A 48,160-nucleotide genomic window follows, 5' to 3' on the forward strand; every position below is an offset into this window, starting at 1 on the left:
CAATAAAGGCAAAAGAAGAGTCTAAAAATAACACGCAGTCCGCTAAACGTGAATTAACAGTGGTGGCGACAGCATATACTGCTGATCCAAGTGAAAATGGTACATATGGTGGACGCGTTTTAACTGCGATGGGGCATGATTTAACGGCTAATCCGAATATGAGAATTATCGCAGTTGACCCGAAAGTAATTCCTTTAGGAGCTAAAGTATGGGTAGAAGGTTATGGAGAAGCAATCGCTGGAGATACCGGAAGTGCAATTAAAGGTAATCGCATTGATGTTTTAATGGGCTCAAAAAGTAAAGCTATGAATTGGGGAAAACAAACTGTTAAAGTGAAAATTTTATAATAAATCTAGAATATAACATAATGAAAATAAGACCGACATATTTTGTAGGTCTTATTTTCGTACCATAATATCATTAAGAATCACATCAAATATATCTTTTTGCGTGAAGTGATCTGTAAAAATAGTTTCCCTAGCAACTTCAATTGTATCGTGCGGATTATACCATTTTTCTAGGGAATCCTCACCAAATTCATGCCTTTTTTCCCTTGTGTTATGTCGTCGAATCGTTTCTTTTAACGATAAATCAAAGTAATATGTATACGCGTTTCCTTCAAAAAAATGTATTAATTCTTTCAGCATATCACCATATCTTCGACTGTTTAAAATACCTTCTAAAATAACAAGTTCACATTTTCCTTTTCCATACTTTGTAATTTCACATAGTAAATCATGTGATAAATTCCCCATCGTATCGTGTACTCTAAGCATATCTCTACGTACAACATCTTGTGATACTAAAAGTGTCCCTTGTCCGAAATATTCTTGTAGTTGCTTTGCGATTGTTGTTTTACCACTTGCGGAGTTTCCTCTAAGAATGATTAATGTTGATTTATGTATAGGATTAGACATAGTGAATTCCCCCAGCATGAATGATTATATAGAAAATTTTAACAAATTAAACGTAGAAAGTGTATAATTAATAAGGATGCAAATAAAAAAGGTGGGGGTTAAATGGAAGGTAAATTAAATAGGGCGCAGCCGATTTGGAAACGGACATGGTTTCGCTATCTAGGGGCATTTATAATTTTACAATTACTGTTTATTATTTGTGAAGTAACTGCATGGGCACCAAACTTTAGACCTGGCGGAGAATTTTTTAATAGAGTATTAAATTCTCAATTTTTCACAGAATGGTTCACGCCATATAAAATCCCTCAATTTAATGTGTTTACAGCATTTTTTGCGATTACATTGTTACCATACGCATTAATAGGTGCAATGAAAGATTTCACAAAAAGGAAAAATATAAATAATTAAAAAGAGGTATTATATGCTATTTCAAAAAGATAATGTATCGGTTCGGTACGTAAAAGAAGAGGATGCACCAATCATTTCAAAATGGTTAACAGAACCAGAAGTCCTGCAATATTACGAAGGACGAGATAATCCCCAATCAGTAGATATGGTACTGGATCATTTCATACATAATCCAAACAGTCATGAAAAAAGATGTTTAATAGAGTTTGATGATGTGCCAATTGGTTATATTCAAATGTATCCAGTTGATTCGGAGTGGAAAACATTATATGGCTATGAAGAATCGCAACATGTATGGGGAATGGATCAATTTATTGGAGAACCGACTTATTGGGGAAAAGGCATTGGAACGAAACTCGTTCAGACAGCAATTACATATATTATGGAGAACACGGGAGCAGAAGCCATTGCAATGGACCCGAAAGTAAATAATGAACGTGCAATAAAGTGTTATGAAAAATGTGGATTTAAAAAGGTAAAGGTTTTAAAAGAACATGAACTGCATGAAGGGGTATTAGAAGATTGTTGGATGATGGAATATAAATAAAAGGGGGCTGCACGAAATGAAAAAAGCATTAATAGTAATCGACGTGCAAGCAGGTATGTATACAGCAGGAATGCCAGTACATAATGGGGAAAAGTTTTTAGAAATATTGCAAGAGCTTATTGGAGAATGCCGTTCAAATGATATTCCGGTAATTTATGTGCAACATAATGGACCGAAAGACCATCCGTTAGAAAAGGGTACAGACGGGTGGAAGATCCATGCAGCAATTGCTCCACTAGAGGGAGACAGTATCGTTGAAAAAACGGCGCCAGATTCATTTTATAAGACAAACTTAAACGAAGTGTTACAAGAAAAAGGGATTGAACACGTTATTCTTTCAGGAATGCAAACGGAGTACTGTGTGGATACGACAACGCGAAGAGCGTTTAGTGAAGGGTATAAAGTAACGTTAGTGAGCGATGCACATAGTACGTTTGATACAGAGGTGTTACGTGCTGAAGACATTGTGAAGCATCATAACGTAGTGTTTGGAGCGTTTGCTGATGTCATTACATTAAAAGATTTGAAAGAAACTGTCTCTAAATAAGAGGCAGTTTTTTATCCGACTTTAATGGGCAGTAAGACCCCCACCTCAAAATGCAGCGAAAGCAAAGAGGTTAGGTGGGGGGCGGGCTGCCCATAAAAGCCCGATTGGTTCAACTAATAATCAGTGGGGGATGAAGAAAACCCCCACTGATTAAAGTTTCACTTTATTAGAGGAAATCATGTCAAATAGTGTCGGTAAGTCGATATCCTTTGTCGAAACGTCGATATATTGCAATAATCGTCGATATAATTTCACGTACCATAATAAAAACACAAAAAAGGAGCACCACATAATTAAAAAGGGCGCTCCTACATCAAAATATTACTTCTTCTTATCTTTATCCAATATATTCTGCTCTTCAGCAAACTCCGTACCATATGCGAAGCGGCGATTAATACGAATATTATCGTTGTGGTGCCTTGTGTGAGAGCCAGAGAAACGATGAACGATTACTTCAGATAATGTGAAGACAATTGCGGAAAGGATGCTTCCCCATGCAATTTGCATATAGTTGTCTAATAAAATATTACCGAAAATCCATACGCTTAAATATGTTAGTAAGAAATCCGACATAATGGCACCAGTATTGCCGATTCGATTTAATATGATTTTATCAACGAACATATAAGATACGATTGTTACAAAGAGACTAAATGAAATAATTTGGACGAACGTTGCAGGGAAAAATAAAGCGAGTCCAATACTAAATGCGATAATGCACGATATAAACTTGATAAGCACTACAGTAAAACCATTCAATATTTACACCTCCGATTTATACATAGTTTTACAATAAATTTAGGAGTTCATACATTGTAACGAATATATTTATATAAAACTTTTTCATGTTCAATCTTTGTCTAAATATTAAAAAAAAAAAGAAAAAATGTTATAGTAAAATGAGAGTATATGACATTTTTAGGTAAGGGGGAATCCTGGGTGTGGATTACTTCAGAAGTAGAAATTCCAGACGAGTTAATTGATCATCTTGAACAAGGAAAGTTAGTATTATTTGTTGGAGCGGGAGTTTCTATGAAAGGGAAATCAAACTTACCGAATTTTGATGATCTTGTTGATGAAATTGCGAAAACGTTATATGTAGAAAAACGTGAAATAACAGAACCACATGATTATTATCTTGGTAAAATTGCGAAATCAAAAGATGTACATCAAGTTGCAAGAGATCTAGTTCATATAGAAAAGTCAAAACCGAATCCGCTTCATTATGCAATTCCGAGGTTGTTTCCTTTAGACACGGAAGTTCGTATTGTAACGACAAATTTTGATCGACATTTTACAACTGCGATAAAAGAAATGAATAGAGAATTAAACGTATATTACGCACCTGCGTTACCTACAGGTAGAGCGTTTAAAGGACTCGCTTACATACATGGCAATATAGAACAAGAGAAAGAAGCATTAATTTTAACAGATGGTGATTTTGGAAGGGCTTACTTGACGGAAGGATGGGCGAGAAGATTTTTAGTTGATTTATTCTCGAATTATACCGTTTTGTTCGTTGGATATAGCCATAATGATCCAGTAATGAAATATTTAGCAACTGGTTTACCACCAAGTACAAGGCGTTATGCATTTGTCGCACAAGGAGAAAATACATATCATTGGGAGCATTTAGGAATACGGCCGATCGTATATCCAAATAAAGGTAATAATCATCAGTCTCTCGTTAAAGCAGTAAAACGATGGGCGGAGTTAATGGGTGATAATTATATTACAAAACGAATGCGCATTCGTGACATAGTAACAGTTCCACCTTCTGTAGAGCAGGAACAATTATCATACATAAAACAATCCATTAAAAAAATTGAAACAGTCCGCTACTTCGTTGAATTTGCTCATGATTATGAGTGGGTGGAATGGCTTGAAGCGGAAGGGAAATTACAAAATTTATTTTTAATTACATCAAACTATAACGAGGTAGATGAATTACTTGCAAAATGGTTAGTGGAACAATTTCTTTTTAGTCACCAAAAAGAATTATTTCAATTAATTTTTAAAAATCAATCTAAACTATCTCCGTTATTATGGAGAACAATTTGTAGTTACTTAAGTGAGACGAAAATTGAGATGGACCCATTGTTGTTTGCACGGTGGACACTGCTTTTATTAGAAACAGCTGAAAAAGATAGTAAATCGATCGAAACAATTTCGTACTTACTGCAAAAATGTTCTTTTCCTGAGCATAAAGAAATCGCTTTATTGTTATTAACGTTTATTTTGGACGGAAAACTTAAATTGAAGCGTGAAAGAAAGTGGGGAAATGATAATACGCAAGAATCAATAGAACTTGAGGAGTCGAGTCGTTTACCCGTGTCTACATTTTCTTATGTGGAGCAAATTTGGAATGAAAAGATGAAACCGCATATTTCTTATTACGCCGTTCCAATTATGATGATGGGAATAGAGAAGTTGCGGATGTTATCACTAAGGCAAACGGCACTGAAAAAAAGGGATAAGGAAAATGTGGAAAAAGAGTTTCAGCAAAATGATCTTGCGTTTTTAATTCAAATTGTAAAAGAGTGTTTAGCCTATTTATGTGAAAATAATGAGAAAAAAGCAAATTATTATATTACTGAAATGATAGAAGCAAGCAGCATACTTCAAAATCGAATTGCCATTGATGCGATGAATAAAAATATATTCGTAAGCGCCGATGAGAAGATGAAATGGTTGTTACAGGAAGAAATTCTTTTAGATGTCACGTATAAACAAGAAGTTTTTCAACTTATAAAAAATCATTACGCACTCTCTTTAGAAAAAACAAAGGAAGAAGTCATTCAAATTGTATTAAAGAACCTTGCAGAGGAGAGGGCATTTGATGTTTGTTTACTGTTAGATTTATTATTCACGTGTGATTCAAATAGTCCATCTACAGCAAAAGGTTATGAGTTAATGAAGCAAAAACATCCACACTTTCATTCTGATCGATACAGTGTAAAAAAGAGAGAGACGACAGAACAAAGTATTACTTGTAATGTAACTGCTGATGGATTATTACAGCTGAAAGATGAAGAAATTATGAAACAAGTTCGCCAATTCTCTCAAGATGGTGTGTTTGAACAACGTCATTTTTTAGAGATGTTATCGAAAGCATGTAAATTGAATACAGAATGGAGTATTTCATTTGCTTATCAATTAGTAGGTATGCACGAAATAAGTAATGAAGTTTGGTTTGTTTGTATTAGAGAGTGGCGAAATAACCGAGGACTGACAAATGAACAAATACAAAAAGTTATTCCTCTGTTGCAGAAATTCGTTAGAAATACTGCATTTCATTGGTTAATTAGTAGCTTTCTATATGAAATTAGCAATCGGTTAGAAGAGTTAGAGGAAAATAGTATACGCAATGTAAAACGGTTTGCTTTTTCAGTATTCCCTCAAGTAATGAAAAGTGACACGGATTTTAAGCTTGGAAAACAAGATTTTTACAATGAATCGATTCAGCATCCTGTTGGGAAAATGACAGCTGTATTATTAAAACTGTTATCATATGATCATTTATACGATCGTAATGTGTATGAATATTTATTTTTATTTGAAGAACAAGTAAGAATTAGTACAGAACGGACAAATTTTATGTTAGCGCGTTTAGTAGCGGATATTACATTTCTTTATCATATTGAGAAACAATGGTGCCGAAAATATTTGTTACCGTACTTAGAGTTAAAGAAGGAAAATGAGAATACGAAATATGCATGGGCCGGCTTATGTTACACGCAAATAAATTTACCTTTATTTACAGAAATGAAGCGATTTATTAAGTATGCAGTAGAACATTTAGAAGTATTACATCCGCATACGAGGGAAGCTTTCTTAAAATGGCTCAGTTTTGTATTTATTAAATGTGTACTGTATTGGGAACAAAAAACAGACTGGTTATACCCTTTACTTATACGAGAAAATGAAGAAAATAAAATTAAGTTTATGCAGTTTTTATGCTATTACGTCAAAACGTTAAGCGCAAAAGAGCAACAAAAATTTTGGGCAGCTTGGCTCAGTATATTTTTGCGAGAACGACCGAAAATGGGTGAAATCACAGCTAGAGAATATGTAATGCTTTTACGTATTATTTTATTTATGGATGAAATAGTAGAAAGAGGGTTATCGATAATTTGTAAATCATTTTCGGACGTAGGTGGAAAGGGAAATCAAACGGAGTTAAAACAGTTATTCAATGAAATACTTGAGAAGACAGAGAGTATAAAAATGTATAAAGAGTTGTATGCAAACGTATTTTTTACTTTACTGCAAACGCTTCAGGAAGCGGATTTACTTGAAACGGAAATCATTCAAATAAAAGAATTTTTAATCGGGTATAAAGTAGAAAAATGTGTAATAAATGCAATAGATAATGAGATAATTCGCATCGGAATTGTTATGGAGAATTTACAAGAAGAAATGTAGGGCGAAAGTGGAATTTTAAAAAATATATAAAAAGTTGTTGACAGTGTTTTGAAAAGCGTTCTATAATACGAATCATACTTATTCAATTTCAAAAAACATTTGAATAAACAAAGTGCAATGAAGAGATCACAGTAGTGGTTAGTCTTACTGTAACAGAGAGCTGGTGGTTGGTGTGAACCAGTACAGGGATAATCATGAATTACAGTCTTGGAGCATCTTTTTCGTAGTAAAGATAGTATTGTCTTTATGAAGAAAAAGCGGTCAATTGATCGTTAACAGTGAAGAGAGGTAGACGGAAAGATAGTCTACAACTAGGGTGGTACCGCGATAAATATCGTCCCTACTGATTTATTCAGTAGGGACTTTTTGTATTTTAGTGGCCCAACTTGAAAATTAAATATGTATGCGTTGAAAGGAAAAGCAGTAGTTGTTGTTTCCCTGTAACAGAGAGCTGGTGGTTGGTGTGAACCAGTACAAAAACAAGAGCGAATTACAGTCCTAGAGCATCTTTTTCGTAGTAAAGATAGCATTGTCTTTATGAAGGGAAAGACGGTCAGATGATCGTTAACAATGAAGAGAGGTAGACGAAAGAAGTCTACAACTAGGGTGGTACCGCGATAAATATCGTCCCTACTGATTGAATCAGTAGGGATTTTTTGTACAAAAAAGTGGGTTTTTAACTAGTAGATAGTGTCTTTGTACTAATTATTAGTTTAAAATAAGAAAAGGGATCGATTCCACTTTAAATTTGTATAATTGACCAGTTCAGAAAATAGAGAATTTTTCATTCTCTTACTATAACTTTTAAAACATTAGAGGAGGATTTCCAAATGGCAAATCATGAATTAGATCAATTACGTAAACAGGTAGATGAAATTAACTTACAACTATTACACCTTTTAAACAAACGTGGTGAAATTGTTCAAAAAATTGGGGAGCAAAAGCAAGTACAAGGTACGAAACGTTTTGATCCAGTACGTGAGCGTGAAGTACTTGATATGATCGCAGAGAATAACGAAGGACCATTCGAAACATCAACGGTTCAACATATTTTCAAAACAATCTTCAAAGCTAGCTTAGAATTACAAGAAGATGATAACCGTAAAGCATTACTAGTATCACGTAAAAAGAAACAAGAAAACACAATTGTTGACGTAAAAGGTGAATTGATTGGTAACGGAACACAAACGTTCATTATGGGACCTTGTGCGGTAGAAAGCTTAGAGCAAGTTCGCCAAGTAGGGCAAGCGATGAAAGACCAAGGCTTAAAATTAATGCGCGGTGGTGCTTTCAAACCGAGAACATCTCCATACGATTTCCAAGGTTTAGGAGTAGAAGGATTACAAATCTTACGCCAAGTAGCAGATGAGTTCGACTTAGCGATTATTAGTGAAATTTTAAATCCGAACGATGTTGAAATGGCATTAGACTACGTTGATGTAATTCAAGTTGGTGCACGTAACATGCAAAACTTCGATTTACTACGAGCTGTAGGTAAAGTTAACAAGCCAGTATTATTAAAACGTGGATTAGCAGCAACAATTGATGAGTTCATTAATGCAGCGGAATACATCATTGCACAAGGTAACGACCAAATTATTCTTTGTGAGCGCGGTATCCGCACATACGAAAGAGCGACACGTAACACATTAGACATTTCAGCAGTACCGATTTTAAAGAAAGAAACACATTTACCAGTTGTTGTTGACGTAACGCATTCAACTGGACGTAGAGATTTATTATTACCAACAGCAAAAGCAGCGCTTGCAATTGGCGCAGATGCAGTAATGGCTGAAGTACACCCAGACCCAGCAGTTGCATTATCAGATTCTGCACAACAAATGGATATTCCAGAATTCCATAAATTCATGGAAGAGTTAAAAGGATTCAAAAATAAATTATCTTAATTCCATATCATATATGCGCTGAAGAGGAAACAGTAGTGCTTATCTCCCTGTTAAAGAGAGCTGATGGTCGGTGTGAATCAGTACAAAGGTAAGCATGAATTACAGCCTTGGAGCATCTTTTTCGCCAAATTTTGGAGGAAAAGACGGTCTTACGATCGTTAAAGAAGAGAGGTAGACGAAAGAAGTCTACAACTAGGGTGGTACCGCGATAAACATCGTCCCTACTGAGCGCTCAGTAGGGACTTTTTTGTACAAAAAAATAGTAAAGGGGCAAGAGAAATGAGATACATTACAGCTGGAGAATCACATGGACCGCAGTTAACAGTTATTTTAGAAGGTGTACCAGCAGGTTTAACGCTGGCAGCGGAACATATAAATAAAGAATTATTAAGAAGGCAAAAAGGGCACGGACGCGGAAGACGTATGCAAATTGAAACGGATACAGTTGAAATTGTAAGTGGTGTTCGTCATGGGATGACACTTGGCTCACCAATTACGTTAATCGTAAAAAATGATGATTTCAAACATTGGACGAAAGTAATGGGTGCAGAGCCAATTTCGGAAAAAGAAAGTAAAGACATGAAACGTACAATTACGAAGCCACGTCCAGGACATGCGGATTTAAATGGAGCAATTAAATACGGTCACCGTGATATAAGAAACGTACTAGAGCGCTCGTCTGCAAGAGAAACGACAGTAAGGGTTGCAGCTGGAGCAGTTGCGAAACAAATTTTAAAAGAATTAGGCGTAGAAATTGCAGGGCATGTACTTGAAATTGGTGGAGTAAAAGCAAAACATATTTCTAACTTGTCAATTGAAGAAATTCAAACGATTACTGAAAACTCACCAGTTCGATGTTTAGATAAAGAAGTAGAACAAGAGATGATGAATGCAATTGATAATGCAAAAAGTAGCGGAGATTCAATAGGAGGTATTGTAGAAGTCATTGCAGAAGGAATGCCGATTGGCGTTGGTAGTTACGTTCATTACGATCGTAAATTAGATGCAAAACTTGCTGGTGCAATTATGAGTATTAATGCATTTAAAGGTGCTGAAATTGGCGTTGGTTTTGAAGCAGCAAGACAGCCAGGAAGTAAAGTGCATGATGAAATTTTATGGGATGAAGAACAAGGATACACGAGAAAAACGAATAATGCCGGTGGTTTAGAAGGCGGTATGACAACGGGAATGCCAATTGTCGTAAGAGGTGTAATGAAACCAATACCTACATTATACAAACCGTTAGCAAGTGTTGATATTGATACGAAAGAAGCATTCCAAGCGAGTATTGAAAGATCTGATAGCTGTGCAGTACCAGCAGCAGGTGTAGTAGCTGAATCTGTTGTAGCATGGGAACTTGCACATGCACTAGTCGAACAATTCGGAAAAGATCGTATGGAGTTAATTCAACAAAACATTACGCAACATAATAAATACGCAAAAGAATTTTAATAAAAAGGTGGTTTTAACATGCAAGTAAAAGATCAACTATCATCATTACAACCATATAAACCAGGTAAATCACCTGAACAAATGAAAGAAGTGTACGGAGATCATTCATTTGTGAAACTAGCATCGAATGAAAATCCATTCGGCTGCTCACCACGTGTTTTAGATGAGTTGCAAAAATCGTGGTTGGACCATGCTTTATACCCTGACGGAGGTGCTACAACGCTCCGTCAAACAATTGCAAATAAGCTACATGTACAAATGGAACAAGTACTTTGCGGTAGTGGTTTAGATGAAGTCATTCAAATCATAAGCCGTGCAGTACTTAAAGCAGGAGATAAAATCGTAACGGCTGGGGCAACATTCCCGCAGTACCGTCATCATGCAATTATTGAAGGTTGTGAAGTGAAAGAAGTTCCATTAAATAACGGTGTATACGATTTAGACGAAATTTCGTCAGCGGTAGATAATAATACGAAAATCGTATGGATTTGTAATCCAAATAACCCGACAGGCACATATGTGAATGACCGAAAATTGACTCAATTCATTGAAGGTATTAGTGAAAATACGTTAATTGTCATTGATGAAGCGTACTATGAATACGTAACAGCAAAAGATTTCCCAGAGACATTACCGCTTTTAGAAAAGCATAAAAATATTCTTGTGCTTAGAACATTTTCTAAAGCGTACGGATTAGCTTCCTTCCGCGTTGGATATGCGATTGGACAGGAAGAGCTAATTGAGAAATTAAATGTCGTACGTTTGCCATTTAACGTATCTTCATTAGCGCAAAAAGCAGCGACGATTGCTTTTGGTGATGACGAGTTTATTGAAGAAGTAGTTCGTGTGAATACAGAAGGATTACAACAATACGAGAGCTTTTGTAAGGAAAATGATATTCCATTTTATCCATCGCAAACAAATTTCATCTTCTTACCAGTTGAGAATGCTGGAGAGATTTATGAAGCTTGTGCACACGCAGGATTTATTATTCGTCCATTCCCGAATGGTGTCCGTATTACAGTCGGAACAAGGGAGCAAAATGAAGGAGTGATTTCGGTGTTACAACAACACTTTGAAAATAAAAAAAGAAAGTCTCGAGATGAGGCAAATGCGTAAACAGGTAGTATTAATTGGAACTGGTTTAATCGGAGGCTCTCTCGCATTAGCAATTAAGAAAGAGCACGATGTAACGATAACAGGTTATGATATATTTCAAGAACAAGTAGAGCGTGCAAAAGAATTACACGTAGTAGATGAAATAGCAGTAGATTTACAACATGCATGTGAAGAAGCACATTTAATTGTTTTTGCTTCACCAGTTGAAGAAACGAAGAAGTTATTACACAAATTAGCGTCATTTCGTTTACGAAAAGATGTTATTGTGACTGATGTTGGTAGCACAAAAGGAACAATTATGAATGAAGCGGAAGCTTTGTTTTCAAAGGAAATTTCTTTCATTGGTGGACATCCGATGGCAGGTTCTCATAAAACGGGCGTTGAAAGTGCAAAAGCGCATTTATTTGAAAATGCATTTTACATTTTAACACCGATGCATCACGTGCCCAATGAAGATGTGGAAGAGTTGAAAGATTGGTTAAAAGGAACAGGGTCACATTTCCTTGTTTTAAACACAGAAGAACACGATTATGTAACAGGAATTGTAAGTCATTTCCCGCATCTTATTGCAGCTGGATTAGTAAAGCAAGTAGAGAAACATGCAGGAGATAATCCACTTATTCATCAGCTAGCTGCTGGAGGTTTCAAAGACATTACACGTATCGCATCTAGTAGTCCGAAAATGTGGAGTGATATTGTTAAGCAAAATCGTGAGCATTTAATGTTATTATTAAAAGAGTGGATCTCTGAAATGGAAGATTTATATGATACAGTTTCGACCGGAGATGCAGGCGAGATTCAAAACTATTTTGCAGACGCGAAAGAATACCGTGACTCTTTACCGGTAAGAAAGAGAGGGGCGATTCCTGCCTATCACGACTTATACGTCGATGTTTTAGATAAAGTAGGGGCATTGGCCCATATTACGAGTATTTTGGCTCGCGAGGAAATTAGTATTACGAACTTGCAAATATTAGAAGCGCGTGAAGGATTACTTGGAGTATTACGTATTAGCTTCCAACGAGAAGAAGATCGTATGCAAGCAAAACTCGCGCTTGGAGAAGAAAAATACCAAACTTATGAAACAATTTAAATGAGAAGGTGAAAACGTGAAGGAAAGAACAATTCAACCTGTTAATAACGGATTAAATGGCAACATTACAATTCCAGGAGATAAATCGATTTCGCACCGTGCTGTCATGTTCGGTGCGATTGCAGAAGGAAAAACAACAATTAAAGGTTTCTTGCCCGGTGCAGATTGTTTAAGTACAATTTCTTGTTTTAAAGAAATGGGAGTAGACATCGTGCAAAACGGTGATGAAGTCACTGTAGTTGGTAAAGGATTAGAAGGTTTACAAGAACCGAAAGCTGTATTAGATGTTGGTAATTCGGGTACAACTATACGTTTAATGTCAGGAATTTTGGCAAATACACCATTTTTCTCTTGCGTACAAGGTGATGCATCTATTGCAAAAAGACCGATGAAACGTGTAACAAATCCATTAAAACAAATGGGTGCGAACATTGATGGGCGCGAAGAAGGAACGTTTACACCGCTAACAATACGTGGTGGAGATTTAAAAGCAATTGAATACACTTCGCCGGTAGCAAGCGCACAAGTAAAGTCAGCTATTTTACTTGCAGGACTTCGTGCAGAAGGTGTAACAGCTGTTACAGAACCACATATTTCACGCGATCATACGGAAAGAATGCTCGAAGCATTTGGCGTTAAAGTAACTCGCGAAGGAAAGACAGTGAAACTAGCAGGTGGACAAAAGTTAACAGCGACAGATGTTCAAGTACCAGGTGACGTATCATCAGCTGCATTTTTCTTAGTAGCAGGTGCAATTATTCCAAATAGTAAACTAGTATTACAAAATGTAGGAATGAATCCAACTCGTACAGGTATTATTGATGTTTTAGAGAAAATGGGTGCTACGTTCACTGTAGAGCCAATTAACGAAGGAGCATCAGAACCAGCTGCAAACATTACAATTGAAACATCTTCATTAAAAGGAATCGAAATCGGCGGAGATATTATCCCTAGATTAATTGATGAAATTCCTGTTATCGCTTTAGCGGCAACGCAAGCAGAAGGAATTACAGTAATTAAAGATGCACACGAATTAAAAGTAAAAGAAACAAACCGTATTGATACAGTCGTAGCGGAATTAACAAAACTTGGTGCTCGCATAGAGGCAACTGACGACGGGATGATTATTTACGGGAAATCAGCTCTAAAAGGTAATACAGTTAATAGCTATGGTGATCACCGTATCGGAATGATGCTTGCGATTGCGGGATGTATTGCAGAAGGAAAAACAACAATTGAAGATGCAGAAGCAGTTGGTGTATCATACCCTACATTCTTCGAAGAACTTCAAAAGTTAGCTAAATAAAGTGATGAGAAGCAGATACGAGATGTATCTGCTTTTTCATATTGGATGTTTGTTAGTAAGCTAGTATAATTTCATTCACCGAACTATAACGTTTAGAATTATGGTACAATTCAAACAAAGGAAGGGGAGGAATATATGAACGTTATACGATTAAAGGAAGATAAATTTAGAGAAGCATTACGCTTATCAGAATACGCTTTTCAATATAAAGTTGAAGAGGATCGATTGCAGCGGCAACTTACAAGAATGAAGGAAAGTCATGAAGTGTACGGTATTATGGAAGGTAATGACTTAGCGGCAAAACTACACCTTATTCCGTTTCATATATACATAGGAAAAGAAGCATTTAAAATGGGTGGCGTTGCAGGGGTAGCAACGTATCCAGAGTATAGAAGAAGCGGATATGTGAAAGAATTACTTCAACATTCACTTCAAACGATGAAAAAAGACGGATATACAGTATCGATGTTACATCCATTTGCTGTTGCATTTTACCGTAAATATGGCTGGGAACTTTGTGCGAATCTTCTTGTATGTCATATGACAAAGAGTGATTTAGTTATGAAAAAACAAGTGAATGGTACTGTGAAACGTTTCAATAAAGAAAATCACTCAGAAGAAGTCGAGAAGCTTTATGAAACATTTGCAGAACGTTTTTCTGGTATGCTAGTTCGCAATGAAAAATGGTGGTTACAAGCAGTTTATGATGATTTAACATTAGCAATTTACTACGATGAAAATAAAACTGCAGCAGGTTACATGTTATATAAAATAGAAAAATCTAAAATGACTGTAGAAGAATTCGTACCACTGCATAATGAAGCACGAAATGGTCTATGGAACTTTATTTGCCAACATGATTCTATGATTAAAGAACTTGAAATGACAGTAAGTGAAAACGAACAGTTGTTATATACATTGCAAGAACCACGTGTGAAAACAGAAATAAAACCATATTTTATGGGAAGAATTGTAGATGTAGAGCAGTTCTTAAAACAGTATGAGTTAAACTGGAACAATATACAACAAGAAATAATTTTACATATTACAGATTCATTTGCACCGTGGAATAATGTATCGGTGAGACTTGCAAATTATGAAATAACAATTATAGAAGAACCAATGGATAAAGGGATCAAGCTAGATATAAATGCACTATCTACAATATTGCTTGGATACAAACGCCCATTAGAACTAAATGAACTTGAATTAATTAACGGAAGCGAAGAGGAAATACGAGCGTTTGAGAAAATAGTTCCGGTACGAGAAGCATTTATTTATGATTTCTTTTAAAAAATAGGGCTGTCCCAAATCAAATTTTGGGACAGCTTTCTCTTTGGGTGTCGGTTTTTGTCGGTAAGTTGATATATCCTGAAAATCGCTGATATAATTTTATTCACAAATAAGTGAATAAAATTACAACTATACGTAGTCACACACTTGACTTTTATTCCCTGTAATTTATAATTAAAAACGGAATGAATTTTCATTCCTGAAAATAGAGGTGGAAAAAATGGCTAAAAACAAACAAGAGGATATTTTTGATGCTGCGATGCAACTTTTTGCAGAGCGTGGTTACGATGGTACGACAATTCCAATGATCGCTGAAAAGGCAAAAGTCGGTGCGGGGACTATTTATCGCTATTTTGAAAATAAAGAGGCACTTGTTAACTCATTATTTTCAAAAAGTATGTTAGAGCTTTCTGAAATGATAAAAACAGATTTTCCTGTTGAAGCAAATATTCGTGAACAGTTTAGTCATACGTATAACCGTTTATTTGAATTTGCGAGAAACAATGTGGATGCTTTTTTATTTACAAATTCTCACTGCGATAGTTATTTTCTTGACGAGCAGAGTAAGAAAATATTTGACGATTTTATAGGCTTCTTTATGAATATTATAGAAGATGGGATTGTAAAAGGCTTACTCCGTCCGTTACCTCCAGTTGCTTTAATTATTATTGTATATCAACCGTTAGAAAAATTAATTAAAGTAATTGCAACAGGGCAATTAGAGTACTCAAAAGAATTAGTAAAAGAATTGGAAGAAAGCTCTTGGAACGCTATAAGAATCATTTGATTCTATAGCTTTATAAGGACAGGAATGAATATTCATTCCTGAATAGAATTAAAAAATGAGAGTAGGAGAGGGTATTTGTGTAACTAAAGGAATGAACATTCATTCCGAAAAAGTAGTTTAATAGAGTTTATAAAACAATGTAATAGAGTAATAGGAATGAATGTTCATTCCGGAATGGTATTTTAAAAAGATGGGAATGAATATTCATTCCGAAACTAACATGAAATTTTAATCGCGGGAGATGATGCAAATGAGCAAGCTGAAAAATTGGAGAAGTTTATCTTTTCTATTGTGGATAGTTATTACCATTACAATGATCGTTACGATGCCTAATATGGATAAATTAGTGAAAGAAAAAGGGCACATTACGATTCCTAATACAGAACAAAGTAGTATTGCTGACAAAATGATAAAAGAAATGAATAAAGACGGGACAGAAAAGTATGAGATTATAGCAGTTTTTAATAGTGGTAGTAAAACAGCTTTAACGACTGAACAAAAAGAGGAAATAACAAAAACAATCAACGTTTTGCAAAATGAAAAAGAACAATTAGGAATTAAAGAAATTGTTTCACATTTAGATAATAAAGATTTAGAGAAACAATTAGTTTCTAAAGATAATACGACTATTTTAACGCAAATATCGATAGATAAAAAGCATGGTGAAATATCGAAAGTTACAAATAATCTTCATAATAAAGTGAAAACGAAAGAGGTAACAACGTACTTAACAGGAAGTGACTTAATCGCGGGTGATTTTCTTACATCCTCTCAAGAGGGAGTGAAAAAGACTGAAGTTATTTCAATTATTTTCATTCTTGTAATATTAATCATTGTATTCCGTTCACCTATTGTTCCAATTGTTTCTCTTCTTACTGTTGGGGTATCATATTTAGTTTCAATGGGGATTATTGCCCATTTAGTAGATCAATTTAATTTTCCGTTTTCTAACTTTACGCAAGTGTTTGTCGTTGTTGTCCTGTTTGGGGTTGGAACAGACTATAATATTTTATTATTTACAAGATTTAAAGAAGAATTAAGTAAACAAGAAAACGCATTTTTGGCTACGAAAGAAACATTTAAATCGGCAGGGAAAACCGTTTTATATAGCGGGATAGCAGTACTAATTGGTTTTGCATCTCTTGCTTTAGCAAGTTTTAAATTATATCAATCTACTTCAGCGGTAGCAATCGGTGTCGCAGTTTTATTACTAGTATTAACTACGTTAAATCCGTTTTTCATGGTGTTTTTAGGAAAAGGGATGTTTTATCCCGTTAAAACATTTAAAGGTCATGAAGACAGTCGTCTATGGGGATTCTTTGCGAAAAACGCAGTAGTAAGACCATTTGTAGCTTTAATTATTGTATTTGTGATATCGATTCCTTTCATATTAAAGTATTCTAATACACTTAATTACAATGATTTATTTGAAGTAGACAATAAATATGAGTCGAAAATGGGGATTAATGTAATAGAAGAACATTTTCCACCTGGTTTTTCTTCACCAAGTACGTTAGTCATTCAATCGAATAACAAGTTAGATGAGGCGAGTTCGCTTCAAACTTTAGATGAACTAACTGATAAGATTTTGAAAGTGAAAGGTGTTTCAGAAGTATATGCGCCGACACGTCCAACTGGTGATAGGGTTAAAGAACTATATATAAATAAACAAGCGGGTGAACTAAATACAGGTTTAGGGGATGCCAATGGTGGTATAAAGGAAATTAATGATGGATTAACTACTGCGAAAGATAAGATGGGTAATAAGGACTCAAATAGTCTTGCAAACGTTCAAAAGTTAATTGATGGAACAAATGAAGCGAAGAATGGTGTATCGGCATTAGGAACAGCTTTAAATCAACTATCTAATGGCATAAATGATGGAGCAAAAGGTGCGCAGCAAATTGAGAGTGGGTTAACTTCAGTAAATGAAAATATAAGTATATTATCTCATGCAGCTTCACAACTTCATGCTGGCTATACGCAGTTAGAAAAAGGTTTAAGTTCTTACGATCAATACTTCGGAAGTATTTCTCAAGCGATTGACGGTGCGAAGAAAGGTTATGAACAAATTGAAATGTTAATGACCAATTTCATCCAAACGAAACCAGAATTAGCAAATGATCCTAACATTCTGCAGACGATAGGAATTGCTAAAGAGGCTCAAAAGCAATTGGGTGGGCTTTCAAATGAATTAAATCAATTAGCAACGCAACACAATGCGGCGATGGGATCATTTAAAGAAGCCAATCAATCGTTATTGAAAGTGGATAATGGCTTAAAAGAAATGAGCAACGGAGTTACTAAGTTACAAAAAGGAGCAGCTGATCTTAAAAATGGATTAAATGAAGGTGCTTCAGGTTCAAAACAAATTGCGAAAAAGTCATCTGAATTACAAACCGGATTAACGAAAATAAACGATGGGCAAGGCCAGCTATTAACCGGACTGAAAGACTTGCAAGAACAGATGGGGCAATTACAATCAGGACTATCTAAAAGTACAGAAGGCCTTGAAAAGGTAAGTAACGGCCTAGGGGATGCTCAGAAATATTTAGGGGAACTAAATGAATCAAAAAGCTCTGAGAAATTCTATATTCCAAAAGAAGTTTTGGAGGGAGAAGATTTCCAAAAAGCTTTGAATACGTACATGTCACATGATAGAAAGACTGCTAAAATGACAATCATTTTAGACGTAAATCCGTATTCAAAAGAAGCGATGCCAGTTATTCAAGAAATCAATAAAACGATAGATGGTACTTTGAAGGGGACGGAATTAAATCATGCGAAAACAGCAATTGGAGGAACGACAGCTAGAAACGTTGATTTAAAAGAAGTAACAGGGCAAGACTTCTTACGTACAGCTACAATTATGTTAATTGGAATTGCGATTATATTAATGATGATTACACGTTCATTATTAAATACCATCTTTATTATTGGATCGTTACTATTAGCGTACTTTGCATCATTAGGGATAAGTGAACAAATTAGTACGCATGTTTTACATGTAGATTCATTAAGCTGGAATGTTCCGTTCTTTAGTTTCATAATGATAGTCGCTTTAGGAGTGGATTATAGTATTTTTGTAATGATGAGATACAATGAGTTAGAAGGGGACCCAGCGACGAAAATTGTAACTGCTTCTCGTCATATTGGAGGAGTCGTATTATCAGCAGCACTTATTTTAGGAGGTACATTTGCTGCATTAATCCCTTCAGGTGTATTAACGCTTATACAAGTAGCATCCGTTGTTGGTGTTGCGCTGTTACTATTAGCTATTATTGTGATGCCAATATTGTTACCTGCTTTAATAGGATTAACGAGTAAAATGAAGAATTATGCAAAGAAATTAAGTGAAAGGAAATAAAAGAATCCACTTTTAAAAGTAACTGGTTCCGTTATAGGAGAGAAAATATAAAATAACACACAAATTAGGAGGGATGCTAAATCACATATGATTTAGCATCCTTTTTTACTGTTATTACAGTGTTTAAACACTTATATATAGTTAAATTGCAAAGGAAGAGAAAAAGAAAATAGTAAAAACACCAGCGCAACGATTGGGGATTCCTGACAAACCATTTGATTTAAAAGATATAATTTACTTTAGATAGTTCACTCAAATAATGGTGGACTATCTTTTTTACAAGATAAATGGAAAATTTATGTTAAAATAATGATAGGGATTGTGAAAAAATGTTCTTAAACTAGCGATCACGTTACTTTAAGAAGGATTTTTCAAAGGAAATGTTGAATATCGTATTTTGAAGGAGTGATTGCAGTGGAGTAAGTAATTTTTTTGATCTTGGTTAAATACTTTGAAGGAAGGGATTTATAACTATGAATACAAAACTAATAATAGTAGAAGGTTTACCTGGATTTGGAAAATCGACCACTGCAAAGCTAATAAATGAAATTTTAAGCCAAAATAAAATTGAAGTTGAACTATTTTTAGAGGGAAATTTGAACCATCCAGCCGACTATGATGGTGTATCTTGTTTTAATAAATTTGAATTCGATAGATTAGTATCTAACAGTGGAGATTTTAAAGAAGTGCTTCTTAAAAGAGTTCTAAAAAAAGGAAGCAATTACTTATTACCATACAGAAAGATAAAAAATGAGTTTGGTGACCAGTTTTCGGACGAATTATGTAATGATATTTTTAAAAACGATATATACGAATTACCATTCGATAAAAATGTTGAATTAATTGCTGATAAATGGCAGGACTTTGCTGAAATTGCTGTAGAAGACAATAAGGTTTATATCTTTGAATGTTGTTTCATACAAAACCCATTAACAATTGGGATGATTAAATACGGTGAACAAAAAGAAAAAATAATAAATTATGTAATGAAAGTTGCAAAAATCATAGAGAATTTAAATCCAATGTTATTGTATGTAGAACAAGATGATCTTGAATTTTCATTTAGGAAGGCATTAAAAGAAAGAAATCCAGAATGGTCCAAAGGAATTGTCGACTATTACACGAACCAAGGCTATGGGAAAGAACATAACCATTCAGGTGTAGAAGGAGTGATAAAAGTTCTTGAGGCTAGAAGGGATTTAGAGTTAGAAATATTCGATATGTTAAAAATGAAAAAAGAAAAAATCAATAATACAAAATATGAAATTGACTCATATAGTTCAATGCTAAAAGATAAGTTAACAATCCAAATGGTGAAATAGCTTTTTACACTAACGGGTGCTTTAGTTGTAGAAGGAAATAAAAACGCTCAGAATATTTTCTGAGCGTTTTAGCTTGCTAGTTATAATGCGAAATGCATATAAATTATTGTGTTATTTCAATTGATAAACATAATGCTCCAATTATAAATATTTTTTTCAAAATGAATCCTCCTTAAAGTGTGTATGTAACTTTAATATAATTAAAAACAAAGATTTTATTCGAGTTTGGAAAGAAAGGAATAGCAATCAACCGTTGCTATTCATCCAGCTTCTACTATATAATAGCTATAGTCTACAATAATTGAGTCGTAATATGCGATTTTTTAAGACAATCGGTGAGAAAACGCTGAAATAAGCGGTATTAGTAGGAGGACACAAATGATTACAGTAAGTAACGTTAGTTTGCGTTTCGCGGATCGCAAATTGTTTGAAGATGTTAACATAAAATTCACGCCAGGTAACTGCTATGGTTTAATCGGAGCAAACGGTGCTGGTAAATCAACATTTCTAAAGATTTTATCTGGAGAAATCGAACCATCAACAGGTGACATACATATTACGCCAGGTGAGCGTCTTGCAGTATTAAAACAGAACCACTTCGAATACGAAGAGTTCCCAGTATTAGAAACAGTAATTATGGGTCACACGCAACTTTATAAAGTAATGCAAGAGAAAAATGCCATTTACATGAAAGAAGACTTTAGTGATGAAGATGGTATGCGTGCTGCTGAACTTGAAGGTGAGTTCGCTGAGCTTAACGGTTGGGAAGCTGAGTCAGAAGCTGCAATCTTACTAAAAGGACTTGGTATTGGTGAAGATCTTCATGATAAGAAGTTGTCAGAATTAACTGGGGCAGAGAAAGTAAAAGTATTACTTGCTCAAGCATTATTCGGTAAACCTGATATTCTATTACTAGATGAGCCTACCAACCACTTGGACTTAAAAGCGATCCAATGGTTAGAAAACTTCTTAATGAACTTTGAAAATACAGTTATCGTTGTATCCCATGACCGTCACTTCTTAAATAAAGTATGTACGCACATGGCTGATCTTGATTTCGGTAAAATTCAACTTTATGTTGGTAACTATGACTTCTGGTATGAGTCAAGCCAATTAGCTTTAAAATTAACGCAAGATGCTAATAAGAAAAAAGAAGAGAAAGTAAAAGAGTTACAAAACTTCATTGCGCGCTTTAGCTCAAACGCATCTAAAGCGAAACAAGCAACTTCTCGTAAAAAATTATTAGATAAAATTACATTAGATGATATTAGACCATCATCTCGTCGTTACCCATTCGTTGGCTTCACACCTGAGCGTGAAGTAGGAAATGACTTATTAACTGTTGAAGGTCTTTCTAAAACAATTGATGGCGAAAAAGTGTTAGATAATGTGTACTTCACTTTAAATAAAGGTGATAAAGTTGCATTTATCGGTCGTAACGATATTGCAATGACAACATTATTTAAAATTCTTATGGGTGAAATGGAGCCAGATAGCGGTTCATTCAAATGGGGCGTTACAACTTCTCAATCGTACTTCCCAAGAGATAACTCTAAGTACTTTGAGAACAGTGACCTCAACTTAGTTGAATGGTTACGCCAATTCTCTCCACAAGATGAGTCAGAAAGCTTCTTACGTGGTTTCTTAGGCCGTATGTTATTCTCAGGTGAAGAAGTTAAGAAGAACGTTTCTGTATTATCTGGAGGCGAAAAAGTTCGTTGTATGTTATCTAAAATGATGTTAAGTGGTGCGAACGTAATCACACTTGACGACCCAACGAACCATTTAGACCTTGAGTCTATTACAGCACTAAACAACGGTTTAATCGCATTCAAAGGTACAATGTTATTCACATCTCATGACCATCAGTTCGTACAAACAATTGCAAACCGCATTATCGAAGTAACGCCAAACGGTGTAATCGATAAAGAGGCTACTTACGATGAGTTCTTAGAAAATGAAGAACTTCAAAAACAAGTAGATGCAATGTACAAAGGTCAATAATAAATGATAAAAAACCTCGCTCTCGTTATGAGAGCGAGGTTTTTTATAATCCATTATTTTTATGGATTGTGAATAATTATTCAAGAATAATTTTATTAGAGGGAAGAGATTTGGATGTTGCACATGGAAGAATGGCTAAAGCATAAATAACTGAATGAAGAAATAATATATATCGAAAAATTAAATGCTATCTATTGTGAATTTCATTATATTACATGAATGTTCCAGAACTGGAGACATATTTATTTGCGAAGTAGTGAATAAAGGTTTATAGTATGTGATGTCATAATTAGTGGATGCATCTTGGGAGAAAACAGGAAATGTTACAAATTTATTTTGTTAAATAGAAACCAAGGTCAAAATGTCTAAAAAGAAATAGTTGAATAAATACTAGCTTCAAATTATAATTACTAGTATTCTTCATATAGTTAAATATATAAAATCTATTTGAAGATAAAAAATTGAATAGAGAGACAGACTTATAAAAAAATAAGCCTTGGATGATCAAAAGAGGTGGAGAAATGAAACAATTCTTATTAAAGAGCAAAAGTGTGTTAAGCAATCATTTTGGATTCTTCCTGTTTGCCGTTCTATTATTATGGCTCAAAACATATGTAGCGTATGTAACAGAATTTAATTTAGGAATTTCAAACACAATCCAAAAGTTCTTGCTGTTTTTTAACCCGCTTAGTTCAGCAGTTCTATTTTTAGGACTTGCATTATTTGCAAAAGGGAAACGATCTTATATTTGGTTAATTGTTATCAACTTGTTATTGTCGATTCTTTTATACGCAAACGTCGTATACTATCGCTTTTTCAGTGACTTTATTACGTTCCCGACATTAACACAATCGAATAACTTTGGAGATTTAGGTGGTAGTATTTTTGCATTGCTACACGTATATGATCCACTATATTTCTTAGATACGATTATTCTAATTGTTTTAGTCGCAACGAAATTTGTAAATCCTAAACCAATCCGTGTTGCGAAGCATAAATTATCTCTAGTATTTGTAGCAGGTATTTTATTATTCAGCGTTAACTTAGGACTTGCAGAATCTGACCGTCCGGAACTATTAACAAGAACATTCGATCGTAACTATATTGTAAAATATTTAGGCGCGTACAACTTTACAATTTATGATGGTATTCAAAGTGCGAAAGCATCAACAGAACGAGCATTAGCTGATGGAGATAATATGACTGAGGTTAGGAATTATCTTGCATCAACATATGCAAGTCCAAATCCAGAGTACTTTGGTAAAGGAAAAGGAATGAACGTAATTTATATTCATTTAGAATCATTCCAAAACTTTTTATTAAACTATAAGCTAAATGGTCAAGAGGTTACACCATTCTTAAACTCATTTACAAAAGATGCGAATACGTTATACTTTGATAACTTCTTCCATCAAACAGGACAAGGTAAAACATCTGATGCGGAGTTCATGTTAGAGAACTCAATGTATGGATTACCGCAAGGATCTGTTTTTACAAATAAAGCTCATAATACGTATCAATCAGCACCAGCTATTTTAGGTCAACAAGGATACACATCAGCAGTGTTTCACGGTAACTATAAAACGTTCTGGAACCGTGATGAAATTTATAAATCATTTGGTTTTAATAAATTCTTCGATGCGTCATACTATGATATGAACGAAAAAGATGTAGTAAACTACGGTTTAAAAGATAAACCGTTCTTTAATGAATCCATTCCATTATTAGAAACATTGAAACAACCGTTCTATACGAAATTTATTACGTTATCTAACCATTTCCCTTATCCGATTGATAAAGCGGAAGCAACGATTGAACCAGCTAAAACAGGTGATTCATCAGTAGACACATATTTCCAAACAGCACGTTATTTAGATGAGTCAGTAAAAGGATTTATGGATTATTTGAAACAATCTGGTTTATACGATAACTCGATTATCGTTATGTACGGTGATCATTACGGTATTTCCGATAATCATAGTGCAGCAATGTCTCAAATAATGGGTAAAGAAATGAACTCATTTGAAAATGCGCAATTACAACGTGTACCATTAATCATTCGAGTTCCAGGAATGAAGGGTGGCGTACAGCATCAATACGGAGGAGAAATTGATGTTCTTCCAACGTTATTACACTTACTAGGTACTGATACGAAAAATTATGTCCAGTTCGGATCCGATTTATTATCACCAGAGCATAAACAAGTCGTTCCGTTCCGTAACGGTAACTACGTAAGCCCAACAGTTACTGCACTGAACGGCAAATACTATGATACTACTACTGGAAAACCTGTTGAATTAACAGACGAAATAAAACAAAATGAACAAATGGTTCAAAAGTCGTTAAAATACTCTGACCAAGTTGTAAATGGTGACTTATTACGATTCTACACACCGGAAGGATTTACACCGGTTGATCGTTCGAAGTACAACTATAACCATCGTGATAAAAATAAAACGAAGGTAAAGACGACTGAAGATGGGGAAACGAAATAAATATTAAAAAGCGCTACTCATATGAGTGGCGCTTTTGTTTATAAATAGAACGTTGTTATTATATAGAAACATCTTTAGTCTTTTGTTTCATCTTTCCAAAGAACACTACACCAGCAATGACAATAATGATGAATGCCCATTTAATGAAAGGGTTACTTTCGAAAAATGCAGTGAACCACTTTTCATCCACAATCATTTTCGCGGCAGTATAAGCTAAAACAGCTGCTCCAATTGTAATAATGATAGGATAACGGTCGACCCATTTTAAAATTAATGTACTGCCCCAAACTACTACTGGAATTGAAACCAATAGCCCGATGATTACTAAAGAAAAATTGCCATGCGCAGCTCCAGCAACAGCGAGGACATTATCAATGCCCATTAATGCATCAGCAATGATAATGGTTTTAATAGCAGACCAAAAACCTTCTTCTGCTTTAATATCATGATCTTTGCCTTCAGCAATTAATTTGTAAGCGATCCATATAAGAAGTACACCACCAATTAGAAGTAGCCCTGGTATTTTTAACAACCAAACAACAACTAAAGTAGCGAGAGCTCTAATCACGATTGCCCCGATAGTTCCCCATATAATAACTTTCTTTTGTTGATCTTTCGGTAATCGTCTTGCTGCTAATCCAATTACAATGGCATTATCACCCGCTAAAACTAAATCAATTACAATAATGGCAAGCAAGGCTGACAAATATTCAGCTGAAAGAAAATCCATATACATATCACTCCTTAAGAGTAATATGTGCTAAAGTGTTGATAATATAAAAAATAGGATTGAATTTGTAGATTCAATCCATAATTTCTTACTGTATTTTGATACCTCTGTTTTAATTTCGTATAAGTCGCTTTTGCAATTTTTTTTGCTTTTTGATTTTTTTTCTTAATTTTCGATTCATCTTTTTAATACGGTTTTCTTTCCTATTATCCCAGTTATCACTTCTGAGTGTATAAAGCGATTTATCTTCCTTAGCACGAAAACGCCTTACTTTTTTTACGAAGGAAAGGGGGATTTTGCCGATAACACCTTGTTTTTTTAATGAATCCCCTTTATCTTTATACCAATCAGGATGAGATAATAAATAGTCAAAATCGAATATTATCCCGTATTTTTTATCCATATAGGTATACCAGTCTTCCAGTGCAGGTTTATTTGCTTTGTGAAAATACATAGAACTATCACCCATGGCACAACACCAGTAACTAATATCACTCCATAGTACCCATTCTTTCGGTACCTCTAGTGTTAAAATTACCATTTTTGAATTTTTTTTACCCCAAGCTTTATGATTTCGGTTTGGGTAATTAGTTGCTTCCCAGACCCAAATAGGATAGTTACCTTCGTAATGAGGCAATCTTGTTTTAGCAACACGCACCATCCAGTCATATGAATATATAAAATTGGAATCGATGTTTTCTTTACTTCCTTCTAAATAACCAAGTTTCTTAAATTGCTTCCAAGCTTCTTCAGTTTGTACTGTATAAACGATCATATGGCACCTACTTATTTAAACTAGATTATAGTATAACATGTGATGTTTTTAAGTTAAATTCATGTGATTTTGAATTTTTATTAATATTAGAGAAGGGGGAGTTTGAGCGGAATATACGAGGAATAATTCTAAAACGATAAAAAGACTTGATTCCTAAATAAAGGAAATCAAGTCTTTTTCATTACATACGATTATCATGCCAGAAGTTTAATGGGAAGTGTTCGTTCTCACTATAGGCTTCTAATTCATATCCTTTTTCTTTCAGTCCTTTAATAATACCAGGTACTGCTTTTACGGATTGTGGGTGAATATCGTGCATAAGGATAACTTCTGTTGGCTTGTTAGCGCCATTTAGAACGTTTTCTACAATTTTAGCTGATGCAGCATCAACCTGCATTTTGTTATACTTCCAGTCTAAAGAATCGATTGTCCAATCCCAAACTTTTAAGCCATTCTCAACAACTTTGTTGCGAAGAGCCTCATTTAATCCTGGCATTGATCCGTAAGACGGACGAGTTAATACTGGTGATTTGCCTAAAACGCCAGCGATTAAGCCTTGATCTTCCTTCATCTCATCTACATAATGACCTTCTGTGTAAAGTTTCTTGTAGTTATGAGTCATACTGTGCATTCCAACGTAGTGGCCTTCAGCATCTTCACGTTTTACAAGATCAGGGAAAGCTTTTACATTTGAACCAATAAGGAAGAATGTTGCTTTTGCATTTTCTCTCTTTAACATATCTAAAAGCTCAGCTGTGTATTTTCCAGGACCATCATCAAATGTTAAGTAAGCTACTTTTCTAACTTGCCCATTATATTGTTTTGGAGCTTCTTTCGGTGCAAGAGATGATTGAATTTCACTTACAAGTTGAACAGATTTTGCTTCATCCTCTGTACTCGCTAGAGCAGTATGTGCTGATCCTAAGGCCGCTTCGTATGTAAATAATACCCCCGCGCAAATCAACATAGCCCTTTTCACTAAAGTTGTCATTCGAATTCCATTGTGCATAATTTTCCTTCTCTCTATAAAAGTTCTACTCTACTATATTAGCAATTATAGGGAGGTAATTGCAAAAAAACTTTTTTACAAGAGCAAAAAAGTTTGTCCAAAAGTATGCAAGATTTCAATATTTTGCTGGTTTACTAAAATGAAACAAGGATGGAATGAAAATGCATGTAGTTTGTTGCTATATATAATAAACCCAATGAGTGAGTTATACAGAGAATGCTGACGAAGAGTGTGCCTGTTGCATTAAAACGCACCTGTAAAATTTCACATACCGTATTTTAAAAATAAATATAGGAAAACCAAAAAGTAATGTAGAATATATCGTACATACATATATGAAGTCAACAGAAAAGATAAAGAGGTGGACATATGTTACTTGAAGAAGTAATGCAGCAGCTAGAGGAATACGGAACAGAACAGAATCGTAAAACGTATAAAAACCATGGGGCGAAAGAGCCACTATTCGGAGTTAGTTTTGCTAATTTAAAATTGTTAAAAAAGAAAATAAAAAAAGATCATGATTTAGCAATTTTATTATGGGAAACAAAAAATATGGATGCAATGACATTAGCAACAATGATTTTAGATCCAAAGAAAGTTACGACAGAACTGCTAAATAAATGGGTACAGGAAGTTGATTATTATTGTTTAATGGATGTTTTAATGACGGCTATTTGTACGTCGCCGATCGCGATAGAAAGAATGGAAGAATGGACAACGTGTGATGATGAATGGATTGGAAGAGCAGGCTGGTCTTTATTAGCAAATATAGCGATTAAAAATAAAACGTTACAAGACGATTTCTTCTCTCCGTATCTAGAAGAAATTAAAGTAAATATACATAATGAAAAAAATAGAAAAAAAGAAGCGATGAATCGTGCTTTAATCGCGATAGGAATTCGTAATGAATACTTAGAGCAAGCAGCGATTGAAATTGCACGTGAAATTGGAAAAGTACACGTTGATCACGGGGCAACGTCATGCAAAACACCAGACGCAGAGCCGTATATAAAAAAAGCGAGTGAAAGAGCTGAAAAAAAGAAAGTGAAATAAGAAAAGGGGAACGGTTATGAAAGCAATGGAAGCGGCACAAAGCATCATTACATCACAATTTCCGAATTGTGATGTAGCTTTACTTGGAGGAAGTGTTGCAAGAGGAGAAGCGACAAAAACATCTGATCTGGACATTGTAATAATAGATTGTAGTTTGTCATCTTGTTATAGAGAATCTTTCTATAGTAATGGATGGCCAGTTGAGGTATTTGTACATAATTTTGAAACGTTAAAAACCTTTTTTAAAATAGATTGTGACCGCGGAAGACCTTCGTTACCACAATTAGTTGCAGAAGGTATTGTATTAAAAGGGGAAAATGAAATTGTTGAGAAATTAAAAAGCGAAGCGAATGAGTTACTAAATAAAGGACCAGCTAAATGGACGGAAGAAATGATGGAGCAGAAGCGTTATTTTATTACAGATACTCTGGATGATTTTATTGGTGCATCAAAAAGAGAAGAAGAGTTGTTTATCGCGAATTTATTAGCTGATTTATTACATGAATATGTATTAAGAGTAAATGGGAAATGGCTTGGAAGTTCAAAATGGTTTATAAGGGTACTTAGAAGATATGATGAACATTATGCAGATCAATTTGTAGCGGCGTTCGATCATTTTTATACAACGGGAGAAAAAATGAAATTAATTACTTTTGTAGAAAAAACGCTAGAACAGTATGGAGGAAGAATGTTCGAAGGGTTTTCTATAGGAAAGTAAAAAGGGGATAATACAATGAATATACCATTCGTTCAATTAAGAGAACTGACACTAGATGATGTAGAAGACCGATATCAATGGTCATTAGATACAAAAGTAACAAAACATTTAGTTGTACCAGATCAATATCCACCGTTCACTCGTGAAGATACAAAAAAATGGATTGAAGCATGTATAAATCGAAAAAATGGTTATGAACAAAGAGCAATCACTACAGAGAACGGCATACATATTGGATGGATAGATCTTAAAAACTTTGATAAAACAAATGAAAATGCAGAACTGGGAATCGCAATTGGTAATAAAGAATACTGGGGTAAAGGGTATGGAATAGCGGCCTTAAATAGTATGTTACATGTGGCATTCTTTGAATTTGAATTAGAAAAAGTATGGCTACGTGTAGATGAAGATAATTTTCAAGCTAGAAAGAGCTATGAAAAGGCTGGTTTTGTATGCGAAGGGTTAATGAGAAATGATCGATTACGTAAAGGTCAGTTCATTCATCGCTATCGTTATAGTATGTTAAGAGAAGAATATCAATCTTTAATTAGTAGTTTATAAAAATATTATGTTAATTAAAAGGGGCTAGAGAAATATGATTCGATTACTTACGAAAGAAGATGCAAAAAAATATTGGGACTTACGGTTACAAGCATTACAAGTAAACCCTGAGGCATTTGTAACAACTTATGAAGAGGCGATTCGTCAGGAAAATCCTATTAAGCGAGTGGAAAGTAATTTAACAGCTGCTACTAGTTGTACATTTGGTGTTTTTAATGAAGAGAATCAATTAGTTGGAGTTGTCACTTTACTAACAGAAGAGAAAAAGGCGTATAAACATAAAGGGCATATCGTTGCCATGTATGTAGATGCAAGCAATCGAAGAAGTGGCCTTGCACGTGAGTTAATACGTAAGGCAATTGAAAGAGCAAGAGAAATGGACTTGGAACAATTGACATTAGGTGTTGTTTCCACAAATGAGCCAGCAAAAAAGTTGTATGAATCTATGGGCTTTAAAACGTATGGGATTGAAAAGAGAGCTATAAAGATGAATGGTGTGTATAGTGATGATGAACATATGGTGTTGTTTTTATAAGAGAGGGAGTTTCGTATGAAAGATCTACGTTTGGAAAGAAATATGAACCCGCAAGTAGCGATTTTGTATGCGACGGTCACTGATACATTTAAACGATTGCAAAAGTTAGTAGAAGGAACTGATGAAAAAGAACTGTCATTTAAAGGGACAGAAAATAATGAAAATAGTATTGGACAACTTCTTCAACATTTAGCAGTTGTCGATTTACATTGGGTGTACCGATTAAAAGGACAAGCAATTCCGCTCGCACTTGAAAATATATATGGACCTATGTTAAATGAAGCAGGAGAGCTGCCAAGTTTAAGAAAACAGACGTTGCAACAATTAATGCAAGATTATAAAGTTGTGCAACATATGTTTTATGAGGAATGTATGAAACTAACAGAAAATGATTTAACACGAGAGGTTTTTTATGAAAAGGGAGAAAATGCGACTATAAGGTGGGGGATATGGCACATAGCTGACCATAATCGGTACCATCAAGCTCATATTAGTCAGTTAAGAAAGCTATATAGAGCTAGATACACGCGAGATGAAAAATTCGAATTTTAATTATATTTAAATTGTTGTATAGTAGTAAGAAGAAACTGAACAAGGGGTTTTATAATGAAAGCTATAGCAGTAGGGATATTGGCATCATTTTTCTTTGCCTTTACCTTCGTTTTAAACCGGGCGATGGACTTAGAAGGTGGAAGCTGGATTTGGAGTGCATCATTACGGTACTACTTTATGGTTCCAATGCTTTTACTTATTGTCATGTATAGAGGAAACTTAAAGCAACTCTTTCAATATATGAAAAACAATCCGAAAGAATGGTTAGTTTGGAGTATCGTTGGATTTGGTCTCTTCTATGCACCACTTAGTTTTGCCGGAGCTTTTGGACCTGGTTGGCTCGTTGCATCAACATGGCAAATTACAATCGTCGCAGGGATTTTATTAACACCATTTTTTGCGGTAGATCCATTACATAAAAAACTCCCAATGAAGGAATTAGTTATGTCGGGTATTATTTTATGCGGTGTTGTACTTATGCAAGTAGAACATGCTTCTTCATTAGGAATTCGTGAAACTGTTTTATGTGTCGTTCCTGTACTTATTGCAGCGTTTGCGTATCCTCTTGGAAATCGAAAAATGATGCAAGTTTGTAAAGGTGAGTTAGATGTATTCCAGCGAGTTCTCGGTATGACATTAGCCAGTTTACCATTTTGGTTTTTACTATCTGGTTATGAAGTATCAACAGGTGGTCTACCGTCAAGTAGCCAAGTTTTCCAGTGTTTTATTGTAGCAGTTAGTTCCGGTTTAATCGCGACTGTACTATTCTTCTTTGCAACAGATCTTGTAAAAGATGATCCACAAAAACTAGCAACAGTGGAAGCGACTCAGTCTGGTGAGGTTTTATTTGCGCTAGTGGGAGAACTTATCTTGTTATCTGCACCAATTCCGTCATCTTTATCTTGGATTGGTATGAGCCTCGTTATTATCGGAATGATACTACATAGTTATGTAGCAGTCGTTGTGAAGAAAGAAGAAAAAATCACTGCGTAATGAGATTAGCTCTTTATATAAAGAGCTAATCTTTTTTCATAGAAAGGAATGATGATATGAATTTGCAATGTGTTGAACAAATTGAGAAAGATTCCATATTAAATGTACTACTGTATGCAGTCGGCCCAAGTGAAACTAGCAAAAAGAAAGCAGTTTTATTTTATGAAAGCAATAAAGGGACTTTGCATAGATATGAAGAAAAGGCTTGCATAGGTATGGAAATAATCGGAGCAAATAAAGCGAGAATATGCCACATAGCAGTGGTACCGCAATATCGTCATAAAGGAATAGCGGTGCAAATGATAAAGGAAATAGTAAGAATGTATCAATTGACGTATTTAGAGGCAGAGACAGACGCTGAGGCAGTAAAATTTTATAAGAAAATTGGTTTTCAGATTAAAAGTTTAGGAGAAAAATATCCGGGGATTGAAAGGTTTCATTGTTATTTGGAAAAATAGTACGAAAATATGCAAATATATATTGTGTTTAGTTTGAAAAAAGTAACATTTACATTATATAATAAAGGTATCTGGAAAAATATAGATAATGGAAATTAGGTGTATAACACATGAGAATGGATAAAAGTAAATTTATAAAAATTGCTACTTCAATAGGGGTATCATCTTTTTTATTAACTGGATGTGGCGATTATGAAGAAGATACTGCTCAACAAGAAAGTACTGCTGTTAAAACAGATGGTGCAAAACAGGGAAATGAACAAGAAACATTAAATTGCGATGATAAAACGCCTACTAATGAAAATGTAGAAAATGATGAGTTATGTAAGGAAATGAATCCATCATTTTCATCGTATCATGAAAATTCACATTTACCGATACTTCCATTCGTAGCAGGATATTTATTAGCAAGTAGAACTTCAAATATGAATAATACAGCAAAACCAAATATAATGAAGAAACCGTATGCAAATAATATTATTCCATATCGTGAGAAAGACCAAAGTAGAACTGGTGGCAGCGGTGGAGGAGGATACTACGGCGGAACTAACAGTAACAACAATAATTCTTCTAATAAAGTGGATTTAAATAAACAACAGCCAAATTCCTCAAATAAAGCGACGCCAGATACAAATACGCCGAAATCATCTACGACTCAAACGCCAAAAGTGAATTCAGGTTCAAGTGGAATTGGGAACGCAAAAGCACCGGCCGGATCATAACACGAAAGGATAATAGGATTATGTATACAGAACAAGAGCAGAAAGAGTATATGAAAGTATGGTTTTCACTTGCGGAAGAGGCTGGTCGGAATGGATTTACGTGGCCGAGTCTATTAGAGAAGGAAGAATGGAATCAATACATGGCAACAGGTATGTATCGTATGCCAGTAAAAACTTATACTGCTATTTCAAAAGCGACAGAAGAAATTATGTACGTGTTATATAGAACGTATCAATATATTGTAAATACGACAGAAGATTTTCAAACACTAGGATTTCCTGCTGAAACGTGGGAAATTGCGAGAATGAAACACACTGGTTTGTTTTCATATTTTACGAGATTTGACTTTATCGTAAATGGTGAAGATATAAAGTTAATAGAAGTAAATTGTGATACACCAACAGGTTATTTAGAGCCATCGGTCGCAAATGAAGTATTATGCCGTTATCACGATGTAAATCACCCAAATCATATAGAAGAGCATATTGTGCAGGCGTGGGAACAAATTAAACATGACTATAGTATAGATCCTAGAGAAACGATTTATTTTACGAGTTATGATTGGCATGATGAAGACCATCAAACGGTTCAATTTTTAAGAAGTTATTGCTTAAATCAGTCAACGGATTATATAGGTATACAGGATATCGTCGTTGCAGATGATGGTATTTATACGCAAAATGGTGAACGAATTCATTATTTATATAGACTATATCCAATTGAATATTTAGTTTCAGATGCTGATAAAAACGGGAAAAGAATTGGACTCCAGTTTTTAGATCATATTGCGCAAGGTAGAGTGGAAATCATTAATCCACCAGCTGCTTTCCTTATGCAAAATAAAAGTGTGCTCGCATTAATTTGGCAGCTTTATGAAGATGAAGTTTTCTTTGGGGACGAAGAGCGAGAGACCATTCAAAAATACTTCTTACCAACATATTTTACAAATAAACCATTTATAGAAAGAAATGAATCCTATGTTTCTAAACCTTTATACGGCCGTGAAGGCGGAGGGGTATCTATATTTGAAAATAATGAACTATTAGCTGAAGATAAAACAGAGTATTACTTTGAACAGCAGAAAATATATCAGCAATACATAGAAATGCCTGACTATACAATTGACACATGGGATGGTCCGTATACTGGTAAACTATTAATTGGTTCACACTGTATTAGCGGGAGAGCCGCAGGGTTATTTTTACGTGTAGGTGAGAAAATAACGGGAAATTTATCGATGTTTACTGGAGTTACAATTGAAGGATAAATGGAACAAAGAGCTCATCATTTTTGGTGGGCTCTTTCGTTTAAATATATTGTTTTTATTGCTGTGATGTAACGCCTTCATGTTGCCTTTTTTGTTATATAAAATCAATATATTACCATTTTTTGCGTAGATAAAAATGATTAAGTTAAAAATTAAGAAAAATATGATAATATATGTATGTAGTAGTTTAAAATAAAATGGGGGAACAATCGTGAAAATGAATGAAATAGTGGCAAGTACGCCATTGCCAAATACAATTAAAACAATTACAAATGATTTAAGAAAATTAGGATTAGAAAAAGGAATGACAGTTATTGTACATTCTTCGTTAAGTTCCATAGGCTGGGTATCTGGAGGTGCAGTTGCAGTAGTAGAAGCATTAATGAAAGTTATTACAGAAGAGGGAACGATTATTATGCCAACTCAATCTTCGGATTTATCTGATCCGAAACATTGGTCAAGACCACCTGTACCTGAAGAATGGTGGCAAATTATTCGGGATAACGTCCCAGCATTTGAGCCACATATAACGCCAACAAGGGCAATGGGAAAAGTAGTTGAATGTTTTCGTACATATCCGAATGTAGTACGTAGTAACCATCCATTAGGAAGTTTTGCTGCATGGGGAAGACATGCAGAAGAAATAACGATGAATCAGTCACTATCAATGAGTTTAGGAGAAGAATCTCCATTAAGAAAAATATACGATTTAGACGGATACATATTATTAATTGGTGTTGGATATGATTCCAATACTTCTGTACATTTATCAGAAGTACGTTCTGGTGCATGTGAGTTAATAAAAGTAGGGGCACCCATTATAGAAAATGGTGAAAGAGTGTGGAAAGAATTTGTTGATATGGATTACGATTCTGACAAATTTGTAGAAATTGGTGTGGAATTTGAGCAAAAAGGAACTGTAAAAATAGGAAAAATAGGAAACGCAAAGTGCCGTCTTATGAAACAACGTGATATAGTTGATTTTGGAACAGAATGGTTTCGTAAGAAAAATTAGTAAGGGATGGTTACAATGAAGGGGAAAAAGGTATTAATTACAAGCGGTGGTTGTTTAGAAAAATGGGATCAAGTTCGTGGTCATACGAATATGGCAAAAGGAACAATTGGAAGGATAATCGCCGAAGAACTTATAAGTAAAGGGGCCTATGTTATATATTTACATGGTTATTTTGCGGAGAAACCGAATGATATAAACAATCAATTAGAATTACACCCATTTGAAGGAATTGTTGATTTACAAGATAAAATGAAGAGTATCATTACGCATGAAAAAGTCGATGCGGTTATTATGGCAGCGGCTGGATCTGATTGGATTGTGGACAAGATCTGTGATCAAGAGGGCAATGTTCTTGATATGAATGGAAAAATCTCAAGTGATATAGCGCCAATTATACATTTTCAAAAGGCACCGAAAGTATTAAAACAAATAAAAGAGTGGGATCCAGAAACTGTACTCGTTGGCTTTAAACTTGAAAGTGACGTAAATGAAGAAGAACTGTTTGAAAGAGCGAAAAATAGAATGGAAGAAGCGAAGGCGAGTGTAATGATTGCAAATTCACCACATTCTTTATATTCGCGCGGAGCAATGCACTACGTAATTGGACAAGACGGTAAATGGCAGTTATGTAATGGAAAAGATGAAACAGCGAAAGAAATTGTCAAAAGGTTAGAAGTACTATGTAATCGCATTACTGTTTTATAATTTTAAGTATTTGGATAAGAGTGAATCCGCATAGTATATATTGGTAAGCGAAACTTTAATTTATGGGAATTTTACTTTTACACAAACGTTAACCATTCAATATGGATACATAGAATAATTGGTGAGGAGTGAATTCTATGGAACATTTATTAAAGCAAGCTATTAAACTCCGGAAAGAAAAGAAATATGCGCAGTCTAAAGAGATACTCATCGGATTAACAAACTTTACGAGGGATGCAGAAGTACTTTATCAATGTGCCTGGATACATGATGTAATGGGTCTTGAAACAGAAGCTATGCCGTATTATGAACAGGCAATTGCAAACGGTCTTGAAGGGGAGTCACTTTGCGGCGCATATATCGGTCTTGGTAGTACATATCGTTGTATAGGCGAGTATGATAAAGCAATTACTGTTTTAGAAACAGGTTTGCAGCAGTTTCCAGATAATGATGTGATGAAAGTATTTTTGTCATTAGCGAAATATAACGTAAACGATCATGAATCCGCGATGAAATTATTACTTGAAACAGTCGTAAAAGTAGAAGAAGTTAAAGAGTTTGAACGGGCTATTTCATTTTATAAAGACCATTTAAACGAGGTTTTTAAATAGAGGAGTGAAAGTATGAGTGTCACACTTTCGCGAAGGCGAAAAGGTATATGGATTGGACTCGTATCTTTAATCTTATTATCAAACTATTTATTGTATGCTCTTCCGATTGTACCAGCTACTCCGAAAGAAGTTGTTCTTGGGTCATTATTAGATTGTATGTTTGTAATTCCGGTCATTACGTATTTCTTTATTATTCGAAAAAGATACTCGTTAACGTATATATTCCCTGTCGTAATAGCTGGTTATATATTTGCAAGATTTATTATTCCAAGCGACTATTTACAAGCTTTTTCATACGTTTCTTATAGTATAGTTGCAGGAGAAATTGCTTTTGTATGTGTAGAGTTATTCCTTCTATATAAAATTGTTAGAAAGCTTCCTAACATAATAAAAAAATATAAAGAAAATAAAAGTGAGTATTCTTCATTTTCTTATGCAATTGATGCTGCGTTTGACGCTGCTATGAAAAGAAATAAATTAGTAGATATTATTGTAACAGAGTGTAAGTTAATCTATTATGCATTTTTATCGTGGCGTGAAAAAGTACCAGAAGGTGAATACGTATACTCATATCACAAAAAGACTGGCGCAATAGGTGTATATATTATGATCATCCATGCGACCTTAATAGAAAGTATCGGCTTTCATTATTTGTTTCATCAATGGAATCCAGTTGTAGCATGGGTGTTACTTATTTTAAACGTATATGCAATGTTTTATTTTTTAGCTGAAATACAAGCAATGCGTAAAAATCCAATTATTGTTACGGAAGAAAAGGTAATCATTCAAATCGGATTAGGAAAGAAAATCATTATACCTTTTACACAAATTGATAAGATTACATTCTATAAAGGAGAACTTTTAAAGAAAGAGAAAGAGGTTCTTGACGCAACGGTGATGGAATTTATAAAGGAACCGCCAACATTTGAAATTATACTTAAAGAGCCGGCGAAAGTACAATTGTTATATGGATTTTCTAAAACAGTAAGTCGTGTCCATTTAAATGTTGATGAAGAACGGAACTTTTATGATAGGGTAACGGAGAAGTTAAAATATGAATAATGCTACTAATTTTCATCGTGCGTTTGGTGTGTATGGCATTTGTATCGAAAACAATAACATATTAGTAATAGATAAAATTAAAGGTCCATATAAGAACAGATATGATCTACCTGGTGGGAGCTTAAATGAAGAGGAGTCGTTGTTATCGGCACTCCATAGGGAATATAAAGAAGAAACTGGATTAGAAGTAAAGGTTATAAAGCAAGTAGGTACGGTTGATTTTCAATACCCTTCAAAGTTTAAAGATTATACACATGTACACCATATTGCAGTTTTGTATGATGTTGAAAAGAGTGCAGGGAAAATCATAGTACCAAAACAATTTGAAGGTCAAGATTCTTTAGGAGCGAGATGGGTTTCTATAGAAAGCATTACAGAAGACAATTCATCTCCACTTGTATGTAGTGCAGTAGAGTGGCTGAAAACAAATGAGCTTCCATTAGAAGTGAAAAAATATGAAGCATGGACAGTGAAAAACTCCTTCTAAAATAAGAGGGAGTTTTATTGTGTACTTGGAGACCAAATACTTCTTTATGACTATATAAACCGATATAATAAAGCTAGAAATAGCATAAGGGGAAACAAAGAATGAATAAATTACTAACATCCAAAAGTGAAATTATAGAAAGAAAAATACGATATGACTCGACAACGGTAGATCACACTTGCTTATTACTTGAAAAGCAGTTGCAAAGTATTGTGTTATTTCATGAGGTTCAGTATTCATTTACAATGACTGCACATTGTGCGAGTTTAACAATCCCAAAAGGAAGTTACACCATTGCATACTACTGGGAAAATCGTCCGTACAATTTATACATATGGAGAGATAAGAATGGAATGTATGTAGGCTCTTATTTTAATGTTGTAAAAAATACGCAAATAACAGATGAACTAGTGTCATTTGAAGACTTAATTATTGATGTTTTGGTACTTCCAAGTGGAGAATATTTTATTTTAGATGAGGATGAGTTGCCTGAGCCTTTAGAAAGGTTTGAGGATGGTTATGTGAATGAAGCTCTTCATGTATTAGAGGAAATAATTCAAAAGACGCTTCCTCAAATGATTGTAGAAACAGAAAGAGTGAGGTTAAACTAAATTGTAATCGATTTGAAAATAGAGTACGTGTTTAATGAAATTGAGTAGTCTCAAGTTATATAATCTAACTTTTTTGATAAGTCTAAGGTTAGATGTATATTTCTTGGGATTACTCTTTTTTGTGGAAATTAATATTGACTGAATATAGTTCAGTCGTTTATGATTGAATCAGATTCAGTCGAGGACAAAATTAGTAGGAGATGACCTATGAAAAGAATATCAAAAGAACCAGATATAAGACGACAAGAGTTAATGGATATTGGCTTTGAACTATATATGAAAAATGGTATGAAAGGATTTGGCATAAAAGATGTTGTGAATCATGCAGGTGTAGCAACAGGCTTATTTTATTATTACTTCAAGTCTAAAGATAACTTTGTTGATGAAGTGTTAAATGATTTTATTGTGAAAAATATGGAGTTAATCGAAGAAGTACTAATTTCAAATGAACGGTCTGTCATGCAAAAGATGGAAGATTCTCTAAATATATTTTGGACATTTATTGAAAAATTAGCGCCTTATAAAAATGTGAGTTCTTTTCAGACAGAACAACATTTTCAACTGGAACAGAAATTATTCACGCGAATTCAGCCATTAATTCGACAAGTGATTGAGGAAGGGATGAAAACGGGGATTTTTAATACTGATAACTCATTACTAGCTTCAGGTTTTATTTTATACGGTCTTAGCAGTGTTGCTCATTCAGAGGTGAATTTGAATTTAGATACGAAGCAAGAAATGGTTAATTTAGTATTAAATACACTGCGATATGATCAAAGAGAAGGAGAATGTATATGAAGATTATGATCGATGGAAACAATATTTCGAATGAACAACTTACAAAATGGAAAAGAGAACGTATTAAAAAAGTTTTAAATACATTAGGACATAAAGAGCAAGAATTAAATGATACAGACGATATGATAAAAAAACTAACGGAACTAAAATTAAATTATTCATACGATGAAATGTATGATAAGTTGAAGTCTAAACTTAAATTAAGTGAAATGGGTATGCGTATCGCTACAGTTTTATCTGGTAATAGACGGAAATTTTCAAAAACAAGTATCTATTTAGATGGGATTACAGCAGAAGAAGCGATAAATGGGATTGACAGTTTTATGCTTGAACAATCACGTGAAAATAATCAGGTGAACTTGTCAGCTTGTCCTGATCACTATGTACTAAGACCGTTTGGGGAAAATGAATTAGAAGTTATCGAAACAACTGGTAATTCTCCATTTCCAGTTCAATTTTTTATTGTTTTTGGTGACGAAACGGGATTGAAGACACCTAGAGATAAGTCTTATCAATACCAATCAACAGGTGTTGCACGTATGAAAGACGGTACTACTATTGGTGGAGTTCGACATCAATTCAAAGATACAGATACTGGTATAGAAGTAAGTCTAGTTGTAGAGTTTCCAGCACTTTGTCCTAATAGCCTTATTAAATCGCACCAAATGCATTTGGCATGTGAGTTTTCTTATTGGTTACAGTGGATTAAGAACCATAAAAAATAAATGACAATAAGGATGTTCAAACGAACCATATGTATTTTTTTAACAAAACTCAGTTGACTTATCGGAAATATTTGTATAATATGTACTTAATTCTATTACGTATTGCTGATTGGAGAAACCAAAGGCATTTTATCTATTGATAAAATGCCTTTGGTTTTTTTATTGCATAAATACTGAATCTGTTCATTTAGATGAATCATTTCAAGGAGGCGAAGAAGTGACTGTTTCAATTGATGGAGTATCAAAATATTTTTCGAAACAAACTCGTACTGTTCAAGTATTAGAGAATATTAATTTTCAATTAGAGAAAGGTGATTTTGTTACAGTAATTGGTCCGAGTGGTTGCGGAAAAAGTACACTATTAAAAATTATTGCAGGCTTAGACAGCGATTTTGAAGGAGAAATCATTATTGACGGGGAGCGTATAACAAAACCGAGTAAGAAGCAAGGATTTATATTTCAAGAGCATCGATTGTTTCCGTGGCTTACAGTGGAAGAAAATATTGCGGCTGATTTGTCATTAAAAGATAAGTATGTGAAGGATAAGGTAAAGGAATGGGTTGAAATTGTTCGGCTAGACGGTTTTGAAAAGTCATATCCGAAAGAAATATCAGGCGGGATGTCACAACGTGTTGCCATTGCAAGAGCGTTGCTAAGAGATCCAAATGTATTGTTACTTGATGAGCCATTTGGAGCACTGGATGCATTTACCCGAAGTCATTTGCAAGAAGTACTGCTCAACATTTGGGAACAAAAAAAGACGACAATGATATTTGTTACACATGATATAGACGAAGCAATATATCTTTCAAACAGAATTGTCATCATGAGTGCAAAGCCTGGAAAAATACATAAAGTGATTGAAAATAATTTACCTTATCCGCGTAGTAAAACTTCGGAGTCATTCCAAGAAATTCGAAAGAAAGTATTACAGCAGTTTGAACGCGGGGGACTAATTCAAACAAGTATATAGGGAAAGGGTGAGTATATGTATAAAAAAATCAAAATTCTTTCTTTTGCATTAGCTATTTCTTTATTTTTATTCGGATGTGAAAAAAGAACAGCAAGTAGTAAGAAGGAAGATGTAACAGTACAAATTGGTATTCAGCAAGGATTAAGCCCACTTTTATTGGCACAGAAAAAGGGATGGTTTGAAGAGGAGTTTAAAAAAGAAGGAGTTAAGGTGAAATGGACAGAGTTCCAAAGCGGACCTCCTTATTTTGAGGCAATCGCATCAAATCGATTAGACTTTGGTGAAGTTGGCAACTCTCCAGTTATTTCCGCGCAAGCAGCTGGTATTGAATTTACCGAAATTGCTAATACAAGTTATGCGAGAAAAGGAACAGGGATTCTTGTGCAAAAGGATAGCAAGATTACGAGTGTAAAAGATTTAAAAGCTAAAAAAATCGCAGTAGCAAAAGGAAGTAGCGCATTTAATTTATTGTATCGAGCGCTTGATAAAGAAGGTATCAATGCAAAAGATGTAAATGTCATTCAGTTACAACCAGATGAAGCGCAGCCAGCATTTGAATCAGGATCAGTAGATGCATGGGCAATTTGGGATCCTTTCATATCGTTACATACGGTAAATAAAGGAGCGAAGGTGATTACAGATGGTGAACAATTAAAGGTATCTTCCCCAGAGTTTTTAATTGCGAGAACAAAATTTGCGAAAGAGCATCCAGAATTAGTGGAGAAATTCCTTAAAGTATATGAAAAAGCACGTGTATGGCAAGATGAAAACTTGGATGAAGCAATAAAAATATACACTTCTGCAAAGAAAATAGATGCAGATATTGTAAAAGAAGTGTTTAATCACGACAAACCCATCTTAGTTCCGGTAACGAAAGAAATAGTTGCAGAACAGCAACAGACAGCAGATTTTCAATATAAGCTCGGTTCTATAAAGAAAGAAATCAAAACAGATAAAGTTGTAGATAATTCTTTCGTAGAAAAAGCAATAAAGGCGAAATGAAAAGAGGTTTTGTAAATTGGAAAATACGAAGGCTGTTGTGAAAAGGGCGAGTATAACGATTGGCAAAAGCAATGTAAAAAAATTGCGAAAGACAAATGTAAAAGTGTTAGTAAGAGCGATTACGATACCAATTGTCGTATTAATTATTTGGCAGTTAGCTGGCGTATTCGATTTAGTCTCTAAAACAGTTTTACCAACGCCATTAGATATATTTCTAGCTTTTCAAGAACTTATAAAAACAGGAGAGTTATACGGTCATCTAAGTATCAGTGTATTCAGGGCTGCGGCTGGTTTCTTTATTGGTGGGAGTCTAGGAATTATATTAGGAACGATTGTTGGGTTTTCAACGAGAAGCGAGCAATATTTAGATCCGTCAGTACAAATGTTAAGAACTGTGCCTCACTTAGCTGTTGCACCGCTTTTCGTATTATGGTTCGGTTTTGGTGAAACATCGAAAGTGTTATTAATTGCAGATGGTGCATTTTTTCCTTTATACGTAAATGCGTTTCTAGGAATACGAGGTGTAGATTCAAAGTTATTTGATGTTGCGAGAGTGTTAGAGTTTAGTAAAAGAAAATTAATTACGAAACTAATTTTACCGGCAGCATTGCCAAATCTATTACTTGGGGCAAGATTATCATTAGGAGTAGCATGGGTGAGTTTAGTAGTAGCAGAACTTATGGGATCTACAGAAGGTATTGGCTATATGATTATGGATGCAAGGCAATTTTCAAATACAGATATTGTATTTGTCGGTATTATTATCTTTGCATTCGTTGGGAAGTTTTCTGATTCACTTATTCGTTTACTAGAAGTGAAGTTTTTAAGATGGCGAGATAATTTTAAAGGAGAGATAGGAAATTAACATATAAATTATTAGGGGTAATTTATATAGAGTATTTTAGTGTACGTTTCAAAATAAATAAGGGGTGTGTAAAGGTATGGAATTATTATGGTTTATTCCGGCGTATGGAGATGGTCGATATTTAGGAACGACAAAACGAGGAAGAGCAGCTGAGTATGGTTATTATAAACAGGTTGCACAGGCAGCCGATTATTTAGGATATTCAGGTGTGTTACTTCCAACTGGTCAAGGTTGTGAAGATCCATGGGTACTTGCATCGGCACTTGCAGCTGAGACAGAGAAATTAAAGTTTTTAGTAGCAGTTCGACCAGGACTAATGTCACCGACAGTTGCAGCGAGGATGGCTTCTACATTTGATAGAATTTCAGACGGGAGGTTACTTATTAATGTAGTAGCTGGAGGAGATCCAGTTGAATTACAAGGAGATGGATTATATCTTGAACATGATGAAAGATATGAAGCAGCTGATGAATTCTTAAAAGTTTGGAAATCGACTTTGCAAGGTGAGACCATTTCATTAGAAGGAAAACATATTAAAGTTACAGATAGTAAAGTTGTGTTCCCACCAGTTCAAACGCCATACCCTCCTATATATTTTGGAGGATCATCCGCTGCTGGAAAGGAAGTTGCAGCAGAACATAGTGATGTATATTTAACGTGGGGCGAGCCACCAAAGCAAGTGAAAGAGAAAATAGATGAAGTAAGAAAACTTGCGGAAGAAAAGGGGCGTACGGTTCAATTTGGCATTAGATTACACGTAATTGTAAGAGAAACAGAAGAAGAAGCGTGGGAAGAGGCAGAACGTTTAATTCAATATGTAGATAATGAGACAATTGAGCTTGCTCAAAAGACATTTGCAAGATATGATTCAGTTGGTCAAAAACGAATGACCCATTTAAATAAAGGTACACGGGAGTCGTTAGAGATAAGTCCTAATTTATGGGCTGGCATCGGGCTTGTAAGAGGTGGTGCAGGTACTGCGCTTGTTGGAGATCCGCATACAGTAGCAAATAGAATAAAAGAATATGAAGCTTTAGGAATTGATACATTTGTTTTATCAGGATATCCACATTTAGAAGAGGCATATGAAGTGGCAGAACTGTTATTTCCTTTATTGAAGGAAGATAAGAAGCAAGAAAATAAAATTGTTGGTGAAATGATAGCTGATGCATATGCATTAAAAAAATAGTGAGAAATAAAGTGAAGCTTTCATCCTTTGGGTGAATTGTCCCAAAGGATTATTAGCCTTCACCAATCGGGTATTTAGAGGCAGTTTCACCTATGTTTTGCTTCATTTTGTTTACTGCCTGTTAATACGGGGTAAAAAACTCGCAAGTAAATCACTTGCGGGTTTTCATCGTAAACTATCAGAAAATATGGTAAAATTAAATAGTAACTTAAGGTGCGGTTGGTTGTTCAATTATCACTTCTCCAATTAGGAGGGGGGTGATAATAAGTGAGTGAAATAGCGTTGTTACTGCAAGGTGGACTGTTTCTCGTTGCATTGTTAACATTCGTCGTCGTTTTAATAGACAAGCTCAAAAAATAACAACCCACCTATGCCAATAGAATGTGGGTTGTTTTGTTTGTAAGAAACAAATAGGATAAATGAACAATCCAATCTGCTAAGTTACGTGGACTAGTGTGTAGCCGCACACTAGTCTTTTTTATTTATATACAATTTATAATTGGTTTATGTGATTGTATTGTTCTTTTCATACTTATTATAACACAGTGTCTTTTCATCAAGAAAGGAGACCGTATGTTCTGTTTCTAATTAAATAAAAGGTGATTTTTCTTTAAAGAGCCCGTCCATATACTGTTTTAAAGTTTGAACGTAAAATTCTTGCTTATTTACATCATTAACGCCGACAATTGGTGAAGGAAGTTCATATCTCTTTTCTGATAAATGAACGACAACATCAAAAATATCAAATAGACGAATGAAACAGAAGAGGCCATCTTTATCACTTAATAAAATAAAGTAGTGGTTTTCGCTATTTGTATTTAATGTATTCCATAAAGAACTTTTGCTTAAATCACGAACAATGCTCTTTTCTTTTAATTCCATGAAGTCGGCATTTGATAGGATGCTAGAAATATCAATCGCATCTTGATCTTCAAAATAGCCATCGACTGCTTGTACAGCGAAAGTATAAGCCATTTTTAATACACTCATTTTATACTTACGGTTATCTAAAAGTAATTCACGTTGAATAGAGCTAGCTACTTTCGTTACACGTTCTTCTTTCCAAATTTCATTATGTAGTGAAATATCGTGCTTTTTACATAGTTTCATAATTAATGCATTGGAATAAAGTATTTCGTCACTTACTTCAACAACATCCGTCTCAGCCACTGCAAGTTCCTCACCATGCTCATTCGTATAGAGTGGGGAGTCAATCTGTTTTTTCATGTGCTCAATCTTAAACTGACTTAATTTATGCCGAATTAAGGGGCGATCAATATTTGTTGTCATTTGTTCATGACAAGTATCACAAATTGAGTTTGTGAAATAATATCCACATAATATTTCTGGGATGACATATTGTTCACTAAGTTCTTTCGTATCTTTTCTGCAAATGATGCATTGTGTCATTTTTATCACCTTTACCTGCAAATTTGTATGTAATCTCATTGTAGTGTATTTATTGGCATTTTGGAATATTGTAAAGGAAAATATTATGTGAAATTGTTACTTATTTTGGTACAATGAAGAGAAGTGCTAGTTTAAAGGAGGACGTTTTTTTGAAATCGAAAGTGCACTTTTGGACATTAGAAGTGCTAATGGTTGTAGCGATCATATTTATTTGCACAAAAATATCGTTTCTATTTCAACCGATTGGTATCTTCATATCAACGCTGTTTTTCCCAATCTTAATCGCGTTATTTTTATACTTCATATTTAATCCGGTGTTAGTCTTTTTAGAGGAGAAAAAAGTACCTAGAAATTTAGCGATTTTACTGTTATATCTTTTTATCATAACATTAACTGCAGTTGGCGTTGGGGTAGTTGTTCCGACGATCTCACAACAGCTAATGGATTTAGTGAAAAATATGCCAGGCTATATAAAAGAGGGAAAACTATACATACAAGATTTATCCCATCATAGATTGTTTGAATGGTTATCTACACAAAACTATGTTTCCATTGAAACAATTGAAAAAAATGCAATTGAATATTTAAAGGATATACCAAACACAATTACGTCGAGTGCAACGGCTTTATTTGGTATCATAACGAACGTCGCATTAGTTATTTTTACAGTACCGTTCATTTTATTTTATATGTTTAAAGATGGACATGCGTTTCCAGGAAAAGCAGTAAGTTTATTACCAGAGTCATACCGTGAAGAAGGGCTTCGTATCATTAAGGAAACGAACGAAACATTATCTGCATATATTCAAGGGCAAGCGCTTGTTTGTATATTTGTAGGTGCTTTTACTTTTATCGGTTATTTAATTATCGATTTACCGTACGCTTTTGTTTTAGGAATTATAGCTGCATTTACAAATATAATTCCTAACTTAGGTCCATTTATCGGTGCAGCACCAGCTGTTATTGTAGGTTTGTTTGTATCTCCGATGCAAGCGTTGTACGTAATTATTATCGTAACAATTGTACAACAGTTTGAAAGTAACATCATTTCACCGCGTATTATGAGTTCAAAATTAAATATCCATCCGTTAACAATTATTATTTTAATTTTAGGGGTAGGTAACTTTGCGGGAATTATCGGAATGATCTTGGCGGTGCCAGTGTATGCAGTAACGAAAACAGTTGTATCGAACTTAGTGAGATTGTTTAAGACGAAACGAAGTAATCGAAAATAGTATATGTTGAGAAAGATACACCGCTTTTTAAGTGGTGTATCTTTTTGTTTATTAATCAAATTTAAAAATTGTACAAATACAATTTTATTGTGTATTTATTACATATCAAATATAACGTTAAAGTTGTATGATATAGCTCCAATAAAACTATGTGGAATCCCTCTGAACTATCCAAATCATTTCCTTACAACGTGCTATCAACATCATAATCGACTCCTTTCAAGTTTTATATTTTAAAGGATTATAGGTGAGTGTAGTATTTGCTTCTACGATCTCGAATTTCGTCCATAATCTTTTTGTATTGTTGCTCTTGTTTTAATTCATCTTCAGAAAAAATTTCTTTCTGGATTGTAATTGTTAAGAAGAAAAGATGAAACTTCATGATACATTCCTCCTTTCGAAAGGAATTATAGATGGCTACAGTAGTGACTTTGACGTTCTTTTACATCTTCCATAGCTTTATTAATTTGATGGTCATGCAATATCTCACTGTCCGAGAACTTAGTTTTTTGAATTGTGATCGTTAAAAAGAATACTTTAAATTTCATTAGATAAAACCCCTTTATAAGTTTATTAGAAAAGACGGCTGTAATAAGAAGCTTGACGCTCTTTTACTTCGTCCATAATGGATTGAATGTGTTGCTCACGTAAAATTTCGTTGTGAGAAAGTTTACGTTTTTGAATGGTGATAGTTAAAAAGAATGCTTTAAATTTCATGAAGGTAGTTCTCCTTAAAAATATATTTTTAATACATATGCGTATAATATGAACTTTTAATGTCAGTCATTTTATCAGTCAGTTGTTTTATTTGTTGTTTACGATGGATCTCAGCTTCAGTTAAAGTGTTTTTCTGAAGTACAGTCGTAAAAAAGAAAATATGAAAAGTCATAAATGAATTCCTCCTTTCGAAAAGGAATTACATGTGATCACAATAAAGTGCTTGGCGCTCCTTAACATCATTCATAGCTTTTTCTATTTGCTCATTATGAAACATTTCATCTTTAGAAATTTTATTTCTTTGAATCGTAATACTTAAAAACAATACGCTAATAGTCATCGAATGTTGCTCCTTTCTTTAAAAAATAATGTAAGAGACTAAAAAATCGCAC

General features: G+C 34.4%; 50 protein-coding genes and 3 other annotated features. Of the genes, 39 read left to right on the forward strand and 11 right to left on the reverse strand.

All coding sequences use genetic code 11. The features are described 5' to 3' along the window. On the forward strand, window positions 1-347 hold a 347-nt coding region (locus MR079_RS14450; RefSeq protein WP_242294179.1), incomplete at its 5' end, for a 3D domain-containing protein. Window positions 348-398: 51 nt separating this feature from the next. On the opposite strand, the gene MR079_RS14455 is transcribed toward MR079_RS14450, so the two are convergent. After that, window positions 399-917 (reverse strand): kinase, encoded by a 519-nt coding sequence (locus MR079_RS14455; RefSeq protein WP_016717791.1) that lies wholly within the window; start codon window positions 915-917, stop codon window positions 399-401. Between the two features lie 102 nt (window positions 918-1,019). Between MR079_RS14455 and MR079_RS14460 the strand changes: the two genes are divergently transcribed. From MR079_RS14460 to MR079_RS14470, 3 genes are read left to right on the forward strand one after another with little or no spacing between them, the layout of a single operon-like run. After that, entirely contained in the window at window positions 1,020-1,325 is a 306-nt protein-coding gene (locus tag MR079_RS14460; RefSeq protein ID WP_000398605.1) for a YfzA family protein, read from the forward strand. A gap of 13 nt (window positions 1,326-1,338) precedes the next feature. After that, window positions 1,339-1,872 (forward strand): GNAT family N-acetyltransferase, encoded by a 534-nt coding sequence (locus MR079_RS14465; protein ID WP_016717790.1) that lies wholly within the window; start codon window positions 1,339-1,341, stop codon window positions 1,870-1,872. Window positions 1,873-1,888: 16 nt separating this feature from the next. After that, complete coding sequence (locus tag MR079_RS14470; protein ID WP_139865929.1) at window positions 1,889-2,419, forward strand: cysteine hydrolase family protein; 531 nt, start codon at window positions 1,889-1,891, stop codon at window positions 2,417-2,419. Between the two features lie 321 nt (window positions 2,420-2,740). Here the strand turns inward: MR079_RS14470 and MR079_RS14475 are convergent, their stop codons facing one another. Further along, entirely contained in the window at window positions 2,741-3,178 is a 438-nt protein-coding gene (locus MR079_RS14475) for a YndM family protein (RefSeq protein ID WP_076870606.1), read from the reverse strand. A gap of 150 nt (window positions 3,179-3,328) precedes the next feature. Here MR079_RS14475 and MR079_RS14480 point away from each other — a divergent pair, with 150 nt between their 5' ends. From MR079_RS14480 to ltaS, 12 genes are all read left to right on the forward strand, one after another. Beyond that, on the forward strand, window positions 3,329-6,844 hold the full coding sequence (locus MR079_RS14480) for a DUF4020 domain-containing protein (RefSeq protein WP_242294180.1): 3,516 nt from the start codon (window positions 3,329-3,331) through the stop codon (window positions 6,842-6,844). A 108-nt stretch (window positions 6,845-6,952) separates the two neighbouring features. Beyond that, window positions 6,953-7,189: a binding site (T-box leader), on the forward strand. A 54-nt stretch (window positions 7,190-7,243) separates the two neighbouring features. Then, window positions 7,244-7,479, forward strand: a binding site (T-box leader). Window positions 7,480-7,674: 195 nt separating this feature from the next. After that, complete coding sequence (locus MR079_RS14485) at window positions 7,675-8,751, forward strand: bifunctional 3-deoxy-7-phosphoheptulonate synthase/chorismate mutase (protein WP_001273581.1); 1,077 nt, start codon at window positions 7,675-7,677, stop codon at window positions 8,749-8,751. A gap of 9 nt (window positions 8,752-8,760) precedes the next feature. After that, window positions 8,761-8,977, forward strand: a binding site (T-box leader). A gap of 53 nt (window positions 8,978-9,030) precedes the next feature. Next, a complete protein-coding gene (gene aroC / locus MR079_RS14490) occupies window positions 9,031-10,203 on the forward strand; it encodes a chorismate synthase (RefSeq protein ID WP_001269403.1) in 1,173 nt (390 codons plus the stop codon). Between the two features lie 18 nt (window positions 10,204-10,221). Next, a complete protein-coding gene (gene hisC / locus MR079_RS14495) occupies window positions 10,222-11,322 on the forward strand; it encodes a histidinol-phosphate transaminase (protein ID WP_139865927.1) in 1,101 nt (366 codons plus the stop codon). Next, window positions 11,315-12,415, forward strand: coding sequence for a prephenate dehydrogenase (gene tyrA, locus MR079_RS14500; protein WP_139865926.1), 1,101 nt, complete (start codon window positions 11,315-11,317; stop codon window positions 12,413-12,415). The genes hisC and tyrA overlap by 8 nt, the downstream gene beginning before the upstream one ends. 16 nt (window positions 12,416-12,431) lie before the next feature. Further along, window positions 12,432-13,721 carry a 3-phosphoshikimate 1-carboxyvinyltransferase gene (gene aroA / locus MR079_RS14505; RefSeq protein ID WP_000664609.1) on the forward strand — a complete coding sequence of 430 codons (1,290 nt, stop codon included), beginning with the start codon at window positions 12,432-12,434 and terminating at the stop codon, window positions 13,719-13,721. A 135-nt stretch (window positions 13,722-13,856) separates the two neighbouring features. Next, entirely contained in the window at window positions 13,857-15,014 is a 1,158-nt protein-coding gene (locus tag MR079_RS14510; RefSeq protein WP_242294181.1) for a GNAT family N-acetyltransferase, read from the forward strand. A 220-nt stretch (window positions 15,015-15,234) separates the two neighbouring features. After that, complete coding sequence (locus tag MR079_RS14515) at window positions 15,235-15,801, forward strand: TetR/AcrR family transcriptional regulator (RefSeq protein WP_139865924.1); 567 nt, start codon at window positions 15,235-15,237, stop codon at window positions 15,799-15,801. Between the two features lie 250 nt (window positions 15,802-16,051). Next, a complete protein-coding gene (locus tag MR079_RS14520) occupies window positions 16,052-19,168 on the forward strand; it encodes an MMPL family transporter (RefSeq protein ID WP_242294182.1) in 3,117 nt (1,038 codons plus the stop codon). Between the two features lie 473 nt (window positions 19,169-19,641). Further along, on the forward strand, window positions 19,642-20,490 hold the full coding sequence (locus MR079_RS14525) for a P-loop NTPase family protein (RefSeq protein WP_242294183.1): 849 nt from the start codon (window positions 19,642-19,644) through the stop codon (window positions 20,488-20,490). A gap of 378 nt (window positions 20,491-20,868) precedes the next feature. After that, window positions 20,869-22,494: an ABC-F family ATP-binding cassette domain-containing protein gene (locus MR079_RS14530; RefSeq protein WP_000633862.1), complete on the forward strand. Its 1,626-nt coding sequence runs from the start codon at window positions 20,869-20,871 to the stop codon at window positions 22,492-22,494. 521 nt (window positions 22,495-23,015) lie between these two features. Next, the gene (gene ltaS, locus MR079_RS14535; protein WP_242294184.1) at window positions 23,016-24,989 is read left to right on the forward strand and encodes a lipoteichoic acid synthase; all 1,974 of its coding nucleotides are present in this window, start codon (window positions 23,016-23,018) and stop codon (window positions 24,987-24,989) included. Window positions 24,990-25,047: 58 nt separating this feature from the next. On the opposite strand, the gene MR079_RS14540 is transcribed toward ltaS, so the two are convergent. The 3 genes from MR079_RS14540 to MR079_RS14550 form a co-directional block, all read right to left on the reverse strand. After that, window positions 25,048-25,719 carry a TerC family protein gene (locus MR079_RS14540; RefSeq protein WP_139865921.1) on the reverse strand — a complete coding sequence of 224 codons (672 nt, stop codon included), beginning with the start codon at window positions 25,717-25,719 and terminating at the stop codon, window positions 25,048-25,050. A 112-nt stretch (window positions 25,720-25,831) separates the two neighbouring features. Further along, the gene (locus MR079_RS14545; protein ID WP_242294185.1) at window positions 25,832-26,494 is read right to left on the reverse strand and encodes a DUF3841 domain-containing protein; all 663 of its coding nucleotides are present in this window, start codon (window positions 26,492-26,494) and stop codon (window positions 25,832-25,834) included. Window positions 26,495-26,675: 181 nt separating this feature from the next. Beyond that, complete coding sequence (locus MR079_RS14550) at window positions 26,676-27,503, reverse strand: peptidoglycan-N-acetylglucosamine deacetylase (protein ID WP_000551433.1); 828 nt, start codon at window positions 27,501-27,503, stop codon at window positions 26,676-26,678. A 369-nt stretch (window positions 27,504-27,872) separates the two neighbouring features. Between MR079_RS14550 and MR079_RS14555 the strand changes: the two genes are divergently transcribed. From MR079_RS14555 to MR079_RS14660, 22 genes are all read left to right on the forward strand, one after another. Next, window positions 27,873-28,556: a DNA alkylation repair protein gene (locus MR079_RS14555; protein WP_139865919.1), complete on the forward strand. Its 684-nt coding sequence runs from the start codon at window positions 27,873-27,875 to the stop codon at window positions 28,554-28,556. A gap of 16 nt (window positions 28,557-28,572) precedes the next feature. Then, complete coding sequence (locus MR079_RS14560; RefSeq protein ID WP_139865918.1) at window positions 28,573-29,274, forward strand: nucleotidyltransferase domain-containing protein; 702 nt, start codon at window positions 28,573-28,575, stop codon at window positions 29,272-29,274. Between the two features lie 15 nt (window positions 29,275-29,289). Next, a complete protein-coding gene (locus MR079_RS14565; RefSeq protein WP_242294186.1) occupies window positions 29,290-29,835 on the forward strand; it encodes a GNAT family N-acetyltransferase in 546 nt (181 codons plus the stop codon). A gap of 34 nt (window positions 29,836-29,869) precedes the next feature. Further along, entirely contained in the window at window positions 29,870-30,370 is a 501-nt protein-coding gene (locus tag MR079_RS14570) for a GNAT family N-acetyltransferase (RefSeq protein WP_242294187.1), read from the forward strand. Between the two features lie 15 nt (window positions 30,371-30,385). After that, window positions 30,386-30,922 carry a DinB family protein gene (locus MR079_RS14575; RefSeq protein ID WP_242294188.1) on the forward strand — a complete coding sequence of 179 codons (537 nt, stop codon included), beginning with the start codon at window positions 30,386-30,388 and terminating at the stop codon, window positions 30,920-30,922. Window positions 30,923-30,976: 54 nt separating this feature from the next. Then, window positions 30,977-31,915 carry a DMT family transporter gene (locus tag MR079_RS14580; RefSeq protein WP_000643664.1) on the forward strand — a complete coding sequence of 313 codons (939 nt, stop codon included), beginning with the start codon at window positions 30,977-30,979 and terminating at the stop codon, window positions 31,913-31,915. 56 nt (window positions 31,916-31,971) lie between these two features. Continuing rightward, window positions 31,972-32,373, forward strand: a complete 402-nt coding sequence (locus MR079_RS14585) for a GNAT family N-acetyltransferase (protein ID WP_242294189.1) — start codon at window positions 31,972-31,974, stop codon at window positions 32,371-32,373. Between the two features lie 110 nt (window positions 32,374-32,483). Then, complete coding sequence (locus MR079_RS14590) at window positions 32,484-33,095, forward strand: hypothetical protein (protein ID WP_242294190.1); 612 nt, start codon at window positions 32,484-32,486, stop codon at window positions 33,093-33,095. Window positions 33,096-33,115: 20 nt separating this feature from the next. Continuing rightward, window positions 33,116-34,363, forward strand: a complete 1,248-nt coding sequence (locus MR079_RS14595; RefSeq protein WP_139865913.1) for a glutathionylspermidine synthase family protein — start codon at window positions 33,116-33,118, stop codon at window positions 34,361-34,363. Window positions 34,364-34,580: 217 nt separating this feature from the next. Then, a complete protein-coding gene (gene aacC, locus MR079_RS14600) occupies window positions 34,581-35,378 on the forward strand; it encodes a BA2930 family N-acetyltransferase (RefSeq protein WP_139865912.1) in 798 nt (265 codons plus the stop codon). Window positions 35,379-35,393: 15 nt separating this feature from the next. Next, on the forward strand, window positions 35,394-36,083 hold the full coding sequence (locus tag MR079_RS14605; protein ID WP_242294191.1) for a phosphopantothenoylcysteine decarboxylase domain-containing protein: 690 nt from the start codon (window positions 35,394-35,396) through the stop codon (window positions 36,081-36,083). Between the two features lie 137 nt (window positions 36,084-36,220). Continuing rightward, window positions 36,221-36,694: a tetratricopeptide repeat protein gene (locus tag MR079_RS14610; RefSeq protein WP_000400626.1), complete on the forward strand. Its 474-nt coding sequence runs from the start codon at window positions 36,221-36,223 to the stop codon at window positions 36,692-36,694. 12 nt (window positions 36,695-36,706) lie between these two features. After that, window positions 36,707-37,756 (forward strand): hypothetical protein, encoded by a 1,050-nt coding sequence (locus MR079_RS14615; RefSeq protein ID WP_242294192.1) that lies wholly within the window; start codon window positions 36,707-36,709, stop codon window positions 37,754-37,756. Then, a complete protein-coding gene (locus tag MR079_RS14620; RefSeq protein ID WP_242294193.1) occupies window positions 37,749-38,243 on the forward strand; it encodes an NUDIX hydrolase in 495 nt (164 codons plus the stop codon). Before MR079_RS14615 ends, MR079_RS14620 begins: the two co-directional genes overlap by 8 nt. A 101-nt stretch (window positions 38,244-38,344) precedes the next feature. Continuing rightward, window positions 38,345-38,854: a ribonuclease FAU-1 family protein gene (locus tag MR079_RS14625; RefSeq protein ID WP_242294194.1), complete on the forward strand. Its 510-nt coding sequence runs from the start codon at window positions 38,345-38,347 to the stop codon at window positions 38,852-38,854. A gap of 207 nt (window positions 38,855-39,061) precedes the next feature. Beyond that, on the forward strand, window positions 39,062-39,652 hold the full coding sequence (locus MR079_RS14630) for a TetR/AcrR family transcriptional regulator (RefSeq protein ID WP_000822614.1): 591 nt from the start codon (window positions 39,062-39,064) through the stop codon (window positions 39,650-39,652). Then, a complete protein-coding gene (locus tag MR079_RS14635) occupies window positions 39,649-40,377 on the forward strand; it encodes a hypothetical protein (protein ID WP_242294195.1) in 729 nt (242 codons plus the stop codon). The genes MR079_RS14630 and MR079_RS14635 overlap by 4 nt, the downstream gene beginning before the upstream one ends. 217 nt (window positions 40,378-40,594) lie before the next feature. Continuing rightward, window positions 40,595-41,350: an ABC transporter ATP-binding protein gene (locus MR079_RS14640; RefSeq protein ID WP_208735706.1), complete on the forward strand. Its 756-nt coding sequence runs from the start codon at window positions 40,595-40,597 to the stop codon at window positions 41,348-41,350. Window positions 41,351-41,365: 15 nt separating this feature from the next. Then, window positions 41,366-42,352 (forward strand): aliphatic sulfonate ABC transporter substrate-binding protein, encoded by a 987-nt coding sequence (locus MR079_RS14645; protein ID WP_242294196.1) that lies wholly within the window; start codon window positions 41,366-41,368, stop codon window positions 42,350-42,352. 16 nt (window positions 42,353-42,368) lie between these two features. Beyond that, a complete protein-coding gene (locus MR079_RS14650) occupies window positions 42,369-43,217 on the forward strand; it encodes an ABC transporter permease (protein WP_242294197.1) in 849 nt (282 codons plus the stop codon). Window positions 43,218-43,293: 76 nt separating this feature from the next. After that, entirely contained in the window at window positions 43,294-44,406 is a 1,113-nt protein-coding gene (gene ssuD, locus MR079_RS14655; protein ID WP_242294198.1) for an FMNH2-dependent alkanesulfonate monooxygenase, read from the forward strand. Window positions 44,407-44,673: 267 nt separating this feature from the next. Then, window positions 44,674-44,766 (forward strand): putative holin-like toxin, encoded by a 93-nt coding sequence (locus MR079_RS14660; protein ID WP_001289320.1) that lies wholly within the window; start codon window positions 44,674-44,676, stop codon window positions 44,764-44,766. Window positions 44,767-44,994: 228 nt separating this feature from the next. On the opposite strand, the gene MR079_RS14665 is transcribed toward MR079_RS14660, so the two are convergent. Next, entirely contained in the window at window positions 44,995-45,816 is an 822-nt protein-coding gene (locus tag MR079_RS14665; RefSeq protein ID WP_242294199.1) for an HNH endonuclease, read from the reverse strand. Window positions 45,817-45,965: 149 nt separating this feature from the next. Here MR079_RS14665 and MR079_RS14670 point away from each other — a divergent pair, with 149 nt between their 5' ends. Beyond that, window positions 45,966-47,051, forward strand: a complete 1,086-nt coding sequence (locus MR079_RS14670) for an AI-2E family transporter (RefSeq protein ID WP_000837888.1) — start codon at window positions 45,966-45,968, stop codon at window positions 47,049-47,051. Between the two features lie 241 nt (window positions 47,052-47,292). On the opposite strand, the gene MR079_RS14675 is transcribed toward MR079_RS14670, so the two are convergent. From MR079_RS14675 to MR079_RS14695, 5 genes are read right to left on the reverse strand one after another with little or no spacing between them, the layout of a single operon-like run. Next, window positions 47,293-47,433, reverse strand: a complete 141-nt coding sequence (locus tag MR079_RS14675) for a YrzI family small protein (RefSeq protein WP_000668488.1) — start codon at window positions 47,431-47,433, stop codon at window positions 47,293-47,295. 25 nt (window positions 47,434-47,458) lie between these two features. Next, window positions 47,459-47,599 (reverse strand): YrzI family small protein, encoded by a 141-nt coding sequence (locus MR079_RS14680; RefSeq protein ID WP_000669812.1) that lies wholly within the window; start codon window positions 47,597-47,599, stop codon window positions 47,459-47,461. Window positions 47,600-47,624: 25 nt separating this feature from the next. Further along, complete coding sequence (locus MR079_RS14685) at window positions 47,625-47,768, reverse strand: YrzI family small protein (RefSeq protein ID WP_000668957.1); 144 nt, start codon at window positions 47,766-47,768, stop codon at window positions 47,625-47,627. 28 nt (window positions 47,769-47,796) lie between these two features. Further along, window positions 47,797-47,940 (reverse strand): YrzI family small protein, encoded by a 144-nt coding sequence (locus MR079_RS14690; protein ID WP_000142732.1) that lies wholly within the window; start codon window positions 47,938-47,940, stop codon window positions 47,797-47,799. A 27-nt stretch (window positions 47,941-47,967) separates the two neighbouring features. Continuing rightward, window positions 47,968-48,108, reverse strand: a complete 141-nt coding sequence (locus tag MR079_RS14695; RefSeq protein ID WP_000156179.1) for a YrzI family small protein — start codon at window positions 48,106-48,108, stop codon at window positions 47,968-47,970. Between the last annotated feature and the right edge of the window lie 52 nt (window positions 48,109-48,160).

Origin of the sequence: Bacillus cereus group sp. BfR-BA-01381 (genome assembly GCF_022663555.1) — a bacterium.
Taxonomy (GTDB): domain Bacteria; phylum Bacillota; class Bacilli; order Bacillales; family Bacillaceae_G; genus Bacillus_A; species Bacillus_A pacificus.

What these genes read in the sequence shown, in the direction of transcription:
- MR079_RS14455 (WP_016717791.1), bottom strand. Translation starts at nt 917, where the DNA reads ATGTCTAATCCTATACATAAATCAACATTAATCATTCTTAGAGGAAAC.
- MR079_RS14460 (WP_000398605.1), top strand. Translation starts at nt 1,020, where the DNA reads ATGGAAGGTAAATTAAATAGGGCGCAGCCGATTTGGAAACGGACATGG.
- MR079_RS14465 (WP_016717790.1), top strand. Translation starts at nt 1,339, where the DNA reads ATGCTATTTCAAAAAGATAATGTATCGGTTCGGTACGTAAAAGAAGAG.
- MR079_RS14470 (WP_139865929.1), top strand. Translation starts at nt 1,889, where the DNA reads ATGAAAAAAGCATTAATAGTAATCGACGTGCAAGCAGGTATGTATACA.
- MR079_RS14480 (WP_242294180.1), top strand. Translation starts at nt 3,329, where the DNA reads ATGACATTTTTAGGTAAGGGGGAATCCTGGGTGTGGATTACTTCAGAA.
- MR079_RS14485 (WP_001273581.1), top strand. Translation starts at nt 7,675, where the DNA reads ATGGCAAATCATGAATTAGATCAATTACGTAAACAGGTAGATGAAATT.
- aroC (WP_001269403.1), top strand. Translation starts at nt 9,031, where the DNA reads ATGAGATACATTACAGCTGGAGAATCACATGGACCGCAGTTAACAGTT.
- hisC (WP_139865927.1), top strand. Translation starts at nt 10,222, where the DNA reads ATGCAAGTAAAAGATCAACTATCATCATTACAACCATATAAACCAGGT.
- tyrA (WP_139865926.1), top strand. Translation starts at nt 11,315, where the DNA reads ATGCGTAAACAGGTAGTATTAATTGGAACTGGTTTAATCGGAGGCTCT.
- MR079_RS14510 (WP_242294181.1), top strand. Translation starts at nt 13,857, where the DNA reads ATGAACGTTATACGATTAAAGGAAGATAAATTTAGAGAAGCATTACGC.
- MR079_RS14515 (WP_139865924.1), top strand. Translation starts at nt 15,235, where the DNA reads ATGGCTAAAAACAAACAAGAGGATATTTTTGATGCTGCGATGCAACTT.
- MR079_RS14520 (WP_242294182.1), top strand. Translation starts at nt 16,052, where the DNA reads ATGAGCAAGCTGAAAAATTGGAGAAGTTTATCTTTTCTATTGTGGATA.
- MR079_RS14525 (WP_242294183.1), top strand. Translation starts at nt 19,642, where the DNA reads ATGAATACAAAACTAATAATAGTAGAAGGTTTACCTGGATTTGGAAAA.
- MR079_RS14530 (WP_000633862.1), top strand. Translation starts at nt 20,869, where the DNA reads ATGATTACAGTAAGTAACGTTAGTTTGCGTTTCGCGGATCGCAAATTG.
- ltaS (WP_242294184.1), top strand. Translation starts at nt 23,016, where the DNA reads ATGAAACAATTCTTATTAAAGAGCAAAAGTGTGTTAAGCAATCATTTT.
- MR079_RS14540 (WP_139865921.1), bottom strand. Translation starts at nt 25,719, where the DNA reads ATGGATTTTCTTTCAGCTGAATATTTGTCAGCCTTGCTTGCCATTATT.
- MR079_RS14545 (WP_242294185.1), bottom strand. Translation starts at nt 26,494, where the DNA reads ATGATCGTTTATACAGTACAAACTGAAGAAGCTTGGAAGCAATTTAAG.
- MR079_RS14550 (WP_000551433.1), bottom strand. Translation starts at nt 27,503, where the DNA reads ATGCACAATGGAATTCGAATGACAACTTTAGTGAAAAGGGCTATGTTG.
- MR079_RS14555 (WP_139865919.1), top strand. Translation starts at nt 27,873, where the DNA reads ATGTTACTTGAAGAAGTAATGCAGCAGCTAGAGGAATACGGAACAGAA.
- MR079_RS14560 (WP_139865918.1), top strand. Translation starts at nt 28,573, where the DNA reads ATGAAAGCAATGGAAGCGGCACAAAGCATCATTACATCACAATTTCCG.
- MR079_RS14565 (WP_242294186.1), top strand. Translation starts at nt 29,290, where the DNA reads ATGAATATACCATTCGTTCAATTAAGAGAACTGACACTAGATGATGTA.
- MR079_RS14570 (WP_242294187.1), top strand. Translation starts at nt 29,870, where the DNA reads ATGATTCGATTACTTACGAAAGAAGATGCAAAAAAATATTGGGACTTA.
- MR079_RS14575 (WP_242294188.1), top strand. Translation starts at nt 30,386, where the DNA reads ATGAAAGATCTACGTTTGGAAAGAAATATGAACCCGCAAGTAGCGATT.
- MR079_RS14580 (WP_000643664.1), top strand. Translation starts at nt 30,977, where the DNA reads ATGAAAGCTATAGCAGTAGGGATATTGGCATCATTTTTCTTTGCCTTT.
- MR079_RS14585 (WP_242294189.1), top strand. Translation starts at nt 31,972, where the DNA reads ATGAATTTGCAATGTGTTGAACAAATTGAGAAAGATTCCATATTAAAT.
- MR079_RS14590 (WP_242294190.1), top strand. Translation starts at nt 32,484, where the DNA reads ATGAGAATGGATAAAAGTAAATTTATAAAAATTGCTACTTCAATAGGG.
- MR079_RS14595 (WP_139865913.1), top strand. Translation starts at nt 33,116, where the DNA reads ATGTATACAGAACAAGAGCAGAAAGAGTATATGAAAGTATGGTTTTCA.
- aacC (WP_139865912.1), top strand. Translation starts at nt 34,581, where the DNA reads ATGAATGAAATAGTGGCAAGTACGCCATTGCCAAATACAATTAAAACA.
- MR079_RS14605 (WP_242294191.1), top strand. Translation starts at nt 35,394, where the DNA reads ATGAAGGGGAAAAAGGTATTAATTACAAGCGGTGGTTGTTTAGAAAAA.
- MR079_RS14610 (WP_000400626.1), top strand. Translation starts at nt 36,221, where the DNA reads ATGGAACATTTATTAAAGCAAGCTATTAAACTCCGGAAAGAAAAGAAA.
- MR079_RS14615 (WP_242294192.1), top strand. Translation starts at nt 36,707, where the DNA reads ATGAGTGTCACACTTTCGCGAAGGCGAAAAGGTATATGGATTGGACTC.
- MR079_RS14620 (WP_242294193.1), top strand. Translation starts at nt 37,749, where the DNA reads ATGAATAATGCTACTAATTTTCATCGTGCGTTTGGTGTGTATGGCATT.
- MR079_RS14625 (WP_242294194.1), top strand. Translation starts at nt 38,345, where the DNA reads ATGAATAAATTACTAACATCCAAAAGTGAAATTATAGAAAGAAAAATA.
- MR079_RS14630 (WP_000822614.1), top strand. Translation starts at nt 39,062, where the DNA reads ATGAAAAGAATATCAAAAGAACCAGATATAAGACGACAAGAGTTAATG.
- MR079_RS14635 (WP_242294195.1), top strand. Translation starts at nt 39,649, where the DNA reads ATGAAGATTATGATCGATGGAAACAATATTTCGAATGAACAACTTACA.
- MR079_RS14645 (WP_242294196.1), top strand. Translation starts at nt 41,366, where the DNA reads ATGTATAAAAAAATCAAAATTCTTTCTTTTGCATTAGCTATTTCTTTA.
- ssuD (WP_242294198.1), top strand. Translation starts at nt 43,294, where the DNA reads ATGGAATTATTATGGTTTATTCCGGCGTATGGAGATGGTCGATATTTA.
- MR079_RS14665 (WP_242294199.1), bottom strand. Translation starts at nt 45,816, where the DNA reads ATGACACAATGCATCATTTGCAGAAAAGATACGAAAGAACTTAGTGAA.
- MR079_RS14675 (WP_000668488.1), bottom strand. Translation starts at nt 47,433, where the DNA reads ATGAAGTTTCATCTTTTCTTCTTAACAATTACAATCCAGAAAGAAATT.
- MR079_RS14680 (WP_000669812.1), bottom strand. Translation starts at nt 47,599, where the DNA reads ATGAAATTTAAAGTATTCTTTTTAACGATCACAATTCAAAAAACTAAG.
- MR079_RS14685 (WP_000668957.1), bottom strand. Translation starts at nt 47,768, where the DNA reads ATGAAATTTAAAGCATTCTTTTTAACTATCACCATTCAAAAACGTAAA.
- MR079_RS14690 (WP_000142732.1), bottom strand. Translation starts at nt 47,940, where the DNA reads ATGACTTTTCATATTTTCTTTTTTACGACTGTACTTCAGAAAAACACT.
- MR079_RS14695 (WP_000156179.1), bottom strand. Translation starts at nt 48,108, where the DNA reads ATGACTATTAGCGTATTGTTTTTAAGTATTACGATTCAAAGAAATAAA.